This window comes from Pseudomonas sp. Seg1 (assembly GCF_018326005.1).
GTDB lineage: Bacteria > Pseudomonadota > Gammaproteobacteria > Pseudomonadales > Pseudomonadaceae > Aquipseudomonas.
The window spans coordinates 3926240-3981532 of record NZ_AP021903.1 but is presented as its reverse complement, the minus strand read 5'-3'; the positions used below and the strand labels follow the sequence as shown (position 1 = coordinate 3981532).

General features: G+C 59.9%; 54 protein-coding genes (2 of these 54 only partly in view). 24 read left to right on the top strand and 30 right to left on the bottom strand.

The window, feature by feature from the left end; all coding sequences use genetic code 11:
- Positions 1–1141: the 5' portion of a polyamine ABC transporter ATP-binding protein gene (gene potA / locus KI231_RS17765; RefSeq protein WP_007962457.1), read on the bottom strand. The gene continues 2 nt to the left of window position 1, outside the view; 1141 of the gene's 1143 nt are visible here — the first part of the coding sequence; its start codon is at positions 1139–1141; only part of the stop codon is in view: it crosses the left edge, with 1 base visible at position 1.
- Positions 1142–1513: 372 nt separating this feature from the next.
- Positions 1514–2275: a gamma-glutamyl-gamma-aminobutyrate hydrolase family protein gene (locus KI231_RS17760; protein WP_212809284.1), complete on the bottom strand. Its 762-nt coding sequence runs from the start codon at positions 2273–2275 to the stop codon at positions 1514–1516.
- A gap of 282 nt (positions 2276–2557) precedes the next feature.
- On the opposite strand from KI231_RS17760, the gene KI231_RS17755 reads away from it, so the two are divergent.
- The 4 genes from KI231_RS17755 to KI231_RS17740 all read left to right on the top strand — a co-directional run bounded on the left by KI231_RS17755 (position 2558) and on the right by KI231_RS17740 (position 7999).
- On the top strand, positions 2558–3934 hold the full coding sequence (locus KI231_RS17755) for a glutamine synthetase family protein (RefSeq protein ID WP_212809283.1): 1377 nt from the start codon (positions 2558–2560) through the stop codon (positions 3932–3934).
- Between the two features lie 199 nt (positions 3935–4133).
- Entirely contained in the window at positions 4134–5624 is a 1491-nt protein-coding gene (locus KI231_RS17750; protein ID WP_212809282.1) for an aldehyde dehydrogenase, read from the top strand.
- Between the two features lie 51 nt (positions 5625–5675).
- Complete coding sequence (locus KI231_RS17745) at positions 5676–6959, top strand: NAD(P)/FAD-dependent oxidoreductase (protein ID WP_212809281.1); 1284 nt, start codon at positions 5676–5678, stop codon at positions 6957–6959.
- A 491-nt stretch (positions 6960–7450) separates the two neighbouring features.
- Positions 7451–7999 carry a cupin domain-containing protein gene (locus KI231_RS17740; RefSeq protein ID WP_007950154.1) on the top strand — a complete coding sequence of 183 codons (549 nt, stop codon included), beginning with the start codon at positions 7451–7453 and terminating at the stop codon, positions 7997–7999.
- Positions 8000–8059: 60 nt separating this feature from the next.
- Here the strand turns inward: KI231_RS17740 and KI231_RS17735 are convergent, their stop codons facing one another.
- Positions 8060–8578, bottom strand: a complete 519-nt coding sequence (locus KI231_RS17735; RefSeq protein ID WP_212809280.1) for a hypothetical protein — start codon at positions 8576–8578, stop codon at positions 8060–8062.
- Between the two features lie 479 nt (positions 8579–9057).
- Between KI231_RS17735 and KI231_RS17730 the strand changes: the two genes are divergently transcribed.
- Positions 9058–9477 carry a hypothetical protein gene (locus tag KI231_RS17730; protein ID WP_212809279.1) on the top strand — a complete coding sequence of 140 codons (420 nt, stop codon included), beginning with the start codon at positions 9058–9060 and terminating at the stop codon, positions 9475–9477.
- Positions 9478–9482: 5 nt separating this feature from the next.
- Here KI231_RS17730 and KI231_RS17725 read toward each other — a convergent pair whose 3' ends face one another.
- The 3 genes from KI231_RS17725 to KI231_RS30070 form a co-directional block, all read right to left on the bottom strand.
- Complete coding sequence (locus KI231_RS17725) at positions 9483–10181, bottom strand: DUF4225 domain-containing protein (RefSeq protein WP_212809278.1); 699 nt, start codon at positions 10179–10181, stop codon at positions 9483–9485.
- Positions 10174–10674, bottom strand: coding sequence for an Hcp family type VI secretion system effector (locus KI231_RS17720; protein WP_212809277.1), 501 nt, complete (start codon positions 10672–10674; stop codon positions 10174–10176). Before KI231_RS17720 ends, KI231_RS17725 begins: the two co-directional genes overlap by 8 nt.
- 215 nt (positions 10675–10889) lie before the next feature.
- Complete coding sequence (locus tag KI231_RS30070) at positions 10890–11156, bottom strand: fructose-bisphosphate aldolase (protein WP_371919327.1); 267 nt, start codon at positions 11154–11156, stop codon at positions 10890–10892.
- Positions 11157–11347: 191 nt separating this feature from the next.
- Between KI231_RS30070 and KI231_RS17715 the strand changes: the two genes are divergently transcribed.
- Positions 11348–11761 (top strand): hypothetical protein, encoded by a 414-nt coding sequence (locus KI231_RS17715; protein ID WP_212809276.1) that lies wholly within the window; start codon positions 11348–11350, stop codon positions 11759–11761.
- A 135-nt stretch (positions 11762–11896) separates the two neighbouring features.
- On the opposite strand, the gene KI231_RS17710 is transcribed toward KI231_RS17715, so the two are convergent.
- The 4 genes from KI231_RS17710 to KI231_RS17695 all read right to left on the bottom strand — a co-directional run bounded on the left by KI231_RS17710 (position 11897) and on the right by KI231_RS17695 (position 15580).
- On the bottom strand, positions 11897–13036 hold the full coding sequence (locus KI231_RS17710) for a merozoite surface protein 3b (protein ID WP_212809275.1): 1140 nt from the start codon (positions 13034–13036) through the stop codon (positions 11897–11899).
- 52 nt (positions 13037–13088) lie between these two features.
- Positions 13089–13409 (bottom strand): hypothetical protein, encoded by a 321-nt coding sequence (locus KI231_RS17705; protein ID WP_212809274.1) that lies wholly within the window; start codon positions 13407–13409, stop codon positions 13089–13091.
- Positions 13410–13512: 103 nt separating this feature from the next.
- Entirely contained in the window at positions 13513–14433 is a 921-nt protein-coding gene (locus KI231_RS17700; protein ID WP_212809273.1) for a DUF6384 family protein, read from the bottom strand.
- Positions 14434–14455: 22 nt separating this feature from the next.
- Complete coding sequence (locus tag KI231_RS17695) at positions 14456–15580, bottom strand: DUF6384 family protein (RefSeq protein WP_212809272.1); 1125 nt, start codon at positions 15578–15580, stop codon at positions 14456–14458.
- A gap of 534 nt (positions 15581–16114) precedes the next feature.
- On the opposite strand from KI231_RS17695, the gene KI231_RS17690 reads away from it, so the two are divergent.
- The 4 genes from KI231_RS17690 to KI231_RS17675 all read left to right on the top strand — a co-directional run bounded on the left by KI231_RS17690 (position 16115) and on the right by KI231_RS17675 (position 18560).
- Positions 16115–16504: a hypothetical protein gene (locus KI231_RS17690; protein WP_123528973.1), complete on the top strand. Its 390-nt coding sequence runs from the start codon at positions 16115–16117 to the stop codon at positions 16502–16504.
- Between the two features lie 15 nt (positions 16505–16519).
- Positions 16520–16942: an HD domain-containing protein gene (locus KI231_RS17685; RefSeq protein ID WP_212809271.1), complete on the top strand. Its 423-nt coding sequence runs from the start codon at positions 16520–16522 to the stop codon at positions 16940–16942.
- A 27-nt stretch (positions 16943–16969) separates the two neighbouring features.
- Positions 16970–17989, top strand: coding sequence for an AbrB family transcriptional regulator (locus tag KI231_RS17680; protein WP_212809270.1), 1020 nt, complete (start codon positions 16970–16972; stop codon positions 17987–17989).
- Positions 17990–18113: 124 nt separating this feature from the next.
- Positions 18114–18560 (top strand): YMGG-like glycine zipper-containing protein, encoded by a 447-nt coding sequence (locus KI231_RS17675; protein WP_212809269.1) that lies wholly within the window; start codon positions 18114–18116, stop codon positions 18558–18560.
- On the opposite strand, the gene KI231_RS17670 is transcribed toward KI231_RS17675, so the two are convergent.
- The 3 genes from KI231_RS17670 to KI231_RS17660 are packed head-to-tail and all read right to left on the bottom strand — an operon-like array spanning position 18545 to position 22230.
- Complete coding sequence (locus KI231_RS17670; RefSeq protein ID WP_212809268.1) at positions 18545–19570, bottom strand: DUF2955 domain-containing protein; 1026 nt, start codon at positions 19568–19570, stop codon at positions 18545–18547. The genes KI231_RS17675 and KI231_RS17670 overlap by 16 nt on opposite strands.
- Complete coding sequence (locus KI231_RS17665; protein ID WP_212809267.1) at positions 19560–20684, bottom strand: HlyD family secretion protein; 1125 nt, start codon at positions 20682–20684, stop codon at positions 19560–19562. Before KI231_RS17665 ends, KI231_RS17670 begins: the two co-directional genes overlap by 11 nt.
- Positions 20677–22230, bottom strand: a complete 1554-nt coding sequence (locus KI231_RS17660) for an efflux transporter outer membrane subunit (RefSeq protein WP_212809266.1) — start codon at positions 22228–22230, stop codon at positions 20677–20679. The genes KI231_RS17665 and KI231_RS17660 overlap by 8 nt, the downstream gene beginning before the upstream one ends.
- A gap of 120 nt (positions 22231–22350) precedes the next feature.
- Between KI231_RS17660 and KI231_RS17655 the strand changes: the two genes are divergently transcribed.
- Positions 22351–22872, top strand: a complete 522-nt coding sequence (locus KI231_RS17655; protein ID WP_213028812.1) for a transporter suffix domain-containing protein — start codon at positions 22351–22353, stop codon at positions 22870–22872.
- An 87-nt stretch (positions 22873–22959) separates the two neighbouring features.
- Here the strand turns inward: KI231_RS17655 and KI231_RS17650 are convergent, their stop codons facing one another.
- Positions 22960–23736, bottom strand: coding sequence for an NAD(P)H-dependent oxidoreductase (locus KI231_RS17650; protein ID WP_212809265.1), 777 nt, complete (start codon positions 23734–23736; stop codon positions 22960–22962).
- A gap of 84 nt (positions 23737–23820) precedes the next feature.
- Between KI231_RS17650 and KI231_RS17645 the strand changes: the two genes are divergently transcribed.
- Positions 23821–24714, top strand: coding sequence for a LysR family transcriptional regulator (locus KI231_RS17645; RefSeq protein ID WP_212809264.1), 894 nt, complete (start codon positions 23821–23823; stop codon positions 24712–24714).
- 254 nt (positions 24715–24968) lie between these two features.
- The gene (locus KI231_RS17640) at positions 24969–25754 is read left to right on the top strand and encodes a DeoR/GlpR family DNA-binding transcription regulator (protein WP_103305708.1); all 786 of its coding nucleotides are present in this window, start codon (positions 24969–24971) and stop codon (positions 25752–25754) included.
- Positions 25755–25883: 129 nt separating this feature from the next.
- Here the strand turns inward: KI231_RS17640 and KI231_RS17635 are convergent, their stop codons facing one another.
- The 6 genes from KI231_RS17635 to KI231_RS17610 all read right to left on the bottom strand — a co-directional run bounded on the left by KI231_RS17635 (position 25884) and on the right by KI231_RS17610 (position 33597).
- The gene (locus KI231_RS17635) at positions 25884–27167 is read right to left on the bottom strand and encodes an NAD(P)/FAD-dependent oxidoreductase (protein ID WP_212809263.1); all 1284 of its coding nucleotides are present in this window, start codon (positions 27165–27167) and stop codon (positions 25884–25886) included.
- Positions 27168–27317: 150 nt separating this feature from the next.
- On the bottom strand, positions 27318–28682 hold the full coding sequence (locus KI231_RS17630) for a glutamine synthetase family protein (protein ID WP_212809262.1): 1365 nt from the start codon (positions 28680–28682) through the stop codon (positions 27318–27320).
- Between the two features lie 515 nt (positions 28683–29197).
- Positions 29198–30541 (bottom strand): chromate efflux transporter, encoded by a 1344-nt coding sequence (chrA, locus tag KI231_RS17625; protein WP_212809261.1) that lies wholly within the window; start codon positions 30539–30541, stop codon positions 29198–29200.
- 92 nt (positions 30542–30633) lie between these two features.
- Positions 30634–31533, bottom strand: coding sequence for a bestrophin family protein (locus KI231_RS17620; RefSeq protein ID WP_103305712.1), 900 nt, complete (start codon positions 31531–31533; stop codon positions 30634–30636).
- A gap of 35 nt (positions 31534–31568) precedes the next feature.
- Entirely contained in the window at positions 31569–32567 is a 999-nt protein-coding gene (gene moaA, locus KI231_RS17615; RefSeq protein ID WP_103305713.1) for a GTP 3',8-cyclase MoaA, read from the bottom strand.
- A 178-nt stretch (positions 32568–32745) separates the two neighbouring features.
- On the bottom strand, positions 32746–33597 hold the full coding sequence (locus tag KI231_RS17610; protein ID WP_212809260.1) for a CAP domain-containing protein: 852 nt from the start codon (positions 33595–33597) through the stop codon (positions 32746–32748).
- A 199-nt stretch (positions 33598–33796) separates the two neighbouring features.
- On the opposite strand from KI231_RS17610, the gene KI231_RS17605 reads away from it, so the two are divergent.
- A complete protein-coding gene (locus KI231_RS17605) occupies positions 33797–34417 on the top strand; it encodes a cell wall hydrolase (protein ID WP_103305715.1) in 621 nt (206 codons plus the stop codon).
- On the opposite strand, the gene KI231_RS17600 is transcribed toward KI231_RS17605, so the two are convergent.
- Positions 34414–35301, bottom strand: a complete 888-nt coding sequence (locus tag KI231_RS17600) for a LysR family transcriptional regulator (RefSeq protein WP_212809259.1) — start codon at positions 35299–35301, stop codon at positions 34414–34416. The genes KI231_RS17605 and KI231_RS17600 overlap by 4 nt on opposite strands.
- Before the next feature lie 102 nt (positions 35302–35403).
- On the opposite strand from KI231_RS17600, the gene KI231_RS17595 reads away from it, so the two are divergent.
- Positions 35404–36816, top strand: a complete 1413-nt coding sequence (locus KI231_RS17595; RefSeq protein WP_212809258.1) for an MFS transporter — start codon at positions 35404–35406, stop codon at positions 36814–36816.
- 580 nt (positions 36817–37396) lie between these two features.
- On the opposite strand, the gene KI231_RS17590 is transcribed toward KI231_RS17595, so the two are convergent.
- A complete protein-coding gene (locus tag KI231_RS17590) occupies positions 37397–38110 on the bottom strand; it encodes a murein L,D-transpeptidase catalytic domain family protein (RefSeq protein ID WP_103305718.1) in 714 nt (237 codons plus the stop codon).
- Between the two features lie 150 nt (positions 38111–38260).
- Between KI231_RS17590 and KI231_RS17585 the strand changes: the two genes are divergently transcribed.
- Positions 38261–39877, top strand: coding sequence for a L,D-transpeptidase family protein (locus tag KI231_RS17585; protein ID WP_212809257.1), 1617 nt, complete (start codon positions 38261–38263; stop codon positions 39875–39877).
- A 3-nt stretch (positions 39878–39880) separates the two neighbouring features.
- Here KI231_RS17585 and KI231_RS17580 read toward each other — a convergent pair whose 3' ends face one another.
- A complete protein-coding gene (locus KI231_RS17580; RefSeq protein WP_212809256.1) occupies positions 39881–40396 on the bottom strand; it encodes an HvfX family Cu-binding RiPP maturation protein in 516 nt (171 codons plus the stop codon).
- Between the two features lie 197 nt (positions 40397–40593).
- Between KI231_RS17580 and KI231_RS17575 the strand changes: the two genes are divergently transcribed.
- The 3 genes from KI231_RS17575 (at position 40594) to KI231_RS17565 (ending at position 43802) form a co-directional block, all read left to right on the top strand.
- Positions 40594–41478: a LysR substrate-binding domain-containing protein gene (locus KI231_RS17575; protein ID WP_212809255.1), complete on the top strand. Its 885-nt coding sequence runs from the start codon at positions 40594–40596 to the stop codon at positions 41476–41478.
- A gap of 99 nt (positions 41479–41577) precedes the next feature.
- Positions 41578–42702, top strand: coding sequence for an agmatine deiminase (gene aguA / locus KI231_RS17570; protein ID WP_212809254.1), 1125 nt, complete (start codon positions 41578–41580; stop codon positions 42700–42702).
- Positions 42703–42704: 2 nt separating this feature from the next.
- Positions 42705–43802 (top strand): extracellular solute-binding protein, encoded by a 1098-nt coding sequence (locus KI231_RS17565; RefSeq protein WP_103305723.1) that lies wholly within the window; start codon positions 42705–42707, stop codon positions 43800–43802.
- 236 nt (positions 43803–44038) lie between these two features.
- Here KI231_RS17565 and KI231_RS17560 read toward each other — a convergent pair whose 3' ends face one another.
- Genes KI231_RS17560 through KI231_RS17550 form a run of 3 tightly spaced genes read right to left on the bottom strand, consistent with a single transcriptional unit; the run spans position 44039 to position 46570 of the window.
- Positions 44039–44656, bottom strand: a complete 618-nt coding sequence (locus KI231_RS17560) for a DNA-3-methyladenine glycosylase family protein (protein ID WP_212809253.1) — start codon at positions 44654–44656, stop codon at positions 44039–44041.
- 1 nt (position 44657) lies between these two features.
- Entirely contained in the window at positions 44658–45455 is a 798-nt protein-coding gene (locus tag KI231_RS17555) for an isocitrate lyase/PEP mutase family protein (protein ID WP_212809252.1), read from the bottom strand.
- A gap of 32 nt (positions 45456–45487) precedes the next feature.
- Complete coding sequence (locus KI231_RS17550; RefSeq protein WP_212809251.1) at positions 45488–46570, bottom strand: bifunctional transcriptional activator/DNA repair enzyme AdaA; 1083 nt, start codon at positions 46568–46570, stop codon at positions 45488–45490.
- 112 nt (positions 46571–46682) lie between these two features.
- Between KI231_RS17550 and KI231_RS17545 the strand changes: the two genes are divergently transcribed.
- Entirely contained in the window at positions 46683–47096 is a 414-nt protein-coding gene (locus KI231_RS17545; protein ID WP_212809250.1) for a VOC family protein, read from the top strand.
- Here the strand turns inward: KI231_RS17545 and KI231_RS17540 are convergent.
- The gene (locus tag KI231_RS17540) at positions 47093–47713 is read right to left on the bottom strand and encodes a LysE family translocator (protein WP_212809249.1); all 621 of its coding nucleotides are present in this window, start codon (positions 47711–47713) and stop codon (positions 47093–47095) included. The two genes, KI231_RS17545 and KI231_RS17540, sit on opposite strands and share 4 nt — an antisense overlap.
- A gap of 275 nt (positions 47714–47988) precedes the next feature.
- Here KI231_RS17540 and KI231_RS17535 point away from each other — a divergent pair, with 275 nt between their 5' ends.
- Entirely contained in the window at positions 47989–48603 is a 615-nt protein-coding gene (locus tag KI231_RS17535) for a biliverdin-producing heme oxygenase (protein WP_212809248.1), read from the top strand.
- A complete protein-coding gene (locus KI231_RS17530; RefSeq protein ID WP_212809247.1) occupies positions 48600–50837 on the top strand; it encodes an ATP-binding protein in 2238 nt (745 codons plus the stop codon). Before KI231_RS17535 ends, KI231_RS17530 begins: the two co-directional genes overlap by 4 nt.
- 73 nt (positions 50838–50910) lie before the next feature.
- Here the strand turns inward: KI231_RS17530 and KI231_RS17525 are convergent, their stop codons facing one another.
- Positions 50911–51885 carry a TerC family protein gene (locus KI231_RS17525; RefSeq protein ID WP_212809246.1) on the bottom strand — a complete coding sequence of 325 codons (975 nt, stop codon included), beginning with the start codon at positions 51883–51885 and terminating at the stop codon, positions 50911–50913.
- A gap of 195 nt (positions 51886–52080) precedes the next feature.
- On the opposite strand from KI231_RS17525, the gene KI231_RS17520 reads away from it, so the two are divergent.
- Positions 52081–53025 (top strand): Dyp-type peroxidase, encoded by a 945-nt coding sequence (locus KI231_RS17520; protein WP_103305732.1) that lies wholly within the window; start codon positions 52081–52083, stop codon positions 53023–53025.
- Here KI231_RS17520 and KI231_RS17515 read toward each other — a convergent pair whose 3' ends face one another.
- Positions 53026–53814, bottom strand: coding sequence for an AraC family transcriptional regulator (locus KI231_RS17515; RefSeq protein ID WP_212809245.1), 789 nt, complete (start codon positions 53812–53814; stop codon positions 53026–53028).
- Between the two features lie 83 nt (positions 53815–53897).
- Between KI231_RS17515 and KI231_RS17510 the strand changes: the two genes are divergently transcribed.
- Complete coding sequence (locus KI231_RS17510) at positions 53898–54896, top strand: bile acid:sodium symporter family protein (protein ID WP_212809244.1); 999 nt, start codon at positions 53898–53900, stop codon at positions 54894–54896.
- A gap of 38 nt (positions 54897–54934) precedes the next feature.
- On the opposite strand, the gene KI231_RS17505 is transcribed toward KI231_RS17510, so the two are convergent.
- Positions 54935–55293, bottom strand: partial view of a LuxR C-terminal-related transcriptional regulator gene (locus tag KI231_RS17505; protein WP_103305735.1) — the 3' portion only. The gene runs 244 nt beyond the window's last position; the window shows 359 of its 603 coding nt (coding positions 245–603); its start codon lies beyond the right edge, outside the window; its stop codon occupies positions 54935–54937.

Below are 55293 nucleotides of genomic sequence, written 5' to 3'. Positions count from 1 at the left end.
ATGAGCGCAGTACCACGCCGCTGTCGTCTTCCCACCAGACGTAAACCTTGTCGTCCCAGGTCGGACGCGCACCACGGCGTTCGGCGTTGGCCATGAACGACTGGACGATTTTGCCGCCGGGCAGTTCGACGTAGAACACCGAGTGACCGCCGAGGTAAGCGATGTCATGCACCTTGCCTTCGGACCAGTTGTAGCGGACTTCCGGTTTGATGGTGCTGACGAGCATTTTTTCCGGACGGATCGCGTAGGTGATCGACTTGTCCTGCACCGAAGTGCTGACGCCGTGACCGACGTAAATCTTCTGCTGCAAGTCCGGGCTGTGGATGATCGCGTGACCTTCCAGGTCTTCCACCACGGTGCCGTCGAAAGCGTTCACGTTGCCGATGAACTCGCAGACCATGCGGCTGACCGGGGCTTCATAAATGTCGACCGGGCTGCCGATCTGGGCGATCCAGCCCAGGTGCATGATCGCAATGCGCTCGGCCATGGTCATGGCCTCTTCCTGGTCGTGGGTCACCATCACGCAGGTCACGCCGACGCGCTCGATGATCTCTACCAGCTCAAGTTGCATCTGCGAACGCAGCTTTTTATCCAGCGCGCCCATCGGCTCGTCGAGCAGCAACAGCTTCGGCCGCTTGGCCAGCGAGCGGGCGAGGGCGACGCGCTGGCGCTGACCGCCGGAGAGTTGATGCGGCTTGCGTTTGGCGTATTGGGTCATGTGCACCAGGCGCAGCATTTCTTCGACGCGGGCGTCGATTTCGCTGGCCGGCAAACGGTCCTGTTTCAAGCCGAAGGCGATGTTCTGCGCGACGGTCATGTGTGGGAACAGCGCGTAGGACTGGAACATCATGTTGATCGGCCGCTCGTACGGCGGCATGTCGGTGATGTCCACGCCGTCGAGCAGAATCCGCCCTTCAGTCGGCCGCTCGAAACCGGCGAGCATGCGCAGCAGCGTCGATTTGCCCGAACCGGAGCCGCCAAGCAGGGCAAAGATTTCGCCCTGATGGATCTCCAGGGACACGTCGTCCACTGCCGTGGTTTCGTCGAACTTCTTGGTGACACGATCGACTTTCACCAACACCTTTTTCGGTTGCTGATGACCTTCAAGTGCCTTCCTGTAAGTGCTGGAGGCGTTTGCCATGTGAAACTCCCAACAGGTTTCAGTCGCCGGGCCAACGTGGCCTGGCTTAAGAGTGGATTGCAGATCTGTAAGTGCATTCCCGGTCGGATCACATCCCCCTGTGGGAGCTGGCTTGCCAGCGATGGCGGAGGGTCAGTCACCCATTATGTTGAAGGTGATGGCCTCATCGCTGGCAAGCCAGCTCCCACAGGGTTTTGCATTGATCTGACGGGTACAGCTCATACCGATCCGGCTTGGTCGGCGCCGCCGTCCTGGCTGCCTGGGTCGTACTTGTTGTTATTACGGTTTGTTGTTTTCACGGATGACGGATACGCACACGCGCAACCGCCGACCCCGTGGGGGCAGTAAACAGTTTTGAAATCCCGGGTTGTATCAGCGCTGGTTGCGTCGCGCCGCCCGTTGCCGGCAAGCCTCGCCGAATGCCTGGAAAATTCGCAGGTAGTTCGGGTTGTCGAGCACTTGCCATTCCGGGTGCCATTGCACGCCGAGGGCAAACGTCGGGCTGTGCTCGACCGAGATCGCCTCGATCAGACCGTCCGGCGCCACCGCTTCGGCGCGCAGGCCGGGGCCGAGGCGGTCGATGCCCTGACTGTGGATCGAGTTGACCTGGAACTCGCCCGGCAACTCCAGCGCTTCGAACACGCCGCCATCCAGCACGGTCACGGCGTGAGCCGGTGCGTATTGCACGGCCACGTCCGGACTATCGGCTTCGCGGTGATCGAGCATGCCCGGCAACTCGTGCACTTTCTGATGCAGGCTGCCGCCGAACGCCACGTTCATTTCCTGGAAACCACGGCAGATGCCGAGCACCGGAACGCCCGCCGCGATGGCTGCACGCAATAAAGGAAGGGTGGTGGCATCCCGCGCCGGATCGTGATCCGTGCCGGGGGCGCTGGCCGGGCCTTGATAGTGGAAGGGTTCCACATTCGAGGGCGAGCCGGTCAGCAGCAGACCGTCGAGTTGACCGAGCAGGTCCTCGATTTCAGTCAGGTTGCCAAGGGAAGGAATGACCACTGGCAACCCCAGCGCCGCAACGCTGACAGCGCGAACGTATTTGTCGCCACTGATGTGATAGGGGTGCAGGCCAATCTGTTTGACGCACGCAGTAACGCCGATCAATGGCTTGAATGCCATTTTTATTCACCTCGAAGTTTGACACTTGAACGAGCTTTTCCGGAGCTTAGCCTCGTTGATTTTAATTAACAACTGCCATGTAAAAAATTCTAAACGCCGTTCATCAAATCTTCATGATTTCCGGGCCTCTGGCACCTGTGTTGGCACGAGAGTGTTAAAAAAGGCCCTAAAAATAAAGGCTGAGCGGCCAGCTGTTCGCTATTGACTTCACTTTGCCGTTCGGGTTGACTGGCTCGGCGAAACAGCAGTGAACATAATAATTAACAGCTAAATAGGTGCATCATGTCGGTCCCTCTGCGTACCGTTCAACTCAACGAAGCAAACGCATTCCTTAAGAAATATCCTGAGGTTTTGTACGTCGACCTTCTGATTGCGGATATGAACGGTGTGGTGCGCGGCAAGCGCATCGAGCGCACCAGTCTTCATAAGGTTTACGAGAAAGGCATCAACCTGCCGGCCTCCCTTTTCGCCCTCGACATCAATGGCTCCACGGTGGAAAGCACCGGCCTGGGTCTGGACATCGGCGACGCTGACCGCATCTGCTACCCGATCCCCGGCACCCTGAGCATCGAGCCGTGGCAGAAGCGCCCAACCGCACAACTGTTGATGACCATGCACGAAATCGAGGGTGAGCCGTTCTTCGCTGACCCGCGTGAAGTGCTGGCCAACGTCGTGCGTAAATTCGACGACCTCGGCCTGACCATTTGCGCAGCGTTCGAACTCGAGTTCTATCTGATTGACCAGGACAACGTGAACGGCCGTCCGCAGTCGCCGCGTTCGCCGGTGTCCGGCAAGCGTCCGGTATCGACCCAGGTTTACCTAATCGACGACCTCGACGAATACGTCGACTGCCTGCAAGACATCCTCGAAGGCGCGAAAGAGCAGGGCATCCCGGCTGACGCCATCGTCAAGGAAAGCGCCCCGGCGCAATTCGAAGTCAACCTGCATCACGTCTCTGACCCGATCAAGGCGTGCGACTACGCGGTCCTGCTCAAGCGTCTGGTGAAGAACATCGCCTACGACCACGAGATGGATACCACCTTCATGGCCAAGCCGTATCCGGGCCAGGCGGGCAACGGTTTGCACGTACACATTTCGATTCTGGACAAAGAAGGCAACAACATCTTTTCCAGCGAGGATCCCGAGCAGAACGCCGCGCTGCGACACGCGATCGGCGGTGTGCTGGAGACCCTGCCTGCGCAAATGGCGTTCCTGTGCCCGAACGTCAACTCGTACCGCCGCTTCGGCGCGCAGTTCTATGTACCGAACTCGCCGAGCTGGGGCATCGACAACCGCACCGTTGCGGTACGCGTACCGACCGGTTCAGCCGACGCCGTGCGCATCGAGCATCGTGTTGCCGGTGCCGACGCCAACCCGTACTTGCTGATGGCTTCGGTATTGGCCGGTATTCACCACGGTCTGACCAACCAGATCGAGCCGGGGGCCCCGGTGGAAGGCAACAGTTACGAGCAGAACGAGCAAAGCCTGCCGAACAACCTGCGCGATGCACTGCGCGAACTGGACGACAGCGAAGTCATGGCCCGCTACATCGACCCGCTGTACATCGACGTGTTCGTCGCTTGTAAAGAAAGCGAGCTGGCCGAGTTCGAGAACTCGATCTCTGACCTTGAGTACAACTGGTATCTGCATACGGTCTAAAGACCTATAGCGATTCCTGATGCACACCACCAACCCCTGTGGGAGCGGGCTTGCCCGCGATGAGGCCGTCACCTTCAGCATTGAAGGCGACTGACCCACCGCTATCGCGGGCAAGCCCGCTCCCACAGGGTTTTGGTCAGGTCGTGAAGATTGTCGGCATTTCGGCAATCACCCAATTCCCCCTTGTCGAGCCACAACAATGACTACAACCCGCAACGACTGGGAACAACGCTTCCAGTCCCTGACAATCGAATCCCGCGCCTTTATCAACGGCGAATACCGCCCGGCGATCAGCGGCGACACCTTCGAATGCCTGAGCCCCGTTGACGGCCGTTTCCTCGCCTCCGTGGCCAGCACCGACGAAGCCGACGCCAACCTCGCCGTGGAAGTCGCGCGCCAGTCTTTCGAGTCCGGCGTGTGGGCGAAAAAAGCCCCGGCCGAGCGCAAACGCATCCTGATCCGCTTCGCTGATCTGATCCTGCAGCACCAGGAAGAACTGGCGCTGCTGGAAACCCTCGACATGGGCAAACCGATCAGCGACTCGATGAGCATCGACATCCCGGCGACCGCCAACGCGATTCGCTGGAGCGCCGAAGCCATCGACAAGATCTACGACGAAGTGGCGGCCACCCCGCACGATCAACTCGGCCTCGTCACTCGCGAGCCTTCCGGTGTCGTCGCGGCCATCGTGCCGTGGAACTTCCCGTTGATCATGGCCAGCTGGAAATTCGCTCCAGCGTTGGCAGCTGGCAACTCGTTCATTCTCAAACCTTCGGAAAAGTCGCCGCTGACCGCCATCCGCATCGCGCAGTTGGCGTTGGATGCCGGCATTCCAAAAGGCGTGTTCAACGTTCTGCCAGGCTTCGGTCACACCGTCGGCAAGGCGTTGGCGTTGCACATGGACGTCGACGTGCTGGCCTTCACCGGCTCCACGGCGATTGCCAAACAGCTGATGATTTATGCCGGCCAAAGCAACATGAAACGCGTCTGGCTCGAAGCGGGGGGCAAGAGCCCGAACGTGGTGTTTGCCGACGCACCGGACTTGCGCGCAGCAGCCCAGGCCGCCGCCGGCGCCATCGCCTTCAACCAGGGCGAAGTGTGCACCGCCGGTTCGCGTCTGCTGGTCGAGCGTTCGATCCGCGAGCAGTTCATCCCGTTGCTGGTGGAAGCACTGCAAGCGTGGAAGCCGGGTCACGCACTGGACCCGGCGACCACCGTGGGTGCCGTGGTCGATCAGCGTCAACTGGACAACGTGCTGCGCTACATCAGCATCGGACGTGAGGAGGGCGCCGAGCTGATTGCTGGCGGCCAACGCGCTCTCGAAGAAACCGGTGGCCTCTATGTGCAGCCGGCGATCTTCGATGGCGTGACCAATGCGATGACCATCGCCCGCGAAGAAATCTTCGGCCCGGTGCTGTCGCTGATCACCTTCGACACCGCTGAAGAAGCGCTGCAGATCGCCAACGACAGCATCTTCGGCCTCGCCGCCGGTGTGTGGACCAGCAATCTGAGCAAGGCGCACACCTTCGCTCGGGGCCTGCGCGCCGGTAGCGTCTGGGTCAACCAGTACGACGGCGGCGACATGACCGCGCCGTTCGGTGGCTTCAAGCAGTCGGGCAACGGTCGCGACAAATCGCTGCACGCGTTCGACAAGTACACCGAGCTGAAAGCGACCTGGATCAAGCTCTAACTCTTTTACAACGGTGGTCGCTTTAACCGGCGACCCTCGGAGAACAATAAAATGAAACAACAACACGTCAACAGCTACTACGCCGCCACCCGCAACGAAGTCATCGACTTCCCGACTCTTGAAGAGTCGGTCGAGTGCGACGTCTGCATCATCGGCGCCGGCTACACCGGTCTGTCCTCGGCGCTGTTCCTGACCGAAGCCGGCTACAAGGTGACCGTACTGGAAGCGGCAAAAGTCGGCTACGGCGCCAGCGGTCGCAACGGCGGGCAACTGGTCAACTCCTACAGTCGCGACGTCGATGTGATCGAAGAACGCTATGGCGACAAGACTGCGGAAATCCTCGGCAGCATGATCTTCGAAGGCGCCGACATCATCCGTTCGCGCATCAAGGACTACGACATCAAATGCGATTACCGCCCGGGCGGCATCTTCGCAGCGATGAACAAAAAACAACTCAATGGTCTGGCCGAGCAGAAGCGCAGCTGGGAACGCTACGGCAACCGCAATCTGAAGATGCTCGACGCGGCCGACATCCGTCGTGAAGTCGGTTCCGATGCCTACGTCGGCGGTTTGCTGGACATGCAGGGCGGCCACGTTCACCCGTTGAACCTGGCCCTCGGTGAAGCGGCGGCCATTGTGCGTCTGGGCGGCAATATCTACGAGCAATCGGCGGCCGTGGAAATCAAATACGGCGAGCCAAACGTCGTACGCACCGCCAAAGGCCAAGTGCGCGCCAAGTACCTGCTGATCGCCGGCAACGCCTACCTGCCGCAAGGTCTGGACAACCGCGTGACCGCCAAAAGCATGCCGTGCGGCTCGCAGATCGTCGTCACCGAACCGTTGACCGAAAAACAGGCGCGCAGCCTGATCACCAACAACTACTGCGTCGAAGACTGCAACTATCTGCTCGACTACTACCGTCTGACTGCCGACAACCGCCTGCTGTACGGCGGCGGCGTGGTCTACGGTGCGCGTGAACCGGACGACATCGAACAACTGATCCGCCCGAAGATTCTCAAGACTTTCCCGCAGCTCAAAGACGTCAAAATCGACTACCGCTGGACCGGCAACTTCCTGCTGACCATGTCACGCATGCCGCAATTCGGCCGTATCGAAAAGAACGCCTACTACATGCAAGGCTACAGCGGCCACGGCGTCACCTGCTCGCACCTGGCCGGCAAACTGATCTCGGAAATGATCCGCGGCGACGCCGAACGTTTCGATGCGTTCGCATCGCTGCCGCACATGCCGATGATCGGCGGCCGCACGTTCTCCGCACCGCTGACAGCCCTTGGCGCCGTCTACTACTCCCTGCGCGACCGCTTCGGCATCTAGGTTACCTCCCCGGCGGCGGCCCCCAAGACCCCGCCGGTTTTTTACCTGATACACCAAAGATCAAAATGTAGGAGTGAGCCTGCTCGCGATGAGGCCAGCAAGGGCATCATCACTCCAACAGAAACACCACCAACCCTGTGGGAGTCTGGCTTGCCAGCGATGGCGGCCTGACAACCTCCACAAAGCCAACTGACACAAAAGAGATCCAACTGTGGAAGCGAGCCTGCTCGCGAAGAGGTCATATCAGCCAACATCCATGGCGCCTGACGCACCGCTTTCGCGAGCAGGCTCGCTCCCACAGGCACTGTATTACCAAGGCAAGAAGGACTTTTGCCGCACCGTCCATCGAACCTGCTGAGCAACATCAGCAAACGTGATTTAATAGCCGCCTTTCACGGTTCCGGGACACGGGAGCAACGTGATCCGCGCCCTCGGCGCGTCACCCGCCACCCACCCCCATCGCCCTTAAGTCGTTCTCACATAAGGCTGTCATGGATACGGGTTCTCGACTCAAACTAGTACGCGAAAGCTACAAACTCTCCCAGCGCGAGCTGGCCCGGCGTAGCGGCGTGACCAATGCCACCATTTCCCTGATCGAACAGAATCGCGTCAGTCCCTCGGTCAGCTCCCTGAAAAAGCTGCTCGAAGGCATCCCGATGTCCCTGGCCGACTTCTTCACCTTCGACCAACCGCCGCGCGAGCATCAATACGTCTTCCGCGCCAACGAACAGCCGGATCTCGGCCGCCATGGCCTGCGTCTGCTGCTGATCGGCGCCTCAGTGCCAAGCCGGCAGATGCGCTTGCTGCGCGAGCAATACGCGCCGGGTGCGAGTTCCGGGGAAGAGCCGATTGTGCATGCGGAAGGTGAGGAGTGCGGGCTGGTGACGCGTGGGACGGTTGAGTTGACCGTGGATGGGTCGGTGAGTGTTTTGAATGCGGGGGATGGGTATTACTTTCCGACGACGTTGCCGCATAAGTTTCGGAATATTGGAGCGGATGAGGCTGAGATTATTAGTGCGAATACGCCCGCCAACTTCTGATTACTGACCGATGCCAGAAGCGGCGGATGGCCGCTTCATGCGCATTCGATGACAGCGCCCTCAGGGCGTTGGCATGCTTAACCGATCCAGAGCACAGTTGTTGGCCGGTGTCTGCTCAGCCAGAACCAGTCGAGCTCCGGTATCCAGATCAACGATGTTGATCTGGCAGCTACTGATGACAGTCGGGCCATCGCTGATTCCACCTTTGACTACATATCGTGCGCCCGGCTTGAACTCGGTGACAAATTCGACCGAGCACCTGCGTTGCGCTGTGGCCGCACCCTCAAGCACCAGGCGGATCGGCTTTCCGGCCTCAATGGCTCGAAAACCCTGATGCTCCGTTGGATATCCCCCTCTGACCGAAAATAATTGCCGCTCGGGTGTCACCGGGACTGATCTGCCGTACTTACAGGCAATGGTCGGCGCTGCGCTGAGGGCGATGTAGTTGTGACGGCTGAGCAATGCGTCCATCTCACTGCGAATCTGCGCTTGAGGTCCGTTGGCCGGGGGCTCGTATTGCGGCATTGGCGCGCAACCTGCGATCAAAAGCAGGGCCGAGCCTGCGTACAACAGTTTCATGGCATTTCTGTCCGTAGTGGTTTGAGGTGGGTCATGAAGGTGACGGGATTACTTGCAGGGGGCTGCCTGACAGAATGACTTCTTTTGAGCACGTCTGCGTCATCTGGTCATTCGAGGCTCATCCAGCGGTCGGTGGCAGGATAATCGGCGCTGAAGCTATCAAATTGACACTATCTATTCCAGAGCCATTTTCGAGATGCGCAAGGTAGTTTTTTTGCGCCGTAGCGGAGATTCGTCAAGTAGCGTGGAGTGCGGGATTCCTTTTGGGGGGCGTAATTTCTTGATGGAAGGAAAAGTTTGTAGGCTCGATAGTATTGCTTTGTAAGAAAGCTCTGAGCAAGTACCTGATGACGCGGCATCCATGAAGCTATTGTTCTTCTGGCATGTTTGAATTGCATGACAGATATTCTTTATAGTTGGCAGGGCGTGAGGGGGAGTAGAAGTTCTCGAGATGTTTGTCTTGTGAGTGGGGGCTCTATATGTTGATTCGAGAGTTTTGTGTAGTTGTTGGTCTTTTTATCCTCACTATTCTTCTCAGTGCGTTGTATGGTGCGTTACTGGTACATAACCTTGGTAAGGTTTTTCCTTTGGATGGAGTTGTCAAAAAGGTTGTTTTGGGTTTTGTTTTTTTGGGGATGTTGTTTGTTAATTTTCGTTATTTCTTTGTTGAACAGCTTGCGGAGTCGCTTGGTCGAGATACCAAGGTAGAAAAAATTCCAGTGATTGTCGGTTATCTTTATATCTTTATTTCTGCATTGTTTTGCGCTGAGGTTATCGTTCAATTCATCGCTCAGATTGTTGGTGAAGGATTCGGTTTTACCGATCTTTATCGGGGTGTTATAGGTGTGGTAGCGTTTGTGATAATTTCTATTTGGTTTTGGTTGCGTACAGAATTGTGATACAACTAATTTGATGTTGGATTGTTTGTGTCGTCTTTGTCTGTCATGCTTTTTATTGTAAATGAGTTAACCAGGGCTTCAAATGCTAAAGCCGCTTTTCCCATCTGATGGTAGACGTGCTCATAGTTTATCGGATCTCGAATAAACAGTTCGGTTGAGTCGGTTTTGCGAGTCAGTCTAAAGATGCCAATGATAGAAAGGCTTAAGTCGGCTGAGTAATAACTTATATTTCCATCGCTTTCTCCTAAAAAAACTTGGTAGAGCTGTCTAGTAGGGCCGGTGATACCTTCTTTGCCTGGGCCGTTGTAAATATTCCCTAGACCCTCGTAAATATTGTTAACGCCATGGGCGTAGTACGCTACCCCCAGTGGCAGATTAATACCTCTCCGTTGCCCTATTAATATCGTACCTGTTTGTGCCTGCATTACTCCCGCCGCTACGCCAACGCCATTTTGCGCATAGAACAATACTTTTTCCGATAAGTCAGCGTATTCATCTTTCAGTGCCAGCAACCCTTGCTTCGCACTAATGACACCTTCATCCACCGCCCGAATAATCTCATTCGCATAAGACGAAACGAACTCGCCAAATCTGAGCTGACTGAAACTGTCGTACAGCTGAGTAGCGCCAATCTGGCAGCCGAAGGCGACCAGATCAGCAGCAGCCCGTGTGACATCGTTAATGTCACACGAATCCTCATTCATCCTCGTTGCCCCAAGTGCTGTAGCCGCAGGTGCCCGCCTGAATGTGCGTCCAACTGATCTCTCGGTAAGTGAATGACACCAGTTCCTGTGGCTGAGCGTCGTTCAAGTGGATGGCATGGGGGACCTGGAGGTTGATGTGGGCGACTTTTGCACCGGCGATGTGGATTTTGAAGTATTTGTCCTGAGTACCAGCGGGAGAGGTTCGGTAGAAGAAAATGGTGCATTCGAGCACTTCGCGTTCGTGAAGTGCGGAGGACAGGAGGGGGGAGGATTTGTCGATGTTCTTGGTGATCATGATCGGTAAGTGCTTGCCACGGTCGGCGGTGACGCCGCCGTTATTGTCGGTAGTCATGTTGTGGGAGTAGGCCAGGACCATGATTTCGTCGAGGTGACCCAGTTGGCATTTGTTGCCGATCGAATTTGTGTCGGAGCAACCGGCGGAGATCAGACCTTGTCGGTTTCCAGTAATGCTCATATAGCTGTGGTTGGCCATGGATGCTCTGCTTTATTGAATGGAGAACTCTTGTTTGAAGAGTAACCGTCGACTAAAGCCGGAACAGTGAGGTGCTGGTTCGCTGTGGGTGATGTTCAGACGTGTCTTACAAGGGGCGCGGAAGTCAGGAGATGATTATTCCGAAGTGCCAACGACGTTATCGCTGATTGGGTGACCGGGCTTTTATGAAGTTGGCACTTTTTGCAGTGTGTTGGTTATGAGGTCGGCGCTTCGAAACCTCGCTGCTCGATCACCCGAAACACGTCACTGACATCCTGGACCATGATTCGGGCGATGTTGGTGACGGTGTTGATGTCGTGCTCGGCGTAATCGGGGAGGCTGGTGCAGGCGATGAGGTCGAGGTATTTGAGGACGGCGTTGAGGCGTTCGGCGAGGCAGGCTTCGTAATCCGTGGCGTGCGGCGTATCTGGAGAAATGAGCTCGCTGGTTTGGGGCCGCTTCGTAGCCCATCGGGGATGAATCCCCTCGCCGCAAGGGGTGTTTTCCTACGCGTTTTTCAGACTTCAAATTTGGTCGAATCTCAAATCATGGCTTTGCGTGCCGTTGGGAACTTTCCTTTAAATTGATGTCAATTTGATGGCGTGTCGCGACGCTCATTTCGAACGGATCAAGCAGTGCCAGGCTGTTTCCTGGCAACCCAAGGAAGTGTGAGATGAAATTGATTCTTGCGATGTTGTTGCTGTTCAGCGGTTACGTTTCCGCCAGTTGTGCCAGCATCAGTGATCCTGTCAAACGCAACTATTGCCAGGCCACGCAGGAAGGCAGCAGTTGTTATTCCATCGACAATTACGATTTGCGCACGGCCTGCGAAGCGGAGAGGGGCGGTTCATGCGCCAGTATCGAGGATCGTGACCAGCGCGCCTATTGTGACGCCAAGAAAGGCGCTAGTTGTTCTTCCATCGACAATTACGATTTGCGCACGGCCTGCGAAGCGGAGAAAGGCGGTTCATGTGCCAGCATCGGGGATCGTGATCAGCGTGCCTTCTGCGAGGCGAAGCAGGGCAGTAGCTGTGCGAGCATCGGCGATGGGGACCTGCGCAACCAGTGCGAAGCCATGAAACGTTGATTGATCTGCTTGCCCCAAAGGCAAAAAAGGGACACCCAATGGCGTCCCTTTTTCATGTGCGTGATTCTTCAACGTCAATCGACGTAGACGAACGCCGATGCCCAGGCGGGCATCGGCGTTTTTGCATTGGAAACGTCAGGCAGCCTTGCTCAGCAGCGCTGCAAACTTGCGCTTGGCATCTTCCACGGCATCGGCAATGTCACGGGCGGCATTGCTTGATTCGGCGCGGTAGCTGTCGGTCAGGCTCTGCATGTCGGTCTGGAAGCTCAGGGTCGCATCAGCAAGCGCACGAACCGAATCGACCTTGATGGTCGAGCCGTAGCTGGCTTTGACCGCCGCTTCAATCTGTTGATTGCCGGCAGAGCCCAACGCTTCGAGCCCTTTGCTGATGCCTTCGGTGGTGGCATTGAGTGTGTGGGTCGCTTCGGCCAGGCCGCTGTTGCTGATGAAGGATACGGCGAGGCCGGTGAGTACCACTTCGTTGGTGGAGAAGAACGAGACCATGCGCTGATACTGGCGCTCCTTGATCACGTGCACCTGATTGATTCGGGCAAATATCATTTCGGCGGTGTTGTACCCGACCTTGAGGTCATCGGCGATGTCCTTGACGATCTGGTAGCGCTTGTCTTCATCCTGCAGGGCACGCACGGCTTCATCGCGTTGCAGCTCCAGGCTGGCGCGCCGGGCCGGTTCGGAAGTCTCGGCAGCGCTGACCTGAGCACTGGCGTCGTTCAGCGCCTGAGTGCGTTGCTGCAGCGCTTTGCCGGCCACTGCCAGAACTTGCTGGGCGTCGACTTCGGCGGCTTTCATCGCCATCCGGAAGTCCATGTACGCCTCAAGCACTACGCTTTCCCGGGCAATCTGGTCATTGGCCGACTTGCACACCTGCAAGTAGCTTTCGCGGATGTCATTGAAGCGGCTGGGAATCGAGCCTCGACGCAGGTTCATCCAGCTCAGCTTGAGTTTTTCCAACGTGTCGAGGCGACCGTCGTCCATCCATTCGGCCATGGCCGAAGCGTCTTCACGGATCGAGGTGAAGCGCTGGGTGATGTCCATGAAGCGCGTGGAAATGTCCATGCCTTCAATCTGCTCGCGGACCATGCTGTTGAAGGCGGTCGACTGCTGCAGTACCGAAGCGATGGCGGTAACTTTGCTGTTGTCGTACTGAGCGACGCGGTCGAGCAGTACCATCACCGGTGCATCATGAACGGGTTGAAACAGGTTGATGCCGATCGTGCGCAGACCAGTGAGTGCCCGTTCGAGGTAGTTGGTCATCGAGTGTCCTTACGTGGTGTCGTCTGTTCTGGGTGTGGGCAAGCATTAACCCTCAGCGGGCAGGCTTGCCGTACAGCTCTTCATTGCGCGCCTGCATCGCCAGCAGCATCAACTCGTTCTGGCGATTGCCAGCGTAGTTGATGCGCTTGGCCAGCAGGCCGTCGAGCCAGCGCTGGAAAAAACCGAACGCGTATTGGTCGGTGCCATAGGCCCGATCACGCAGGAAGACATAGGCTTCGTTTTCACTGTAGGCGCGCAGTTTTTCCCTGCATTCCTGGCGGATGTCTTCGTAGTCTTTGGCACTGTGCGCCGGCGTCTGTCTGGCGGTCGATTGACTGGGCGATGACGCCTGGTTCTGGGTGGTTGAGGTCATTGCAGTACCTGTTTTTGATGAGAGCCATTACCGCCATTTGCTCGGAGAGTGGAATGCTGCGCATCAGGTGTCCTTTCGTGCGGCTGGCCAGGCAGTCGGTGGTTTATTGACCGATGCCAAACAGCTCGTCGTCGATATCACGGAACGTGGAGAACGCGTCGTCGTGAGTCGTCTCGTTATCGATGCGATCAAGCTGTTGCCCGAGCAGGGTCATTTGCTGTTTCAGACTGCCGGATTGTTCGATCCTGGCGGTACTCTTCGGATCTTCGCTGATGTCACGCAGGCTCTGGCGCATCCAGATGATTGCACCGGCGTACTTCATGTCGTTGTAGATTTGGTTAGAGTCGGTTTCGAACCGCAGTTGCTGGGCTTTGAGTGTCATGACTTGCAGTTCCACCGAGTCCAGATTGTCTTTGGTGATTTTTAAATCCACACCAAGATCCGTGCGAAAAGCGCTGGTTGGCATTCTGGATTGCGCACGCTGGAGCAAACGGCCGACGTTCGCGTTCGGGTGCTCCGCGTTGCTCTTGCCCAACGCCGCGAGACGTTTGGTTATTGACTGCACTTGCTCGTTCAACGTGAAGCTTTTGTCGCGTATCGGCCAGGCATTTTTGACGAGGTAGTCAACTCTCCCGGCATCCTTGTTGTGGTGAGTCGCCCACAGAATTAGCGCACTGAATAACAGGATCAGCAGAATGAGTGGCGACAGGCGTATGGTTCCCGGTTTGTCGCTCGCCGGCGAAGCGCCACGGCGGCTGAGCCACTTGACCAGCCACGTATCGAATCCATTGAGTGCCGGGGTCTCCAGCTTCAGGCGATGGGCGAAAAACTGCCGCACACCTTTTTCTATCAGGTTGTCATCGAACTCGATGGCGTTACCGATGTAGTAGGCGCGGATGCGCTCGGCGATGTCCGCGCGACGGCGGGGCAGGTCCAGATGATCCTGAATCTGCTTTTGCTCATGGCGCAGTTTGTCGATGAACGCCATCGCCGTCAGTTGATCGGAGAGTGCGGTGCTGCTCATGGGGGGCGTCCTTCTCAATCTGTCATTCTCCCGAACCACCCCAGCGGCGCCAGTAGCCTGCATCTTTCATCGAGCTGATCAGATGATTGATTTTTCGTTCGGCGGCCGCCGAGTCACCGGCTTCAAGGAACTGGTGGATGACTTCGACTTTTCTGCGCAGTTGGGGTCGGATTTCATCCGGTACCCTGCGGGAGGTGATGCGCTCTTTCAGCGAGCGGTAGCGCATGGACTGCAGTTCGAGCATGTCTTGTTCATAGTTCCAGAGATCGCCACGCAGATCGTTGTACGCCGTTGAAGCATCCTGGGCACTGTCGTAGTCGGTGACTTGCTTGAGCAACTGGTCGACTTCCGCCAGACGCTGGTCCAGATTGCTGGAGTGGGCAATCCCGAGGGCAAACTTCGGGTCTTGCAGCATTTCTTTGAGTTGATTACGAGTGTCGAGGATACGTCCGGCATACTTCACATTGCCTTCAACATCGTACAGAGACCGGTTGACTGCATACCGGCCCTCTTCGAGTTCTTTGACCCGACCTTCGATCGCGGCTGCGTTTGCCGATGTGACGGGCTCGGAAAGACCGATAGACGTGCGTACGTCGGTAGCCGGCAGCGCGCTCCGGGCGCGCTGCAGCAATACGCTGGCCTGCGGGTCCGGTTGTTCGGCCAGCCTGCGAGCCAGGGCCTCCACGGCGCCACGCTGCTTGTCCACCTCCCGGAACAGCTTTTTGCGATCATCGCGGACAATCGCGGCGTCAGTGCTGATCTCGCTCACTTCGGCTGGGCTGTAAACCGTCGGGCTAGTGAATTTGTAGACCACGAAGGCAATGCCCAATAGCACCATGGCAGAGGTTCGCAGCGTTTTGATCACACCGGAGCGCCGGACTAACGTGTTGATCAGCCAGGTGTCGATTGCACCCACGGGCGGCATTTCCAGCAGCAGGCGACGCGCGAACACCTGACGCACGCCTTGTTCGATCAGGTTGTCATCGAATGCGATGTTGTGGTTCTGGTAATAGCTGCGAATGTGCTCGGCAATTTCGGCTCGGCGTCGCGGCAGATCGAGGTGTTCCTGAACCTGTTTCTGCTGATGGCGCAACTCATCGACCAAGGCCATTGCGCCCATCTGTTCGGAGAGTGGAATACTGCTCATCGGTGTCCTTTCCAGGTTGAGGCGTGATGCGGGGCAAGCATGGCGGGGGGAGTATACCGAACGGTCAATCCCGAGTGCCCGCCTCGTGCCAGAGGCGGGCAAACATTATTCGCGAGATGGCCGGGCCGAAACGACTCTTGGGGACAGTGGCGTCGGTGGCACCCATCAGCCATTGGTCGTGGCTCTGCAGTCCCTGCGCATGTCATCGTTTTTGATGTTTTCACAACCGGCGTGCGCGTAGCCGCTCAACATCAATAACATCAAGAGAATCAGTCTCATCGGGGGTACTTCCATGATTGTCAGGAAACAGCCTGACGCTGAGTGATGCCGCATGACTAAAGACAATTAGCGATATCGCATTGACATCACTTTAAAGAAAAGTTCATGGCCGGCCTATGCGCAGGACAAAAATTCGAAGCGTCTTCGGATGTTGATTGGTGCGATTCAGTTGATTTTTGATTTGCCATGGTTGGGTGAATCCGTGATGGTATGCATGAAACAGTTTGTAACGCCTCGCCACGGACGGACCCACACATGATCGAAATCGGCGGTCGCAACAACGCCCCCACGCCGCAGCACAAGACCCACGACGTCTACTTCTTCAGCATCGACTTGACCCGAGCGGCCACACCTTTTTGTTTCGAACAATCGATTGGTGGCGGGCACGCCGAGCAGGGCGGCGCGATCTGGTTGGCGCTGGATGAGCTGGAGGCCTGGCCCGGTGAGTGGCGTGAGCATTTGAAGAAGTCTGATTGTGCCTGGGTCGCTGAGTTGATCGATGCACATCCTGGTGTGGATCAAGTGACATTGGTGTCGATGATTCTCAAGCGTCACTCCGAGCCAGCGAAGCCAGTCGGTCGCTTGAAGGCCATTGGCGCTTGGCTCAAACGCAATATCCACGTTGGCGGCCGGTATGGCATTTAACTTGGGGAGATTCTCATGACTCAGACGCTTGAACGCGCAATCGCCATCGCCGCTGCGGCCCACGCTGGGCAGGTGGACAAGGGCGGAGCGCCGTACATTTTGCATCCGCTGAAGGTGATGCTGCGCATGACCACGCTGGAGGAGCGCATCGTCGCGGTGCTGCACGATGTGGTCGAGGATTGCGCTATCAGTCTCGACGACTTGCGCAAGGAAGGCTTCAGCGAAGAGGTGCTGACGGCGATCCAATCGGTGACCAAGGTGCCGGGCGAGTCCTATGAGGATTTCGTCGAACGCGCCGCACAGAACCCGATCGGCCGGGTCGTGAAGCTCGCCGATCTGGAAGAAAACAGCGACCTGTCACGGATCGCCTCGCCGAGTTGGGAGGATCTGGAGCGGATCGAGAAGTATCGGCGCGCGATTGGACGGTTGCGCGCTTAAGCCATTTGAATTGCCAGGAAGGCGAATATGAAATCCATTCTGTGTCTGTTGATCGCCGCCGGTTTTGGCGCTGCGTTGCAATCCCTCGGCGTGCCTCATGGCTTGCTGTTGGGCTCGATCCTGGTCACCGCACTGGTCGTCACCCGATCAGGTTTCGCACCCGCGACGCCTTATGGCTTGGGTTACATCCAGGTCACGCTGGGCATCGCCACCGGGCTAATGTTTGAGGCGTGGGACAGTGCGACGGTGTCGACCATGCTCCCAAGCCTTGGCGTTTTGCTGCTGTGTCTGACGGTGCAGATTGCCCTGGCCGGTTGGTGGCTGACGCGTGGGGCAGGGTGGAACCGCACGGATGCGCTACTCGCGGTGTATCCGGGTGCTTTGGCGGCGGTATTCGATTTGCTCGAGTCGGAGAAGGCGTCGAGCAAAGTCATCATCGTGCATCTGATGCGGTTATTGCTGATCACCGTGCTGGTGAGCTTTTTGATTCCGGGGCAGGTGTCGGTTGTTGCTGTTGAAAGCGATCCGTTGACCACCGGCATGGCGCTGACGGTTTTCTCGATAATCGGCTTGAGCGTCGTGCTCGGTCGATTGCTGCTGGTGATTGGCGTGCCGGCGCCCTTCATGCTCACGGCGATCATCATCACCGCAGTCTTTGTAAAAACAGGCTGGTTGCACGATTTTCACATGCCCGACTGGAGCTTGAATCTGGCGGCGCTGATTCTCGGCGTGCGCATCGGCTCGCGGTTCCAGGGTTTGGGCTTCAAGGAATTGGGTCGGCATGGTCGTACGGCGCTGGTCTCGGTCGGGTTGATGATCGTGGTCGCGGCGGCATTTGCCGAAGTGGCGGCGCGATTCCTCGGGAGTGATCCGTTGTCGTTATGGCTGGCGTACATGCCGGGGGCGATCGAGACGATTGCGATTGTCGCGTTTGCCGGTGGGCTGAACGTGGTGTTTATCCTGACTCACCACTTGGCGCGGATGGTGCTGCTGCATTTTGCGCCGGCGTTGTTGGTGCAGGTGCGGCGGGTGCGGGAGGGGGCCTGACTACGCATCATCCGTCGTGGTGAGGGAGTTTGCTCCTTCACCACGCAAATGAGATTGCTGCTGTTGAACTACACTTCCCGATTACCCCGCCTCACAGCCAATCCAGGCTCCGCCGGAGGTAATCATGAACCGTTTATCGTCCACCGCTCTCTTGATCGCCGCTCTTTGCGCCACGCAAGCCAATGCGCAAACCGTCGTCCCGCTCAAGGGCCAGACCTCGCAACAAACCCAGATCGACATCAACGACTGCCACTCGGTCGCCGCCAGTTCCACCACATCAACCCCGCAAACCGGCGGTCGCCTGAAGGGCGCTGCCGTGGGTGCTGCGGCCGGTGCAACAGCGGCTGAGGTGCGCGGTCGCCAGCACGACGAGTTGTACGATGCGGTCGACGATGACCGTAAGCAGGATTACCGGCAGAACCGCGCCAGACAGACGGCAACCGCCGGCGCTGTAGTCGGTGGCGCACGACAGCGTCAGGAGCGGCGGGCGCAGAGCAAAAACGATGCGGCAGCCAGTTCCAGTGCCTACACCGGGTGTCTGCAAGGGCGCGGCTATCAGGTCACGCCTTGACGCTGGGGTTTGTGCGCTTCGAGCAGGTGCATCATCAGCGCGCTGTAGAGCGTCACCAGAATGAACAGGCCCATGCGCACGGCGAATGCGGTGTAGACGTCTTTGCCGGCGGCGCTGTCCTGCACCGATTGGCCGAGCAGGATGATCATCGTCACCAGGGTGTTGAGCCAGAATCCGGGGCTGAATTTTGTCGGGCTGAGGCGATAGAGTTTGCGCGCCAGCCATAACCCGAACAGCAGCATCCACAGAAAGAACATCCACAGGTGCACGAACAGGCTCAATCCGCACCACAGCAGTACCGCCAGCACGCCCGCGAGCAGGGTCGAACCGAGCAATTCGCGCCCGGCGTGGTGGGTGTGAGTGGTGGAGCTTTGCTGGCCGAGGCTGACAGCTTTGAGGATGATCGGCAGATAACTCGCCGGGTCGCTCAGGGCCAGCAAAAAGGTTGGCAGCACGATCAGCGTGGCGCGCAAGGCCACACGCGGGACTTCGTCGGCGGGAATCGCGGGCGGCTTCGGGGGCACAGGGCTGTCGGGCCGTTCCGGAAACAGTGCGTGACTGATACCGACCACCGCGACCGCCAGTAACAGGCCTTTGACCAACGCGCCAATCACCGCCATCGCCAGATCAAACTCGGCGAACCCGGCGGCAGAAATCATGGTCATGCCGATCATCAGAAAGGTCACGATCAGCGGATTGCCGCCACGCAGGCCAAAGCGAAACACCACAAACAAACCGGTGCCGATCAACAACACGCCGCTCACCGGGTAATAACGCAGCAACGGCACCAACAGCAGGCCAATGCTCGTGGTGAGCGCCGCCGCCAGCGCCAATACCAACGCACCTTTGAGCGGTAATGGCCGGGACAGACTGGCCAGCAGCAACACCGCCAGCACTGGCGAGATAAACGCCAGCGGCAGCGCCAGCGCATAACTGGCGGCGGTGCACAGCGCGGTGCCGAACGCCAGGCGCAAGGCCCGCTGCGCCGGGACGCTGCGTTCAGTAGGCATACGACAGCCAGCTCATCAGACCGACAAACAGCCGCCCCAACGGGTTGAGCGGATTGCCCTCGGTAGGAAAGGCCATGACTTCAGCCTGGCCGCCGGCACGGATCGCGCGACTGTCGACGAGGCGTTTCTTCGCCTCTTCCGTGAACTCGATGATCACCGGGAAACGCTGCGCCGGACGCAACCAGTCGCGGCTGTTCTGGATGCTCGGCAGGGTGCCCGGCGCCGGGGTCTGGCCGACGCTGACACCATAGCCGACGCTGCGCACCCGGCCGTCGAGGACTTCGCCGGGCAGCGCATCCAGAACGATCGATACCGGCGTTCCAGGCTGCACGCGGCCGAGGTTGTTCTCGGTGAGGTCGGCGCTGATCCACACGTCATGGATGGCGATCAAAGTCATCAGTGGACTGCCGGCGGCGGTGAACTGGCCGACATCGGTGCGCAGGTCGGTGATCAACCCGGCCGAACGCGCGCCGATGCGGGTGTTGGCCAGATCCAGTTCGGCTTTGGCCAGTGCCGAGGCAGCGCTGCGCAATTGCGCGTTGGTGTCGGTGTTGCCGCCTTCCTGCTCTTGCGCGCGTTGCACTTCGGCGCGGGCAGCGGCGACTTGGGCGACGGCCTGTTCGCGGTTGGCTCGCGACACTTCCAGAAGCCGCACAGAGACCGTGCCAGGGTCCTGTTTATACAAACCTTCAAGCCGCTGATTGTCCTGCCGCGCCTTGAGTTCGTTGGCTTGGGCTGCGCGTAATGAAGCTTGCGCCGAAGCGATTCCGGCAGTGCTCGCACCGACCTGACGGCGGGTCGATTCCAGATCGGCTTTCGCCCGATCGACCGCTATTTGCAGTGGCTGTGGGTCGAGTTCAAAGAGGACATCGCCAGCCTTTACATCCTGATTGTTGCGCACGTTGACGCGGATCACCCGACCCGCAACTTCCGCCGCCACCGGAATCACGAATGCGCCGACCCGCGCTTGTTGGGTATAGGGCGTGTAGCGGTCGGCGAGCAGGTACCAGGCCAGGCTCAGTATGATCAGCAAAAGCACCCAGCGGATGCCTTTTTTTGCAGGATCGGGCTGGGCAGGCGCGGGGGCCGGGGCGGGTGGCGCGGCTTCAGTCATGACGGGTTACCTGCGATGGGAGGGGATACGCCGGTTGGGCGGGCGGCGCGCTGAGCAAATCGCCCCAATTAGTGCGTTGTTGCATTTGTTGCCGTGTCGGCTCATCGACCTGCGGCGCGTTGCTTTGCCAGCCGCCGCCGAGGGCTTTGTACAGGGCGATCAGGTTGCTCACGGCGTTGCTACGGCTGACCAGATAGTTGTCTTGCAATTCGAGCAGGGCGCGTTGCGCGTCGAGCACCCGCTGAAAGTCGGAATAACCTTCGCGGTATTGCGTGTTGGCCAGCACCAGCGAACGTCGCGCAGCGCCTTCGGCCTCGCGCAGAATGCGTTCGCGCTCAAGCGCTTTGCTCAAGCCGCTGGCGGCATCGTCGGCTTCGCGCGCAGCTTGGCGGACCTTGTCGCGATAGGCTTCGATCAGTTGCTGCAAACGCGCGTCCTGCACTCGTATGTTGTTGCGGATACGGCCGTAATCGAAGATGTTCCAGCGCAGGCTCGGGCCTCCGATCAGATCGAGGCTGCGCGGCGTCGCGCCAAGGGAATCGCTGGACCAGACGATGCTGCCAAGCAAGGTCAGCGACGGATACAGATCGGTTTCGGCGACGCCGACCAGCGCCGATTGCGCGGCAACATTCAGTTCTGCCGCGCGTATATCCGGGCGACGCAACAGCAGGTTGGCCGGGACGTCTTGCAGCACGGCGCGATCGAGCAATGGAATCAAACCCGTTTGCTCGGCCAGCAACGCCGCGCCACCGGGTGGCTGGCCGACTAAAACTGCCAAAGCGTTGCGGGTGCGCAGGACTTGATCTTCGAATGCGGGGAGGCTGCTGAGCGTGCCGAGGTATTGGGTTTTCGCCTGTTGCAGGTCGAGTTCGGCCGTCTGGCCGCTGTTGAAGAGTTTTTCGGTGATTTCGAAATTGCGCTTCTGCTGGACGGCGTTCTCCCGGGCGACGCGCAGGCGTGCTTCGGTGGTACGCAGGGAGAAATAGGTGTCGGCGACTTGCGCGCGCAGCAGCACGAGGGCGTCTTCGTAATTGGCCTGCGCGGCAAAGTAGCTGGCGTCGGACGACTCGATGGCACGGCTGAAACGACCCCAGAAATCCAGCTCCCAACCGACATCGAACGCGGCGCTGTGTTGCCAGAAATGCAGATCCTGCGGGTTGTTGCCGCCAGATTGATGGCGATCAACGTACAGGCTGTCCACACCGAGCTGTTGCAGTTGCGGATAGCGCCCGCTTTCAGCTATGCCCAATTGGGCGCGAGCTTCAAGCACTCGCAGCCCGGCGATTTTCAGGCTGCTGTTGTGCGCATCGGCTTCGCTGATCAGGCGATCGAGTACCGGGTCGGCGAACACCTGCCACCACTGGCGCAGATCCGGTTGGTTGGCCCGTGTGCTGGCTTGTTCCAGCGCCGGGCTGTTCCATTGCTTGCTCCACATCTCGGCGGGAGGCTCAAAGTCCGGCCCCAGACGAACGCAGCCACTGAAACTCAAGGCGCCAAGCAACAACAGATATCCGGGCCGTGTCAGCGAGGCTGTCGTTGGTGGCATTGCTTTATGTCTCTGACCCGCAAATATCAGTGGAGCATAGACGGCAAATTGCAAATTGTTCGGGCGAATCTGCTGCTACGCTTTTCAGGCATCAGCACCCACCCAAACAGGTACGTATTCATGGACACAGCACAAGATCCGATGACACCGCCTCCCGCTGCCACCTGGCGCTTCAAGGTCGGCGTCGGGATCATCTGCCTGATGCTTGGCTCGTGGCTAATGGTGCCGTTGGCCGCCGCTCTCGATGTACCCGGCTCGAAAGTCGCGGCGCTGACGGGGGTGCTGTTTATCAGTAACAAAGTGCTGTTGCTGCTGGTGATCGCGGTGATGGGCAAGGCCGGATTCGCTGAACTGAAACGCACGATTGGCCGACATGTCTCGGGGATGCTTCCGACCCCTGTCGCCGAAGTCTCGCCGCTGCGGCATCGGGTGGGCGTGGTGATGTTTTGCCTGCCGTTGCTGACGTCGTTTCTGGAACCGTATTTTGATAACTTCTGGCCGGGGTTGCGGCCCAATTTGTGGCAGTTGCAATTGCTTGGGGATTTGATGTTTGTGGGCAGCTTTTTTGTGCTCGGCGGCAACTTTTGGGACAAGGCCCACGCGTTGTTTATGCGCAAGGCGCGGGTGGTGGTTGCTGATTAAGATCAAAAGATCGCAGCCTGCGGCAACTCCTGCGTTGGGATTGCGTACACCCGGTAAGAGCTAATGCAGGCTGCGATCTTTTTGGGCTTAACGAATGTGTGCGGCGAAACCTTCACTGTCCGGGGCAATGGCATCTTTGAGCGTCAACGCCGGAATCTCGTAATCCCCTGCATTCTGATGTCGAAACGCAATTGGCCGCGTGCTCCACAACTCATCCAGACGCCGTCCCAGTTCATCAGTCGTGTGGGCATACCGCGCTTCATCCATGCGACTGGTGCGGTAAATCAGGAACGGCGGCAGCACCTCAAAACCGGGGTAGTGCAGAATCCCGTGCTGGATCGGAAACAGCAAATCATCCATCGGCCCATTGATCCCGCGCGGGCTGTAATGCGATTCCCAGCCACCGGTGGTGACCATCAACATCGCCCGTTTGCCTTTCATCTTCCCTTCGCCATAACGCTCGCCCCAACGACTGTCGGAGTGTTCACCCACACCGTAGGCAAACCCGTAGGCGTAAACCCGATCGACCCAGCCCTTGAGGATCGCCGGCATCGTGAACCACCACAGCGGGAATTGCAGGATCAGCGCGTCGGCCCACAGCAATTTTTCCTGCTCGCGGGCGATGTCGGCGGCTTGTGTGCCTTGGGCGTAGGCGATTTTCGAATCGAGAGAGGCGTGGAACGGTTGGTTTTTATCGCGCTCGGGGGCGTCGTCGGCGTCGAGGGTGGCTTTCCAGTTCATCGCGTAAAGGTCGGAAACCTGCACGCTGTGACCGGCGGCTTCGAGGCGCTGGACGGTGAAGTCCCTGAGCGAGCCATTGAGGGAGGTGGGTTCGGGATGGGCGTAGACCAATAGCACTTTCATGGGGGAACTCCGTGGCTGAATGGCAGCAGGATCGGCGCTCCACAGGTATATTGGAAATGAATGTCTGATATGTCTGGTATAGCCATGAATAATTTGAGACGGCTGGATATCAATCTGCTGTTGACCCTCGACGTGTTGCTGTCCGAGCACAACGTCACCCGCGCGGCGCAACGGTTGAACCTCTCGCAGCCTTCGGTGAGCGTTCATTTGGCCAGGCTTCGTGACATCTTTGGCGATCCGCTGTTGCTCCCCGGCCCACGCGGCATGCGTCCGACGGCGCGGGCCGATGAGTTGCGCGAGCCTTTGCGCGAGGCGCTGCAAGCACTGGAACGGGCGGTGGCGCCGGCTGCTGCGTTCGACCCCGCACTGGCGACCCAGACCTGGAAAGTCGCGGCGACGGATTACGGCGAATCTACCGTTCTCCTGCCAGCCCTGAGTGGTTTGCGTACGCAGGCACCGGGCACTCGGTTGGCGGTTATCGACCTGATGCCAGCGCAATTGGTCAAGCAAGCGGAGCAGGGTGTGTTCGATCTGGCGCTGCACATCACCGAAGACGCGCCGCTGGACCTGCATCAACGGGTGCTGTTTACCGAGCGCTATGTGTTGGCCGGGCGTCTCGGGCATCCGGATTTGACGGGCAAACCGAGCCGCGAGGAATTCTGCGCACTGGAACACGTGATGGTGTCGCGTGAAGGCGGGGGCTTTTTCGGGGTGACAGACAAGGTGCTGGCTGACGTGGGGCTGTCGCGCAAAGTGGTGCTGTCGGTGCCGCACTTTTTGATGGTCATGTCGGTGCTGGCGAGCACCGATCTGGTGGCGATGCTGCCGTCACGGCTGGTGCGCGGTAACCCGGCGTTGCAAGTGGTCGAGGCACCGCTGCAGGTGCCGGGCTACGAAATGGCGATGTTCTGGGGCGAGCGACTGCACCGTGATCCCGCGCACAAGTGGTTTCGCGAGCATCTGGCAGCGTCGGTTTGATGCCTCAGGCGTGGCCCAAGGCAATCGCGAACGACACGACGATCATGCAAGCGAAAGCGAAATTGAGATTCATAAGGTGTTCATCCTGAAGCCTGTTGAGAGTGGGGCCATTCTGAACAGGCTGAATGCAAAGGAAAAATTCCCCTTGCTGATTCCAAGGATCGAAACAATTGATACCCGCCCGTTTGTGTTTGCCCGAGGCTTTGGCTAATCTCGGCGAAAACCTGCAGTTACAAGCATAAACAGGCATAACCATGCACGATCATTCGGTTACCGAACTCCCATCCCTGCGTCGGCAGAAAATCCTCCTGATCCTCGAACGCGACGGCAAGGTCATGGCGTCCGAGTTGAGCCAGCACTTCGCCGTGTCCGAAGACACCATCCGCCGCGACCTCGCCGAACTGGACAACGCCGGCCTGGTGCAGCGGGTTCACGGTGGTGCGTTGCCGCGACCGAAAGACACCGGCAAGGATTACTTCACCCGCATCAGTGAAACCGATGAGGTGAAGACACGCCTGGCGCAACTCGCCGCCGGGCGGGTGAAGGATGGCCAGATTGTGCTGTTCGACTCCGGCACTACCACGTTGCAGATTGCGCGGTCCTTGCCAGCGGATATCCGCATCACAGCGGTGACCACCTCGCCGATGACCGCCATCACCCTCGCCGAGTACAAGGGCATCAAGGTGATTCTGGCGGGCGGGCAGTTGAACCTGGCGACCATGTCGGTCAGCGGTCACGAAACGGTGCGTCTGCTGCAAAGCATCAAGGCTGACCTGCTGTTTACCGGGGTGTGCGCGATTCATCCGGAGGTGGGATTGAGTTCGCTGTATTTCGATGAAGTGCCAGTGAAACAGGCGCTGTTCGAAAGTGCTGCGCAGGTGATCGCGGTGACCACGGCGGACAAGCTTGGCGCGGTCGAGCCGTTCGTGGTGACGCCGTGCACGCGGGTGCATACGCTGATTACCGAGCGACATCTGGCGTCGGGTAGTGTTGAGGATTACCGGCGGTTGGGGATTGAGGTGGAGCAGTTGCCTGATTGAGATTTGTATAGCGGCTTAGGGCCTCATCGCTGGCAAGCCAGCTCCCACAGTTTCCGCGTCGTACACATAATCCATGTGCGCCACCAAAAACCTGTGGGAGCTGGCTTGCCAGCGATGGGGTCAGTCAAGTCAACGCAATTTTTCAAGCATCTGGTAATACCACATCCCCGCCGCCAGCAATGGATTGCCCAGCAAGTCCCCCATCGGCACGCGAATGTGCTGGCACGCCGCAAACGTATCGAACTGCTCCATCTGCCCGGTGATCGCCCGGCTCATGATTTCGCCCATGATGTGGGTGGTGGCGATGCCATGCCCTGAGTAGCCCTGGCAATACCAGACGTTGTCCGAGAGCTTGCCCAGTTGCGGGATGCGGTTGATGACGATGCCCATCGCGCAGCTCCACTGGTAATCGATCTGCACGCCTTTGAGCGCCGGGAAGGTCTGTTCGATGCACGGGCGCAACTCGGCGGCGATGTCGCGTGAATCCTTGCCGCTGTAGTTGGCGCCGCCGCCGAACAGCAGGCGGCCGTCGGCGGTGAGGCGGTAGTAATCGAGGACGAAACGGCAGTCATAGACGGCGAGGTCTTCGGGGTTGATCTGTTTGGCCAGATCGCCCAGCGGCGCGGTGGTGACGATGCCGCCCATGGCCGGGAAAATCTTGCCCTTGAGCTGGCCCGGTTCGAGCTTGTGATAAACGTCGCCGGCGAGCATCACCTGATTGGCATCGATCTGGCCGTGGGCAGTGCGCACACCCGGTGTGTCGCCGTGGATGATTTCCAGCACTTCGCTGTTTTCGAAGATCAGGGCGCCGAGACTTTCCGCCGCCCGCGCTTCGCCGATGCACAGATTGAGCGGGTGCAGGTGCATGTTGCGGGTGTTCTTGATCGCACCGTGATAGAGATCGCTTTGCAGCAAATCGCGCACCTGGCTGCGGTCGAGCAGACTGACTTCATCGCCCATGCCTCGGCGCACGGCTTCTTCGTAATCGTTGCGCAAATCAGTCATGTGGCTGGGCTTGTAGGCCGCATGCAGGTGACCGTGTTTGAGGTCGCACTGGATGGCGTATTTTTCCACGCGCTGCTTGATGATCTCGTGCCCGCGCCAGCGCAAGTGCCAGATGAAATCATCGACCTCGTCGCCGAGTTTCGGGCGCATCTGTTTGCGCATCGCACCGTCGCCGGAGAGGCTGCCGGTGACCTGACCGCCATTGCGCCCGGTGGCGCCCCAGCCGATTTTATGGCTTTCGACGATGGCAACTTTCAGGCCTTTTTCGGCCAGTTCGACGGCGGTGGCGACGCCAGTGAAGCCGCCGCCGATGATCACCACGTCGACTTTGTGCCGGCCTTGCAGGGTCGGGTAGTCGGTGTCCTGATTGAGGGTGGCGGTGTAGTAGGAATTGCAGCGTTCAGTCATGTCGGTGTCCACACAAAATTCGGGAGGCTAATCGGGATCCCTGTGGGAGCTGGCTTGCCAGCGATGGCGGAGTGTCAGTCACCAGAGATGCTGAGTGTCCCGGCCCCATCGCTGGCAAGCCAGCTCCCACAGGGTTTAGCGGTGGGGTTCTTAGGCTTCGGTGAGATACCAACGCCAATCCTGCTCACCCACTTCAGCCATGAACTGCCGGTATTCGGCACGCTTGACCGCCAGATACACCCCCAGAAATTCCTGCCCCAAGGCATCGCGCGCCCACGCTGAATTTTCCAGTGCCTGCAGCGATGTCAGCCAATCTGTCGGCAGCAACTCCTTCGCCTGCGCATAACCATTGCCCTCGACCGGGGCGCCCGGATCAAGGTCCTCACGAATGCCCCGATGAATGCCGGCGAGGATTGCTGCTGCCGCCAGATACGGATTGGCATCGGCGCCGCAAATGCGGTGTTCGATGTGCCGGGTGTTGGCCGGGCCGCCGGGCACGCGCAGGCTGACGGTGCGGTTGTCGACGCCCCAGGTCGGCGCCAGTGGTGCGTAGCTGTTGGCCTGAAAGCGCCGGTAGGAATTGGCGTTGGGGCAGAACAGCAGCAGCGAATCCAGCAACGACGCGAGCATGCCGCCAATCGCCGTGCGCAGCAGCGGCGTGCCGGCCGGGTCTTCGGAGGCAAATAGATTGCGCCCCTCGGCATCGGCGAGGCTGACATGCATGTGCATCCCGGTGCCGGCCAGATCATCGAACGGTTTGGCCATGAACGTCGCTTGCATGCCGTGTTTGTGCGCGATCGCTTTGACCAGCCGTTTGTAACGCACCGCCTGATCCATGGCTTGCAGCGCATCGCCGTGTTCGAGGGTGATTTCCACTTGCCCCGGCGCGTATTCCGAGATCGCCGTGCGCGCCGGAATGCCGTGCAGTTTGCAGGCGCTGTAGAGGTCGGCGAGGAAGGGTTCGATCTGCTCCAGTTCACGCAAACCGTAGACCTGGGTGTGTCGCGGTCGACCGCCGTCGGCGTCCAGCGCCGGTTGTGGTCGGCCGTTGTGATCGCGTTTGGCGTCGAGTAGATAGAACTCCAGTTCGCACGCCATGACCGGGTGATAGCCCTCGGCCTTGAGGCCATCAATGATCTTGATCAGCAGGTGACGCGGGTCGGCGATGCTCGCTGGCAGGCCTTCGGTCGGGTGCATGCTGACCTGCACCGCAGCGGTCGGAATCTGCCGCCACGGCAGGCGTACCAGACTGCCTTCGAGCGGATAGGCGCGGCAGTCGATATCACCGACGTCCCAGACCAGACCTGAGTTTTCCACGTCTTCGCCCTGCACGGTCAGGCCAAGGATGGTGCTGGGCAATGGGCGACCGCTTTCATACACCGCCAGCAGTTCTTCACGGTGCAGCAGCTTGCCGCGTGGCACGCCGTTGGCGTCAAGGATGAACAGCTCGATCATGTCGATATCGGGGTTCTGTTCAAGGAACAGGCGTGCGTCTTCGATGGCTGCGAATTTCATAATCAATCACTCACGATGGCGCCGTGCAGGCGCGCAGATTCGGGCCGGACGCAGCTATGGGCGTCCCGGCAGGAATATCAAATGGAGATCAGTCCGACGAGATACAAAACCTGTGGCGAGGGGATTCATCCCCGATGGACTGCGCAGCAGTCCTGACTTTTGGGGCCGCTTCGCGCCCCAGCGGGAGCAAGCTCCCTCGCCACAAATGGATCTTTTCCGACTGACAGAAATCAGCAGGCGATATCCGGCGGGCGTGCGGAGTGACGCAGCTTGGAACGGCGCAGGGCCATGGGGAGATTGACGATACGATTCATACGCCGCCCCCGGGAGAGAGGGTGCGCAGTGCAGAGACGTTCAACGTTTTTCGTTGTTGTGGTGACGTACTCATAACGCGTGTTTCCGTTGGCGGAAAGCGTCGGTGGCGGGGCAGGCCCGCCGACCGGTGTGCCCGGATAGTAAGGGGCAATCCGCGGGCGTGTAAACGACTGATTCCGAATCGGTCGCGCTCGCGGCATTCAGCGCAGCAGATGAAAGCCCAGCCCTACAAGGGCGCAAACGATCAACACTTCAATCACGCCGCGTTTGAAAACGAACAGCGCCAGCGCCGCCATAACTGCCAACGCTATCGAAAAAACATCCGGCGGCCCGGCGAAACCGCTCGGCCAGAACACGTGATAAGCGAAGAAACACGCCAGATTGAGGATCACCCCGACCACCGCAGCGGTGATCGCGGTGAGCGGTGCGGTGAACTTCAATTCGTTGTGGGTCGATTCCACCAACGGCCCGCCAGCGAGGATGAACAGAAACGAGGGCAGGAAGGTGAACCACGTCACCAGTGTCGCCGCCACTGCGCCAGCGGCGAACGCATGCTCAGCGCCGAACGCCGGTTGCACATAACCGCCTATGAAGCCGACAAACGCCACCACCATGATCAGCGGCCCCGGCGTGGTTTCGCCCAGCGCCAGACCATCAATCATCTGTGTCGGCGTCAGCCAGCCGTAATGCCCGACCGCGCCCTGGTAGACATAGGGCAGCACGGCGTAAGCGCCGCCGAAGGTGAGCAGCGCGGCTTTGGTGAAGAACCAGGCCATTTGCGTGAAGGTGCCATCCCAGCCGAACAGGGCTGTCAGCAGCGCCATGGGCAGACACCATAGCGCTGCGCCGATCAACAGCAGTCGCCACAACTTCGGCAGACTGAAACGCGCATGTTCAGGTGTCGGTGTGTCGTCATCGATCAATGCCGGGCCGAAGGATTTTTCGCTGCTGCGCTGCCCGCCATTGTTGAAGCGCTGCGGGGCTAGTCGCCCACCGAAATAACCGAGCAATGCCGCGCCGAGCACGATCAGCGGGAACGGCAGATTGAAGGCAAAAATCGCCACGAATGACGCACCGGCGATGGCCCACAGCCAACTGTTTTTCAGCGCCCGCGAGCCGATGCGGTGGGCCGCGTGCAAGACAATCGCAGTTACCGCCGGTTTGATCCCGTAGAAGATCCCGGCCACCACTGGCACGTCGCCGAACGCGATGTACACCCACGACAGCGCAATCAGGATGAACAGCGAGGGCAACACAAACAGCGCACCGGCGATCACACCGCCCCAGGTCCGGTGCATCAGCCAGCCAATGTACGTCGCCAACTGCTGAGCCTCGGGGCCGGGCAGCAACATGCAGTAGTTGAGGGCGTGGAGAAAGCGTCGTTCCGAGATCCAGCGCCGGCGCTCGACCAACTCCTGATGCATGATCGCGATTTGCCCGGCCGGGCCGCCAAAGCCGATACAGCCCAGTTTCAGCCAGAAACGCCAGGCCTGTCGCAGGCTGACGGGCTCGGGGCGGGATAGATCATTCGGCGTTGTGCTCAAGTGCGGCTCCTGAGTCGAATCATGGCGGAGCCACTATCTAATCAGGCTTTTGTTCAATGCAATAGCGTTCAGGTGAGGCTGTGAATAACGGATCAACTCAAGACGTAATCGACGGGCATCAACGCCGGTGGCAGTTGCGCAACACCTAGTTCAGCCAGGATGTCGCGTTCGATCGTGCGTACCAAGGCATCGGTTGGCAGGTCGTTTTCATCGCGGCCGAATGGGTCTTCCAACTCATCGGCAATCGCATCCAGTCCGAAAAAGGTATAGCTGACAATCGCGGTGAACAACGGCGTCAACCAGCCCAGCGGTTCGGCCATGGCGAACGGTAGCAGAATGCAGAACAGGTAGATCGTGCGGTGCAGCAGCAACGTGTAGGGGAAGGGCAGTGGTGTGTTTTTGATCCGCTCGCACACGGCTTGCGCTTGCGTAAGGCTGGTCAGGTGATTGGCCAGCAGCATGTAGCGCCATTCGGTCAGTGCTCCGGCCTGTTGCAGATCGGAGCACTGTTCGCCGATCCGGTGCAGGATCCGGGCGCTGTAGTCCGGCACTTGTGCGTCGGGTTTCGGGTTGACCCATGCGCTGCTGGCCGCCGCTTCATCTTCACGTCGCAGCCGCGCGTTGAGGGCATGGGCGAAGCCGCACAGGTTGAACAGCAAGTGCCGGCGTTGAGGCGATTCGCGGATGATGTGGGTTTCACGAAGGATCGAGCGAATATGCACGATCACTTCGCCCCAGGCCTTGCGCGCCTCGTACCAGCGGTCATAGCAGGCGTTGTTACGGAAACTCATGAAAATCGACAGCGACAAACCCAGCAGCGTGAACGGCGTGGCGTTGACCTTGGTGAAGCTGCTGGGATGGAGGATTTCCACCAGCACGATGGCCGACGCCAGCAGGGTAACCATCAGAGTGCGCAAGGCGATTCGCTTGGCAATCGAACCCTTGAGGGTAAACAGGATGGCGAACTGACTGACCTTGGGTCTGATAATCATGCTGGGTGATCCCGATTACGTGTGGACGTGACGCATCAACCGCCGGTCATGTTCATGAATCGCACGACCTGCACGTCGTCGCTCACTTCGAAGTTGTGCCTGTAGGGCTTGAGCTTCATTGCTTCGATGATGGCTTTTTCCAGACGTTGCGGTTGCCCCGGATGCGCGCGCAGCAGCGCTTTCAAGTCCACCGAATGCTCGTTACCCAGACACAGTAGCAAACGCCCTTCGACGGTCAGCCGCACCCGGTTGCAGGTGCCGCAGAAATTGTGGCTGTGCGGCGAGATAAAACCGAGGCGAATATCCGGTGCTTCGGCCAGCCGCCAGTAGCGCGACGGGCCTTGAGTCGATTCGGCAGAGTCGATCAGGGTGTAGCGCTCGGCGATCTTTTCCCGCACCTGCGCGCTTGAGAAAAATGACTCGGCGCGGCTGTGCTCATTGATGATCCCCAGCGGCATTTCTTCGATGAAGGCGATGTCGAGCTGGCGGTCGATGGCAAAACTCACCAGATCGTTGATCTCCTGATCGTTGCGACCCTGCATCACCACGACGTTGAGTTTGGTGCGGGTAAATCCGGCCTTGTGCGCGGCATCGATGCCGTTGATCACCAGCGCCAGATCGCCGGTGCGGGTCATCTGCTTGAAGCGCTCAGGGTCGAGGCTGTCGAGGCTGACGTTGAGGCGCTTGACCCCGGCGTCGAACAACGGCGCGGCAAATTTGCCGAGCTGCGAGCCGTTGGTGGTCATGCACAGCTCACGCAAGCCGGGCAGGGCGGCGATCTGCTCGCACAGCTTGACCACGCCGGGGCGAATCAACGGCTCGCCGCCGGTCAGGCGGATCTTGCGCGTGCCCAGTGCGACGAAGCTCTGCGCCAGTTGATAGATCTCTTCCAGCGTCAGCACTTGTTGGCGTGGCAGAAACTGCATGTCTTCAGCCATGCAATAGACACAGCGAAAGTCGCAACGATCGGTCACCGACATGCGCAGGTAGTCAACGCGGCGGTTGAAGCCATCGATCAAGATGCGCTCTGACATGACAGCCTCGCTGTGGGGAAAACCGCTGACAGCGGATCTGGACGGCGCAGGGTAGGGGCAATGTCAGGCACCGTCCAATCACTCTTAATGACCGGTTGATTGATGCCGTCGATGATCAGCAGAATGACGGCTATCGCTGGCAAGCCAGCTCCCACAGGTCTAGTGGTGAGCTTGAGATTTACTGCGCGCCGAACATCGCCGTCCAGTAGATCCCCGCGCTGCTTTTCGGGTCAGTCGCGTACGCGGCGCCGAGTTCCTTGTATTGCGGGTTCATCAGGTTGGCGCAGTGGCCGGGGCTGGCGAGCCAGCCTTCGACGACTTTGTGTACGGTGTCTTGCCCGGCGGCGATGTTTTCGCCGACCAGTTGGCCGCCGTAGCCGGCGAGTTCAGCGCGATCGCCCGGGGTGCGGCCGTCACGGTCCTTGTGATCGAAGTAGCTGTTGTTGGCCATGTCGCGGCTGTGGTCCTGGGCGATCGTGCCCAAAGTCGCGTTCCAGGCCAGCGGTGCAGCAGCGGCAAACGCTTGGCCACCGCACTGACGCGGCTGGCTGCGGGCGACATTGAGTTCACTCAGCAGCTTCTGCCCTTCACTTTGCGCATCGCCCAGCTTGGCCGACAGTAATGGCCGCGCCAAGACGATGCGCCAGTCGCGGTCGTCACGGCTGACACCGACATCGACGAACTGCGGATCGAGCACCACCTGACAGAAACTTTCCTGAATCGCTTTCATCGCCGACGCCGCATCACGCGGGCCGTTGAGCGTAATCGCCTGGACATTGACCATCGGGTAACTGGCGCTGGCCATGGCCTGTTGCAGATCGACAGCGCCAGTTGCCCGTAACCTCAGCCGAGGATCAGCTGATAGCGGTGCCAGTTCATTCGAGGCCTGAGTGCCGCAGCGCTGCGGTTGGCTGCGGTAGCTGTTGATCGACTCGATCAGTTGCGACTCATCGCCGGCCATGGCCGGGATAGCCAGCAACACGCCTGCGGACAACGCGGCGCAACGCAAAACGGATGGCATGAAGCGCATGGAAATCTCCCTTGAGCTGAATGCGCCCATGATGCGCGAAAGGCCCCCGGTGAGTGCAATGTCTTTTTCTTTATCAGGCGTTTTTTCTGCGCAACTTTTTGCCCGGAGTTGCCGTCTACACTCACCGAAGACCCCCGGAATCCGGGTGTTTTCCCGACGTAACACCTTGCCCGACTCGGGCCCTGCCGGAAGAACAGACATGGGATTGAAATGGTTGGCTGGCTGTTTCGCATTAACCCTGTTGGCCAGCGCTGCGCTGGCCACCGATCAAGCGCCGATCAAGGCCAAGGCTGAAGAGAAAGCCCAGGTGCTGGAAGAGAAAGCGGCGGACAAAGTCAGCACGGCCCCGGCGCCCAAGTCCGAGGCGATTACCCCGACCGAAGTGCAAGCCGTGGACCCGGCCGGCGCCGCGCCGCTGGATGATCCGATCACTTGCCTGGCGCGGAGTATCTACTGGGAAGCCAAAGGCAAGGACACCCCCGAAATGGAAGCCGTGGCCAGCGTGGTGATGAATCGCCTCGGCCATGAAGGTTTCCCGGACACGGTGTGTGCCGTGGTCAAACAGGGTTCTGAAAGCAAAAGCTGCCAGTTTTCCTGGTGGTGTGACGGGCGTCCGGATCAGGTCAAGGAAGACGCTGAGTACGCGCTGGCCAAGGAAATCGCCGGCAAGGCGTTGAACCGCCAGCTCAAGGATCGCACCAACGGCGCGTTGTATTTCCATGACCGCAACGTGCATCCGAGTTGGGCCAGGGAATACCGGAAAACCGCCGAGACGAAAAAATTCCTCTTCTATAAACCTGCCGGCGGCGATGCGCGCTAGGCGCAGACTTCCCGCACGCAATTGCGCAACCAGCGATGCGCGGGGTCGGCGTCCATGCGCGGATGCCAGAGCATGGACACGCTGATCTCCGGCATCTCGATGGGCAGTACGAAACTGTGCAGGCCTGTGCGCAGCTTGCTGGTATGACGTTCGGGAACGGTGGCGATCAGGTCGGATTCACGCACCAGCGTCAGCGCCGCCGAAAACCCGCCGAATGAAGTGACGATGTCCCGCGTCAGCCCCACGGCGAGTAACGCTTCGTCCACCGGGCCGCTGCTGCGTCCGCGTCGTGAGATGAGAATGTGCTGGCCGCCGGCGAAGCGTTTGCCAGTCACTTTCCCCGTGCTCAACGGATGCCCCTCACGCACCACGCCAATCCACTGATCCTGAAACAGGATACGGCTGTGCAGCGCCGGGTCGGTGCTGTCGTCGACCACGCCGGTTTCCAGATCGACGCGGCCTTCGCGCAGCGGCGTGCTGTCCTTGTCGGCCTTTTGCACAAAGCGCAGGCGCACGCCGGGCGCCTCTTCAGCGATGCGCGCGAGCAGGGCGGCGGCGAAGGTTTCGACAAAACCGTCGGTGTTGCGCAGGGTGAACGTACGGTGCAACTGGCGAGGATCGAGCACTTCGGCGGGACGCAAAACCGCCTCGGCTTCCTGCACCAGATGGCTGACACGCTCGCGCAACTCCAGCGCTCGCGGCGTCGGCACCAGACCCCGACCGGCCCGGACCAGCAAAGGATCTCCGGTGGTTTCGCGCAAACGGGCCAGCGCGCGACTCATCGCCGAAGGGCTCAGGCGTAGAGATTTGGCTGCGCGGGCGACGCTGCCTTCGCGCAGCAACACGTCGAGGGTGATCAGCAGATTCAGATCCGGTACAGACATGACATGGCGTTCCGTGCAGGTATCAAGTGCAAAGCATGCGTCTTGCGCCTTGTGTTGTCGAGACTCAAGCTATGGCGCATGAACTTGCAGCGTGAGCGCCCCATGTCCCGAGAATCCTTGAGCACCACCGCCCGCTGGGCTTTGACCAGTCTGGCGCTGTCGATGTTGATGCCGTCACTGGACACCAGCATTGCCAACGCCGGGTTGCCCGTACTGGCGGCGGCGTTTGAGGCGACGTTTCAGCAGGTGCAGTGGATTGTCCTGGCCTACCTGTTGGCGATCACCACGTTGATTGTCAGCGTCGGGCGTCTGGGTGATGGCTTCGGTCGGCGCCGCCTGCTGTTGATCGGGATCGGCATTTTCACCAGCGCTTCGTTGGCTTGTGCGCTGGCCCCGGGACTGGCTTGGCTGATCGGCGCACGGGCGGTGCAAGGCGTGGGAGCGGCCATCATGTTCGCGTTAACGGTGGCATTGGTCTCCGATGCAGTGCCCAAAACGCGGGCGGGCAGTGCGATGGGGTTGCTGGCGACGATGTCAGCCACCGGCACCACCCTCGGGCCGTCGCTGGGTGGGCTGCTGATGGCGCATGTCGGTTGGCAGTCGATATTTCTGCTCAACGTGCCATTGGGTTTGCTCAATGCGTGGCTGGTGTATCGCTATCTGCCGGCAGATCGAATGGCACGCACGAGGGTTGCATTTGATTATCTCGGTTCCGGGGTGCTGGTGTTGACGCTGGCCGCCTATGCGCTGGCGATGACGCTTGAAGGTTTCACGTTGGCGTTGCTGCTGGTCAGTCTGTGCGGTGTGGGAGTGTTCGTGACTGTCGAGATGAGAGCCAAGGCGCCGCTGATTCGTCTGTCCTTGTTCGCCGATCTGCGCCTGAGCGGCAGTCTGCTGCTGACGTTGCTGGTGACGACCGTGATGATGACCACGCTGGTAGTCGGGCCGTTTTACCTGAGTCGCGGATTGGGTCTGAGCAGTGCCATGGTCGGGGTGGCGTTGTCGGTGGGGCCGTTGTTGTCGGCGTTCAGCGGCGTGCCCGCCGGTCGTCTGGTGGATCGCTTTGGCGCGCGGCGGGTGGTGCCTGGGGCCTTGCTCGGATTGATTGGCGGCTGCGGATTACTGGCGTTATTGCCGATGAGTTTCGGACTGCCTGCTTATTTATTGCCAGTGGCGGTGGTCGCCATCAGTTACGCGCTGTTCCAGGCGGCCAACAATACCGGGTTGATGGCAGGGGTGGCGCAGGATCAGCGCGGCGTGATCTCGGCGCTGCTCGGATTGGCGCGCAATCTGGGCTTGATCACGGGGGCGGCGGCGATGGGCGCGGTGTTTGCCGTGGCCACCGGGGGGCCGACTCAGGCCCCGGCCGATGTCATTGCGAGCGGATTGCACATCACCTTCGGCGTCGCCACGGCGCTGATGATCATGGCCCTGATCATCAGCCGAACCCAGATCAACAGTGGGAACTGCTTGCCTGCGATGAGGCCGGCAGACATCGATATTGATGTTGACTGACCCACCGTCATCGCTGGCAAGCCAGCTCCCACAGTTTTTACAGTGTGCATGCAGATTTCGGGAACACCACGAAACCCTGTGGGAACTGCTTGCCTGCGATGAGGCCGGCAGACATCGATACTGATGTTGACTGACCCACCGTCATCGCTGGCAAGCCAGCCCCCACAGTTTTTACAGTGTGCATGCTGATTTCGGGAACATCACGAAACCCTGTGGGAGCTGCTTGCCTGCGATGAGGCCGGCAGACATCGATATTGATGTTGACTGACCCACCGTCATCGCTGGCAAGCCAGCTCCCACAGTTTTTACAGTGTGCATGCAGATTTCGGGAACACCAGGAAACCCTGTGGGAGCTGCTTGCCTGCGATGAGGCCGGCAGACATCGATATTGATGTTGACTGACCCACCGTCATCGCTGCCAAGCCAGCTCCCACAGTTTTTAAAGTGTGCGTGCAGATTTCGGGAACACCAGGAAACCCTGTGGGAGCTGGCTTGCCAGCGATGGCGGCGGGGCAGTCGATGAAGATATCCACTGTGCCGACCCTTCGCTGGCAAGCCAGCTCCCAGTGGGTCTTGCGCCTTAGCTGGCGTGGGTACTCAGGATGCTCGCCACTTGCTGCGGCTGGCAGTTCAGATACGGCGACTTTTTCAGCCAGCGCTGATCCGGGTACCACGAGAACATGAACTGACCGTCCTTGAGTTTATCGATCACCTGCTTCGCAATCTGTGGCCGAACGGCCGGGCAACCCTGGCTGCGACCGATGCGGCCCTGGCGTTTGCTCCATAACGGGTTCACATAGCTGGCGGCGTGAATGACGATGGCGCGATCGCGAGCCATGTCATTGAAGCCCGGTTCCAGACCGTCCATGCGCAACGAATAACCGTGGGTGCCGCTGTAGCTTTCCTGAGTGCGGAAGAGGCCGAGACTGGACTGATAACTGCCTTCGACATTGGAAAACTGCGTGGCGAAGTTTTCCCCGGAGTTGGAGCCGTGGGCGACCAGGTCGCGCAGCACCAGTTTTTTCCGGTTGAGGTCGAAGATCCACAGGCGACGTTCGGTGGACGGTTGCGAATAATCGATGATTGCCAGATGACGGGATGGCTTCGCGCCGTTGTTGACCGCACATTGCATGGCACTCAAGGCACCTTTCAGCGCCTGGGGATTGAGTTCTGGCGCGGCGTGCGCGAGGCTGGTGAAGAGAACCGGCGATGGTTTGCCGGCGGCGAAAGCTGGGCTGGTCACGGCGACAAGGGTCGCAGTGGTCAGCAGAAGTCGGCGCAAAAACGTCAACATTTAAAAAGTGTCCTCACTTGCTACTTAATTGGCACTTTGGCTTCTGACTCCCAGTCGTAACCTGCAAGCTCGCAGATCGAGCCTGACTGTTCAGCGCACCTGATGTAAGGTTGGCCATCATCAAGAAGGCCATGGATTGGAGTAAAGCAGTTGTTCAAAAAGTACGCATGCTACTTGAGCATTTGTTTGCTCGCTGCGCCGTTTGTCGCTTGTGCCGATGAACCGCTGCCGCCGTTGCAGACACTGCCGACGCCGCCGGCAGAAATGCCAGTCGAGCCGCAAAGCCCTTTGCAGGCCGTGCTGATCAGTCTGCCGCAGGCCTGTCCGGCGATTGCCGCGCACCTGGCTGGCCCGGCGCTGGAACAGTTGCAAGCGTTTTACCAACAGCAGGACTGGATGCCGGTGTGGGCCCGCGAGTCCGGACGATTGCAAGCCTTGCAGGGGCAGTTGCAGCTGTTGGCCGATGATGGCCTCAGTCCGAAACGCTACCCGGTTGCGACGAATCCGCCGCAGGACGGCGAGCTGTGCGCCGATATCGACATCAGCCGCTATTACCTGCAAGCCCTGCAGGATCTGCATTACGGACGCCTGTTGCAATCGCACTTCGAACCGCTGTGGCACGCCGACGAGGCACCGCGCGACCGTCAGGCCGAACTGCTCGCCATTGCTGTGCCGGGCATGCATGACATCCCCGCCGCATTCGACCTGGCCCGCCCGCGCCTGGCGCAGTATCAGAACCTGCGTCAGCTCTACGCCACGCAACGGCTGAAGGCCTTGCCGCAATGGCAATCGGTGGGCAACGGGCCGCTGCTGCGCCCGTCGATGGAAGACAGACGCGTGCCGGAACTGGCGCAACGTCTGTACAGCGAAGGCTATCTGACCCACGCCGCCGGCGCGCCCGGCAATGCCTACGAGGGCGTGCTGGTGGACGCGGTGAAAAGCTTTCAGGCCAACCATTCGTTGCAAGCGGATGGCGTGGTCGGGCCGGGGACGATTGCCGAACTCAACATCAGCCCGCTGACCCGCCGCGAACAACTGCGGGTCAATCTCGAGCGCTTCCGTTGGCTGGCCCAGGACATGGAACCCGATGGTTTGCTGGTCAACGTCGCCGCCGCCGAACTGACCCTGTATCAGCGCGGCGAGCCGGTGTGGCAGACCCGTACCCAGGTTGGCCGTGCCGAGCGCCAGACACCGTTGCTCAAATCCCGTGTCACGCGATTGACCCTCAACCCGACCTGGACCGTGCCGCCGACCATCTGGAAGGAAGACAAGTTGCCGGCGATCCGCAAGGACCAGACCTTCCTCAGTCGGCAGAATCTGCAAGTGCTCGACGCCAACGGGCAACCGCTGGCGGCGGCGGATATCGACTGGGACAACCCGGGCAACATCCTCCTGCGTCAGGACGCCGGGCCGCGCAATCCGCTGGGGCAAATGGTCATCCGCTTCCCCAATCCGTTTTCGGTGTACCTGCACGACACGCCGAGCAAAGCGTTATTCGACAAGGGGCCACGGGCGTTCAGCTCGGGCTGTGTGCGGGTCGAGCACCCGATGCAACTGCGCGACTTGTTGCTGAGTCCGGCAGAAAAGGCCCGAACCGAGACGTTGCTCGCCACCGGCACCACCCATGAATTTCGCTTGTCGACGCCAGTGCCGATCCTGATGACTTACTGGACCGTGCAAGTCGACAACGCCGGCCACGTGCGTTACTCGCCAGACATCTACAGCCGTGACAACGCGTTGTTGGCCGGACTCGATCGGGCACATTGAGCCTCAACGGGCGCGGCGATTCCAGAACCGCCGCGCCAGCCACGCATCGACGCTCAATTTGCCCGCCCCGGCGAATACCAGCGGCACCAGGGCTGCCAGGTAAATCGCCGGCAACTTGAAATTGCCGAAGCCCTTGTTGGTGATCGCGTAACCCTGGGCCAGCTCGCTCAGCGATGACCAGTCGGCAGGCCAGTGCACGGCAGCGGTGGCGACCACGGTCACCACGATCAGCGACACCGCCGAGATCCGCGTGCCGAGGCCGACCAGAATCGCCAGCGCGCCGATCAGTTCGGCCCACATCGACAGTTCCCAGTTCAACGTCGCCGGCAAGTGATCGAAGGGAAAAGGGAACCGGCTCTGAATGTCCTCGAACCAGTTCTGGCCGTTGAATTTTTCCAATCCTGATTCGAAAAACTCCCAGGCGATGAACAGGCGCAGGGTCAGTGGTGCGAGCCAGGTGCCGGCGCGGTCGAGGTTCAGGTGTACGGCTTGGGTGGCGGTTGAAAGGTTGGTGGTCATGATGAGTCTCCGGACGATGGGGGAATTGAATCGACCGGGTTATTTGAGCTTTGGGGTGTATCGACGATGTGTCGCGGGCGGGTGGAATTGTGAGTTTGGTGTGTCTGCGGTGGGGCGATATACAGTGCGATACAGTCGACCAAACTGGACGCACGCCCTCGGCCCAGTCAGCATGGCCCAAAAAAGCGGATCCCCTCATGCGAAGACTCCCCTCACTGCCCGCCCTGCGCACCTTTGAATGTGCCGCCCGCCACGCGCATTTCGGCCGGGCCGCCGCCGAGTTGTGTGTCACCGACAGTGCCGTCAGTCATCAAATCCGCCAGCTCGAAGAACAACTCGGCGTCCCGCTGTTCATCCGTGAAGGCCGACAAATTCGCCCGACCATCGCCGCCGGACGCCTGATGCAAAGCCTGCAACAGGCCTTCGAACTGATCGGCGAGGCTTGCGATGAACTGCGCGACCCGTCTTCGCTTGCCGTGTTGCGTCTGGCCGTCACCGCTGAGCTTGCGCAGAAGTGGTTGATGAGTCGCCTCAGTGATTTCTATGCGCGCTATCCGCACATCACCTTGCACCTTTACGAACAACCCATCGACGCCAGCGCGCCGGGCGAAGACATCGATCTGGCCATCACCTACGGCACCGGCCCGGCGGACAGCAGCGCCTACTTCGTCCGGCCGTTGCCAGCCCTGCAATTCTTTCCGGTGTGCAGCCCCGGCCTGTTCAACCAGGGCACGTTGAAAACGCCGAAGGATCTCGCCCGACACTGTCTGCTGCACGACGATCAGGACGGCAAGACCTGGACCGCCTGGCTGACCAGCCACGCCGGAGATCAACGCCCGCAGCGCCAGTTGTATTTCGCTCACGCCGGATTGGCGCTGGAAGCGGCGGTGCAAGGGCAGGGCGTGGCGATGGGCGACAACCTCACCGCGCAGGAAGACTTGCAGAACGGCCGACTGGTGCGGCCGTTCACCGCAAGCATGACTGCGCTGGGTCAATACGCGCTGGTCTGCGAGCGTGTGCGCCTGGAGCGCCCGGCCGTGGCGCAAATGCTGGAATGGTTCAATGATCAGCTGTCCGATTGATGAGTTGAATTCAACTGTTCCGCAATAATCATCGTTGGCGAGCGTGAGGCCTGCGACCGTACCTTGTGGTCATTCCCATCGCGAAGACGAGGTTTGACCATGGCACGTTTGCTCGACTCCACCCCGAAACACGACGGCTTCCGTCTGCCCGGCGAATTCGAAGGCAAGTCCGGTTGCTGGCTCGGCTGGCCTGAGCGCACCGATGTCTGGCGCAACGGCGCCAAGCCTGCGCAGAAAGTCTGGGTGCAGATTGTCACCGCCATCTCCCACAGTGAACCGGTCACCGTGTGCGCCTCCGCCGCGCAATTCGCCACCGCCCGCCGCCAGTTGCCGGCGCAAGTGCGCGTGGTGGAAATGACCTGCAACGACACCTGGTTTCGCGACAGCGGCCCGTGTTTTGTGGTTAACGACCAGAGCGGTGAAGTGCGCGGTGTCGACTTTGAATTCAACGCCTATGGCGGACTCGACGGCGGACTGTATTACCCGTGGGACAAGGACGATCAGATCGCCAGCAAGATCCTTGAGATCGAACGTTTCGACCGTTATCGCGCACCGTTGATTGCCGAGCTCGGTGGCATCCAGAGTGACGGTCAGGGCAGCATCCTCACCACTGAACAATGCCTGCTCAAACGTAATCGCAACCAGCATCTGGGCAAGGAAGAAGTCACTCGCAGGCTCACCGACTACCTCGGTGCCGAACAAGTGATCTGGCTGCCACGGGGCTGCAAGTTCGACGAAACCGATGGTCACGTCGATGATCTGGCGTGCTTTGTCCGCCCCGGCGAAGTGGTGTTGCAATGGACCGAAAACCGCGACGATCCGCAGTGGGAGATCTATCAAGAGGCCTACGACATCCTGCGCAGCACCCGTGACAGCCGTGGCCGCGAACTGATCGTGCACAAACTGCCACAACCGGACGTGCTTGAATGGACCGCCGAAGAAGCCGAAGGCCTCGACCAGCAGGACAGTACCCACACCCGTCAGGCCGGTACGACAATCTGTGCGTCGTACATCAATTACTACGCCGGTAACAGCTCGATCGTGGTGCCGCTGTTTGGTGATCGCAACGACAAGGTGGCCATGGCGACCCTGGCCGAACTGTTCCCGCAGCACAAAATCGTCGGCATCGAAAACTCCCGGGAAATCCTCCTCGGCGGTGGCAACGTCGCGTGCATCACCATGCCGCAATACGCCGGCACGCCTGACCACAAAAAGGGAGTGTGATGATGGGCCTGCACAAACTGACTCAAGCGTTGTTGCTGGTGCTTGCACCCTTGTGTGTGCAGGCCGCCGACACCGCGCAACCGGTGGTCAATCTGTACATCTGGGGTGAGTATCTGGCGCCGGATACCTTGAAGAATTTCGAGGCGAAAACCGGTATTCATGTGGTCGCCGATCACTTCGATTCACTGGAAACGGTGGAGACCAAACTGCTCACCGGGCGCAGCGGATATGACCTGGTGCTGACCGCCGGCCAGCATCTGTCGCGCGCCATCGAGAGCGGTGCGATTCAGCCGCTGGACAAGGCGCGAGTGCCGCATTTTGCTGGCGTGGGTGAGGAGTTTCGTCAGCACATGGCGGTGTTCGATCCGGGTAACCGTTATGCCGGCATTTATGCGTGGGGCACCACCGGTGTGGGCTATCAGGAAGAGGCGATCAAGCAGCGCCTGCCGAATGCGCCGACCGACAGCTGGGCGATGTTGTTCGATCCGGCAGTGGTGTCGAAATTCGCCGATTGTGGGGTGAGCCTGCTCAACGATCCCAACGAAGTGTTTGCCGCCGTCATGAAGTACATGGGGCTGGACATCAACCGGCAAAACCTCGATGACCTGAAACTCGCCGAGCAGCAACTGGCGAAGATCCGCCCGTACATTCGCTACTTCGACAACGACCTGAACATCAGCGATCTGGCCAACGGCAACACCTGCGTGGCGATGTCGTGGAACGGCAACGTTGCCATCGCGGCAGGGCAGGCGCAAGCGGCCAACAAACCGTTCAGGCTCAGTTACCGGATCCCGAAGGAGGGCACGCTGATCTGGTTCGACGCCATGGTCATTCCCAAGGATGCCCCGCACCCGCAGGCCGGGCTGGCGTTGATGGATTACCTGATGACGCCGGAGGTGATTGCGCCGATCACTGACACCATCCACTACGCCAATGCGATCACGGCGGCGGACGGGTTGGTGGATGCGGCGATTCGCAATGATCCGGGGACGTATCCGTCCGAGCCGGTGCGGACCTCGCTGTACAGCAAGAATGACAATGGCAAGGCGTTCAATCGGGCATTGATCCGTGCGTTCAGCCGTTTGAAATCCGGCCTTTGAAAGGGTGTTGAATCGAATGACGCCTTCGCGAGCAGGCTCGCTGCCACAGGGGAATCGATTTCAAAGGTGGGGAGCGAGCCTGCTCGCGAAGGCGTCGGCGCAGCTTGAATCAATGTCATCTGACCCACCGCCATCGCTGGCAAGCCAGCTCCCACAGGACTTGTATTGCTTGAGGACTCTATATTCACCACCGACCTTGTGGGAGCTGGCTTGCCAGCGATGAACGATAACGCGGTCTAAACCTTAGGTACCCGCCACAAATACCAGGCCGCCACCGTCCGATACGGACTCCACGCCAACCCGATCTCTACCATTTGCCTGCGCGTCGGTTGCACCGCCAACCCCTTCAACCGTCGATAGCCCTCACGCACGCCAAAATCATCCGCCGGCAAGATATCCATCCGCTCCAGGCTGTAGATCAACAACATCTCCACGGTCCAGCGGCCAACCCCGCGCAGGCTGACCAACCGCTCGATCAGCGCTTCATCCGCCATCGCCAGCGCCGTCGCATAATCCGGCACCACACCGTCCAGCGTCGCTTGAGCGATCCCCTGAATGGTCGCGATCTTGCCCGCCGAAAACCCGCAGCTGCGCATTCGATCAAAATCCGTCGCGAGGATTTGTTCAGGTCGCGGAAACGATTGCCCGGGAAACAGGCCCACCAGTCGCCCGACAATTGCATCGCCAGCCTTGGCATGCAGCTGCTGATAGGCAATCGCCCGCACCAGCGACTCATACGGATCGCGCGCCGGATGCGGCTGATGCAGGCAAGGGCCGACAGCGGCGACATGCTGCTGCCAATCGGCATCGAGCGCGGCCAGAAAAGTGCTGGCCGCTTGATAAGTGTCGGCCATGCTATTTCAGCAAGCCGTTGACTTCGCCGTAGGTGAACGCCTTTAAGTCGTGGGTATCGAGCTTGCCCGTGGCGAGAAAGCTTTTCACCAGTCCGCCCATCGCGCCATAGAGGAACTCGGCGATGCCGGAACCGGCGCTCAAACGGCGTACGCCCAACGCTTGCAGCTCGGCAGGCGAGGGCAGGCAGGCGAAGCCCAGCACGTTGACCGGCATCGAAGTGCCTTTGCAGATGGCTTCGATCTCGTAGGCGGCGGTGACACCGGCGGCGAACAAGCCATCGGCACCGGCAGCCTGATAAATCGTCGCGCGGCGCAGGGTTTCGGCGACGCGATCCTCGGCCGGTACCAGGCTCTTCAGATAGACGTCGGTGCGGGCATTGATGAACAGCTGGATATTGCGTTTGTCGGCCACTTGTCGCGCCACTTCGATCTTGCGCGCCAGCAGCTCGGGATCCGCGGAGCCGTCCTCGATATTGATCCCGACAGCGCCGGCGGCGATCACCGCATCCAGCACTTCGGCCACGCGCCCGAGATCATCGGAATAACCAGCCTCGACGTCGACGGTCAGGGGAATACTGATCACCCGGGCAATCGATTCCACCGTCGAAACCAGACGTTCGAGGGGCAGGGTGTTGCCGTCCGGGTAGCCGTGCGCCCAGGCCACCGCAGCGCTGCTGGTGGCGACGGCTTTGCCGCCCAGATGTTCGACCAGTCGCGCGCCCGTGGCGTCAGCGACGTTGGTCAGGATCAGCAAGTCTTGCTGGTGCAATTGGTGGAACCGAGCGTCGAGCGCGTCCATCGAAATCCCTTCTTTTAGTTTGAATCAAATCGTCAGAAAGCCAGTTGTTGGGTGAGCTGCACCGCAGCGTTTTCCAGTCTCAACAGAAACGCCTTGCGCGGCTGTCCTCCACCATAGCCGGTGAGCGAACCATCCGCGCCGATCACCCGATGACAAGGCACCACAATCGCCAGACGGTTGTGCCCGTTGGCCAGGCCCACCGCACGACTGGCGCCGGGTTTGCCCAGACCGGCAGCAATGGCGCCGTAGCTGCGGGTCTGTCCATAGGGGATGTGCAACAGTGCCGACCAGACCTGCCGGGCGAACTCGCTGCCGGGCAGGTGCAAAGCCACCGTGAACCGCGTCAAGCGGCCGGCGAAATATTCTGCCAGTTCGCGCTCGATCTGCTGCAGGTGTGCGTTGTGCCCCGGCGCGACCACGTAACCGTAACGGTTCTGCAACTCCTCGATTTCCCGGGTCAACGCCGGCCGATCAAGAAACTCCAGCAACACCAGTCCACGCCGTTCAGCCATGGCGATCATCGGCCCCAGCGGCGTGGTCAACCGGGTGAACAACAGCGGTTCACTGTTGGCGGCGCGGCCGGGGGTGATGTGGAATGACTTCTGGAACGCATCGCGAAAACCGCTGAGGGATTCGTAGCCGGAGTCGAAAGCCGCATGATCGATCGAGGCGCCTTGCTTGATCCCGCCCAGCGCCATGCCGAGCCTGCGGGTGCGCAGCCACGCGTGGAAGGTCATGCCGAAATGCTGCTTGAACCAGCGCCGCAGTTTCAGTGGCTCGATGCCTTTGGTCAGCAACTGCGCGTCACTCCAGCGGATTTCCGGATCCGCTTCGACTGCCGCGAGTAACCGTTGCACCCAATCCGGCGCAATCGCCGCAGCGTCCAGCGGTTTGCAGCGCAGACAGGCGCGATAACCGGCAGACATGCACTCGTCGGCATGGGCGAAGAATTCGACATTCTCCGGTTTCGGCTTGCGCGCGGTGCAGCTCGGGCGGCAGAAGATCCCGGTGGTTTTCACGGCCGTAAAGAACACGCCTTCATAGGCAGTGTCGCGTTCGAGCATGGCGCGAACCATCTCGGCGTGGGGCGGCAGGACAGCGGCTTGTATGTTCATGAGCTGAGAGTAAAACCAGATTCTCGATGGCTCCACCGAAAAATCGACAATGAATTTCGCAGTCCCTTGGACTACCGTGTTGGAGCTGCCGAATGTGTGAGGAGGTGGGTTTATGCATCCGTTTTCGATTCAACATATTGATCACATCGTGCTGCGCGTTGCGGACCTGCAACGCAGCATCGACTTTTACGCCAAGGTATTTGGCGCCGAAGTGGTCAGGCACAACGAGCCACTGGGTCTGGTGCACTTGCGCGCCGGGACGTCGATGATCGATCTCGTCGACCTGGCGGGCGAACTCGGCCGCAAGGGCGGCGGGGCGGCCGGCGTCGAGCGGCGCAATGTCGATCACTTCTGTCTGCGCATCGAACCGTTCGATGAGGGGGCGTTGACCGCGCACTTGCAGTCGCACGGCCTCAACGTCGAAACAGCCGCCACCCGCTTCGGTGCCGAGGGCTACGGCCTGTCGTTGTACTGCTTCGATCCGGACGGCAATCAGGTGGAGCTCAAAGGCCCGTCTGCGGCTTAGGCCCGCTTCGCCATCAACAACACCGAAGCCGCCGCCGACAACAACCCCGCGCAGCAACGATTGAACAGGCGTTTACCGCGCGGTTCGGCAAACCAGCGGCGCATGTGCAGGCCCATCCACGCGTAGGCGCTGATGGCGATCCATTCCAGCAGCAGAAACAGTACGCCGAGCACGGCGAATTGCGTCGGCACCGGCCGGGCAGGGTCAACGAACTGCGGCAAAAACGCGGTAAACAGCAGGATCGCTTTCGGATTACCCGCGGCGACGAGGAACTCCTGTCGGGCCAACGCGAAAAAGCCGACCGCCACGCCCGTCACCTGTTGCTCGGCTTCGGTATTGGCTCGCCACAATTGCCACGCCAGGTACAACAGATACGCCGCGCCAATGATCTTGATCGCATGGAACAGCCATTCCGAGGTTTGCAGCACCACCGACAACCCGGCACCGGCGAGGGCGATCATCCCGGCGAACGCCAGAATCCGCCCGATCCCCGCCGAGCAGGCGCGACGAAAGCCATAACGGGTGGCGTTGCTGACCGATAGCAGGTTGTTCGGCCCGGGGGCCATGTTCAAGGCGAAACAGGCCGGAAGAAACAGCGAAAGCGTGGCGAGATCCATGTGGCGGGCTCCGGTGACGGGAGACGTATTTTTATCACGGGCCTACGGCGCCTGACCCGTACAGTCATGCAGCGCTGTCGCGGTACAGCAGCCGTCGATGATTGGGCGTTCAGATCGAACTTTCTGTGCAGCGCTGAACTCTGAAAAGTCCGAGGGCAATGGTTTCGTCAGAAAAAACCATCCATACGGTCAGAAATGTTGTTTGCGGTGTAACATTTCACCCGACATTCACCGACCCCGAATGGCCCCAGGCGGCCCCACCAAGAGCGATATACATGCAAGCAAAGGCCCGTGAAGTTTATGTGCCACCGGTGCTTCAGGATTTGCGAGCCGGCACTGCCGAACTGCACATCGCACTGGAAAAACGCCTTCCTTTTTTCTCCGATACCCTCAATACAGCCGCATTCGTGCGCCTGATGCAGGCTTATTACGGCTTCTATCAGCCGCTGGAAAACGCCTTGCAGCGCAGTGGTTCAGTCCCCGACGATTTCGACCTGACGCCACGCCTCAAGACCCAGACTTTGCGCAGCGATCTGCAAACACTGGGCGTTACCCCTCAAATCCTCGAAAACCAGCCGTTCTGCGATCAACTGCCGCTGATTGACTCGAGCGCTGCCTGCCTGGGTGTGCTGTACGTGCTCGAAGGTGCAACGCTGGGCGGGCAAATTCTGCGCCGGGAAATCTCCGCACGCCTGGGCCTGGAAGCCGACAACGGTGCGGCATTTCTCGACATCTACGGTGCCGCCACCGGCCGCCGCTGGCGTGATTTCATCGAATACCTGGGCAATCGCCCAATGGCCGCCGCCGAGCGCGAAGCCGTCGTGCAAGCTGCACAAACCACATTCAGCTGTTTCGAGCGCTGGCTCGAGAGCCGGGAGGTACTGGCATGACCCCGCAAGACAAAGAAGCTTTTGAAGAGTTGCTGGCCAACTGTGCCGACGAGCCGATCCGGTTTCCCGGCGCGATTCAGCCGCACGGCTTGTTATTGACCCTGAGCGAGCCTGCGCTCGCGATCATTCAGGTCAGCGCCAACGTCGAAACCCTGCTGGGCCGTACGCCAGAGGCGCTGATCGGCCAACCGCTGCAAAGCCTGCTCGGCGACGAGCACACCGGCCAGGTGCGTGAGGCCTTGCAGCAACCGGCGTTTTTCGATGCGCCGCCGCTGCATTTCCATCTCAACGGCTGCGCGTTCGAAGGCTTGCTGCACCGGCATCAGGGTGTACTGATTCTGGAGCTGGAGATCCACGTCGAGAACTTCCAGCCGCGCAATGTCGCCGGCAACCAGACGAACCTGGGGCGGATGCTCCAGCGTTTGCAAGCAGCCACGTCGCTGCAAGCGCTGTACGACATCAGCGTCAAGGAAATCCAGGCCATGACCGGGTATGACCGGGTGCTGATCTATCGTTTCGAGGAGGAGGGCCACGGCCAGGTCATCGCCGAAGCGTCCGATCCGTCGATGGAAGTGTTCAATGGCTTGTTCTTCCCGGCCTCGGACATTCCCGAGCAGGCCCGCGAGTTGTACCGCACCAATTGGCTGCGGATCATCCCCAACGCCGACTATCAACCGGTGCCGCTGCTGCCGAAGCTGCGTCCGGACACGCAAACGCCGCTGGATCTGAGCTTTGCGACCCTGCGCAGCGTTTCGCCGATCCACTGCCAGTACATGAAGAACATGGGGGTGTTGTCGTCGATGAGCATTTCCCTGCTCAAGGGCGACAAACTCTGGGGCCTGATCAGTTGCGGCAATCGTCAGCCGCTGCATGTGCCGCATGAACTGCGCACCGCGTGCCAGACCATCGGCCAGGTACTGTCGCTGCAGATCAGCGCGATGGAGGCGCTGGAAGTCAGTCGTCAGCGCGAGGAAAAAGTCGAGGCACTGGCGCTGCTCAATCAGGCGATGATCGATTCGCCGCAGAATGTTTTCGATGGTCTGGCCAATCAGCCGCAAGTGTTGATGGCGCTGGCCAATGCCGGCGGTATCGCGATCATCGAAGACAAGCAGTTGCACCGTTACGGCAACTGCCCCGAGCCGGATGAGATCCGCGCACTGCACAAATGGTTGCAGGAAAGCGGCGAGGCGGTTTTTGCCAGTCATCATCTGGCCAGTGTGTTCCCACCTGCCGCGCAATATCAGCAAGTCGCCAGCGGCGTGCTTGCCATGAGCCTGCCCAAACCGGTGGACAACGGCGTGCTGTGGTTCCGTCCGGAAGTGAAGGAAAACATCAACTGGAGCGGTGATCCGCGCAAGCCGCTGGATCTGGAAAACTCCGATGCCGGCCTGCGCCTGCGTCCGCGTACGTCGTTCGAAATCTGGAAAGTCGAGATGGCCGGGATCTCCACCAAGTGGAGCCATGGCGATGTGTTTGCGGCCAATGACTTGCGCCGCTCAGCGCTGGAAAACGACCTGGCGCGTCAGGTGCGCCGCGAGCAGGAGGCGGTGCGCGCCCGTGACGAACTGGTGGCGGTGGTTTCCCACGACCTGCGCAATCCGATGACGGTCATTTCGATGCTCTGCGGCATGATGCAGAAGGCCTTCAGCTCCGACGGCCCGCACACCTCGCGGCGCATCTCCACGGCCATCGACACCATGCAACAGGCCGCCGGGCGCATGAACACGCTGCTGGAAGACCTCCTCGATACCTCGAAAATCGACGCCGGGCGCTACAGCATCACGCCGCAGAAGCTCGACGTCAGCCAGATGTTCGAAGAAGCGCAGGCGCTGCTCGCGCCGCTGGCGGTGGACAAGGACATCAGCATTTCCTTCGCGGCTGACCCGGATCTGCGCATCCATGCCGACCCGGAACGGCTGTTTCAGGTGCTGTCGAATCTGGTTGGCAATGCCATCAAGTTCACCCCGCGCCTGGGCACGGTCGGCGTGTATGCCACGTCCGTTGGCGATGAAATCGTCTTCACCGTGCGTGACAGCGGCGAGGGCATTCCCAAGGAGCACCTGCCGCACGTGTTCGACCGTTACTGGACGGTGAAGGAAGGCAACCCGACCGGCACCGGCCTCGGCTTGTACATCACCCAAGGTATTGTCGAGGCTCACGGTGGACAAATCGTCGCCGAAAGCGAGCCGGGGCAGGGCAGCGAGTTCCGCTTCACCGTGCCGCGACTGGACTGATCGTCAGTCAGAGGGCAGCACATTCAGTATGGATGTGCCTGCCCCGACGTCTTCGCGAGCAGTCTCAAACGTGTCATTGCGTGTTGCGTTGTGCGTTTTTGCTCACCATCAGGCTTAACAGCACCGAGCCGAGAATCACGCTTCCCACCACCGCCAGCGACCATTCCACCGGCAGGTGAAACCACGGCATCAGCGTCATCTTGCCGCCAATGAACACCAGCACAATCGCCAATCCGTACTTGAGCAAATGAAAGCGCTCAGCCATGTCCGCCAGCAGGAAGTACAGTGCCCGCAGGCCCATGATCGCGAAAATATTCGAGGTGAATACGATGAACGGGTCGGTGGTTACCGCGAAGATCGCCGGGATGCTGTCCACCGCAAACATCAGGTCGCTCGCCTCGATCAGCACCAGCACCAGAAACATCGGCGTGGCCCAGCGCACGCCGTTTTGCCGGACGAAAAACCGTTCGCCATGAAAACCGCTGGTAATGCGTAAATGCCCGCGCACCCAGCGCAGTAACGGGTTGTTGTCCAGATCCGGTTGCTGATCGGCAAACACCAGCATCTTGATCCCGGTGATGATCAGGAACACGCCGAAGGCATACAGCAGCCATTCGAACCGGGAGACCAGCCAGACGCCGGCGAAAATCATCACCGCGCGCATCACGATCGCCCCGAGCACCCCGTACAGCAGCACTCGACGCTGTAACTCCGGTGGCACGGCGAAGTAGCTGAAGATCATCACGAAGATAAACATGTTGTCGATAGACAGTGACTGCTCGATCAGATAACCGGTGAGAAATTCCAGGGTTTTCTGCTGCGCGATTTCACCGCCAAACGTACCGTTCAGGTACCACCAGAGCAGGGCCGCAAACGCCAGTGCCAACAAGCACCAGGCAATGACCCAGGACAAGGCTTCGCGCACGGACACCCGATGCGCCTTGCGTCCGCCGAACACAAACAGGTCCAATGCCAGCATGGCCAGAACGAAAACGATGAAGGCGCCCCACATCCATGGTTCGCCGATACTGATGTGGGTGGCGGGCATGTTCGCGCTCCCGGTCTTGTTCGATGAGGGTCAGACGAAGCCATGCTAGCGACGGGTTCGCGGCAAAGAAAAATCGTTTATTTCTGGGGCAGAGTTCGTTAAAAACGAAGTGTCGGCCGCCAGCGGCAATCCGACCCATCCTCTTTCACCGGGGCGAGCCCTTGGCGCACCCCTTGCGCAGCGGTACTTTCAGCGATGACCGATGACACTCTGGAACCTCAAGCGGTGTGCAGCCCGATTACCAGTAGCGCGATTTTTATCGTCGCGACGCTCAATGCCGGCACCGCAGCGAACGACACCGTAAAAGGCTGGTGCGCTGATCTCGCGGGGCTGGTGCGCTCGGTGGGCAAACGCGTACCGGCAGGCAATCTGTCCTGCGTCTGCGGGTTTTCCTCGAATGCCTGGGATCGTCTGTTCGGCAGCCCGCGACCGGCGTCACTGCACGGTTTCCGCGAATTTGGCGCGGCCGGGCGCCACGCCCCGGCGACCCCCGGCGATTTGCTGCTGCACATCCGCGCTGATCAAATGGATCTGTGTTTCGAGTTGGCCACGCAGATCATGGCAGCGCTGGGCGATGCCGTGACCGTGGTCGATGAGGTCCAGGGTTTCCGCTATTTCGACATGCGCAGCATCATCGGTTTTGTCGACGGTACGGAAAACCCGGTCGGGCGCAAAGCCGTGAACTTCACCATCGTCGGCGATGAGGATCCGGACTTCAGTGGCGGCAGTTACGTGCTGGTGCAGAAGTATCTACACAACATGAGTGCGTGGAATGAACTGAGTGTCGAGGCGCAAGAGCGCGTGATCGGGCGCAAGAAATTGTCCGATATCGAACTGGATGACTCGGTCAAACCGAGCAACTCCCACAGTGCGCTGACGACGATCACCACAGCGGACGGCGAGGAGGTGAAGATCCTCCGTGACAACATGCCGTTCGGCCGGCCGGGAGCCGGGGAGTTCGGTACGTTCTTTATCGGTTATGCGCGTTCGCCAGCGCCGATGGAACAGATGCTGGAAAACATGTTCGTCGGCAAACCACCGGGCAACTACGACAAGCTGCTGGATTTCAGCACGGCGGTGACTGGCAGCCTGTATTTCGTGCCATCAGCCGATTTGTTGGAAGCGCTGGCCGATCGCTGATCAATGGAAAAACTCCCCCGGCGTTTCCCCAAACTGTTGGCGAAACGCCGCGATAAACGCCGACGTCGAGTCGTAACCGCAGGCCAGCGCGACGTCGGTGACGCGTTCGCCTTTCTCCAGTGGCGTCAGCGCACCGAGCAGGCGCAAACGCTGGCGCCAGGCACGGAAGGTCAGGCCGGTATCGCGCAGAAACAGACGCGTGAGGGTCTTTTCGGTGACGCCGAATTTGTCGCTCCAGTGGCTCAGCGTGGTCTGTTGTTCCGGGTGTTGCTCCAGGCTCTGGTAGATCTGGCGCAAACGGGCGTCCTGGGGCAGCGGCAGCATCAGGTCGATGTGTGGTGCGTCGGCCAGTTGATCGAGGATCACTTGAGCGAGGCGCCCGTGAGCGCCGCGCTCATCGTATTCCACCGGCATCTGGCTGAAGGCGCGGATAAGCTCCCTGAGCAGATCGCTGACGCCGAGCACATGACAGCGCTCGATCTGCCGCGAGGCGACGTTGCAATCGATATACAGGCTGCGCATCTCGGTGTGCGGCGAACTGAATACCCGATGCGGTACGCCGGCAGGAATCCACACTGCGCGTTCCGGCGGCGCAACGAAACGCCCGGCGCTGGTCTGCACCTCAAGTACGCCTTGAATCGCATAGGACAATTGCACCCACGGATGGCTGTGACGCCGGGTCAGTGCGCGATTGGGCAGCGATTCGGTGCGCCCGTACAGCGGGCGCGGCAGGCTGGGCAGCCCGGGAATGCTGCGTCGAAAGCTTTTGTCCTGTCCTTTAGGCGGCATCTGCAGGCTCTTCGGCGTTAGTCGGTAATTCCCTGTCACGTTAAAGTCGCTGGCACGCCCTGGCAACCCCGGATGAACACATCATGACGCGCCCTAGATTCCTTCCCGATAACTTCACCCTGACGCTGATCGGCGTTGTGCTGCTGGCCAGTTTTCTGCCAGCCAGCGGTCAGGTCGCGGTCGGCTTCGGCTGGTTGACCAACATCGCCATCGCGCTGCTGTTTTTCCTCCACGGCGCCAAGCTCTCCCGAGAGTCGATCATCGCCGGTGCCGGCCACTGGCGCCTGCATCTGCTGGTGTTCGGCCTGACCTTTGTCTTGTTCCCGCTACTGGGGCTGGCGCTGAAACCACTGCTGTCGCCGTTGATCGGCGACAAGCTGTACATGGGCATGCTCTACCTGTGCGCATTGCCCGCCACCGTGCAGTCGGCGATTGCCTTCACCTCGCTGGCGCGAGGCAATATTCCAGCGGCGATTTGCAGCGCTGCGGCGTCCAGCCTGTTCGGAATTTTCCTCACGCCGTTGCTGGTGACCTTGCTGCTCAACGTGCATGGCGACGGCGGCTCGACCCTCGATGCGATCCTGAAAATCAGCGTGCAACTGCTGCTGCCATTTATCGCCGGGCAGATCGCCCGGCGCTGGATCGGTGCGTGGGTAGGGCGCAACAAGAACTGGCTGAAATTTGTCGATCAGGGCTCGATTCTGCTGGTGGTCTACGGCGCGTTCAGTGAGGCGGTCAACGAAGGCATCTGGCACCAGATTCCGCTCATCGAGCTGCTGGGGCTGGTGGTGGTCTGCTGTATCTTGCTGGCGCTGGTGTTGCTCGCGTCGACCCTGCTGGGCAAGGCGTTTGGTTTCAACCAGGAAGACCGCATCACCATCCTGTTCTGCGGCTCGAAAAAGAGCCTGGCGACCGGCGTGCCGATGGCGCAGGTGTTGTTCGCCGGCAGCACCATTGGTGTGTTGATTCTGCCGTTGATGCTGTTCCATCAGATTCAATTGATGGTGTGTGCGGTGCTCGCGCAGCGCTACGCAAAACGTCCGGAGTCGGTGCCTGAGTTGATGGCGCAAGTTGATCCATAACGCTGATTTGCAGGAGCTACCGCAGCCTGCGGCAGCTCCTACAGAGAGCGACTCTTCACGGCTGCGGCAGCACGTGAGGGTACGTTCAGTATGCGCAGCAATGAAGAGACATGAATCCTGACCGTAAACGGCGAAATATCCAGTTCACGGGCGATTTCCTTGTTGGTCTTGCCTTGCGCGATCAGCCGCAACACCTCTTGCTGACGGGGCGTGAGCGCCGCACCGGTCTCCAGCGGCAATAAGCCCGACGGTGCAAACTTCACCAGCACTTCACCTTCGCGAATTGCCAGGATCGCCTGACCGATTTCGTCCGGTGCGATGTTTTTGCCGATGAAACCATCGATGCCTGCTGCCATGACGTCGCTGATCAACGCCTCGTCATCAACCATCGACACCA

What these genes read in the sequence shown, in the direction of transcription:
- KI231_RS17760 (WP_212809284.1), bottom strand. Translation starts at nt 2,275, where the DNA reads ATGGCATTCAAGCCATTGATCGGCGTTACTGCGTGCGTCAAACAGATT.
- KI231_RS17755 (WP_212809283.1), top strand. Translation starts at nt 2,558, where the DNA reads ATGTCGGTCCCTCTGCGTACCGTTCAACTCAACGAAGCAAACGCATTC.
- KI231_RS17750 (WP_212809282.1), top strand. Translation starts at nt 4,134, where the DNA reads ATGACTACAACCCGCAACGACTGGGAACAACGCTTCCAGTCCCTGACA.
- KI231_RS17745 (WP_212809281.1), top strand. Translation starts at nt 5,676, where the DNA reads ATGAAACAACAACACGTCAACAGCTACTACGCCGCCACCCGCAACGAA.
- KI231_RS17740 (WP_007950154.1), top strand. Translation starts at nt 7,451, where the DNA reads ATGGATACGGGTTCTCGACTCAAACTAGTACGCGAAAGCTACAAACTC.
- KI231_RS17735 (WP_212809280.1), bottom strand. Translation starts at nt 8,578, where the DNA reads ATGAAACTGTTGTACGCAGGCTCGGCCCTGCTTTTGATCGCAGGTTGC.
- KI231_RS17730 (WP_212809279.1), top strand. Translation starts at nt 9,058, where the DNA reads ATGTTGATTCGAGAGTTTTGTGTAGTTGTTGGTCTTTTTATCCTCACT.
- KI231_RS17725 (WP_212809278.1), bottom strand. Translation starts at nt 10,181, where the DNA reads ATGAATGAGGATTCGTGTGACATTAACGATGTCACACGGGCTGCTGCT.
- KI231_RS17720 (WP_212809277.1), bottom strand. Translation starts at nt 10,674, where the DNA reads ATGGCCAACCACAGCTATATGAGCATTACTGGAAACCGACAAGGTCTG.
- KI231_RS17715 (WP_212809276.1), top strand. Translation starts at nt 11,348, where the DNA reads ATGAAATTGATTCTTGCGATGTTGTTGCTGTTCAGCGGTTACGTTTCC.
- KI231_RS17710 (WP_212809275.1), bottom strand. Translation starts at nt 13,036, where the DNA reads ATGACCAACTACCTCGAACGGGCACTCACTGGTCTGCGCACGATCGGC.
- KI231_RS17705 (WP_212809274.1), bottom strand. Translation starts at nt 13,409, where the DNA reads ATGACCTCAACCACCCAGAACCAGGCGTCATCGCCCAGTCAATCGACC.
- KI231_RS17700 (WP_212809273.1), bottom strand. Translation starts at nt 14,433, where the DNA reads ATGAGCAGCACCGCACTCTCCGATCAACTGACGGCGATGGCGTTCATC.
- KI231_RS17695 (WP_212809272.1), bottom strand. Translation starts at nt 15,580, where the DNA reads ATGAGCAGTATTCCACTCTCCGAACAGATGGGCGCAATGGCCTTGGTC.
- KI231_RS17690 (WP_123528973.1), top strand. Translation starts at nt 16,115, where the DNA reads ATGATCGAAATCGGCGGTCGCAACAACGCCCCCACGCCGCAGCACAAG.
- KI231_RS17685 (WP_212809271.1), top strand. Translation starts at nt 16,520, where the DNA reads ATGACTCAGACGCTTGAACGCGCAATCGCCATCGCCGCTGCGGCCCAC.
- KI231_RS17680 (WP_212809270.1), top strand. Translation starts at nt 16,970, where the DNA reads ATGAAATCCATTCTGTGTCTGTTGATCGCCGCCGGTTTTGGCGCTGCG.
- KI231_RS17675 (WP_212809269.1), top strand. Translation starts at nt 18,114, where the DNA reads ATGAACCGTTTATCGTCCACCGCTCTCTTGATCGCCGCTCTTTGCGCC.
- KI231_RS17670 (WP_212809268.1), bottom strand. Translation starts at nt 19,570, where the DNA reads ATGCCTACTGAACGCAGCGTCCCGGCGCAGCGGGCCTTGCGCCTGGCG.
- KI231_RS17665 (WP_212809267.1), bottom strand. Translation starts at nt 20,684, where the DNA reads ATGACTGAAGCCGCGCCACCCGCCCCGGCCCCCGCGCCTGCCCAGCCC.
- KI231_RS17660 (WP_212809266.1), bottom strand. Translation starts at nt 22,230, where the DNA reads ATGCCACCAACGACAGCCTCGCTGACACGGCCCGGATATCTGTTGTTG.
- KI231_RS17655 (WP_213028812.1), top strand. Translation starts at nt 22,351, where the DNA reads ATGGACACAGCACAAGATCCGATGACACCGCCTCCCGCTGCCACCTGG.
- KI231_RS17650 (WP_212809265.1), bottom strand. Translation starts at nt 23,736, where the DNA reads ATGAAAGTGCTATTGGTCTACGCCCATCCCGAACCCACCTCCCTCAAT.
- KI231_RS17645 (WP_212809264.1), top strand. Translation starts at nt 23,821, where the DNA reads ATGAATAATTTGAGACGGCTGGATATCAATCTGCTGTTGACCCTCGAC.
- KI231_RS17640 (WP_103305708.1), top strand. Translation starts at nt 24,969, where the DNA reads ATGCACGATCATTCGGTTACCGAACTCCCATCCCTGCGTCGGCAGAAA.
- KI231_RS17635 (WP_212809263.1), bottom strand. Translation starts at nt 27,167, where the DNA reads ATGACTGAACGCTGCAATTCCTACTACACCGCCACCCTCAATCAGGAC.
- KI231_RS17630 (WP_212809262.1), bottom strand. Translation starts at nt 28,682, where the DNA reads ATGAAATTCGCAGCCATCGAAGACGCACGCCTGTTCCTTGAACAGAAC.
- KI231_RS17620 (WP_103305712.1), bottom strand. Translation starts at nt 31,533, where the DNA reads ATGATTATCAGACCCAAGGTCAGTCAGTTCGCCATCCTGTTTACCCTC.
- moaA (WP_103305713.1), bottom strand. Translation starts at nt 32,567, where the DNA reads ATGTCAGAGCGCATCTTGATCGATGGCTTCAACCGCCGCGTTGACTAC.
- KI231_RS17610 (WP_212809260.1), bottom strand. Translation starts at nt 33,597, where the DNA reads ATGCGCTTCATGCCATCCGTTTTGCGTTGCGCCGCGTTGTCCGCAGGC.
- KI231_RS17605 (WP_103305715.1), top strand. Translation starts at nt 33,797, where the DNA reads ATGGGATTGAAATGGTTGGCTGGCTGTTTCGCATTAACCCTGTTGGCC.
- KI231_RS17600 (WP_212809259.1), bottom strand. Translation starts at nt 35,301, where the DNA reads ATGTCTGTACCGGATCTGAATCTGCTGATCACCCTCGACGTGTTGCTG.
- KI231_RS17595 (WP_212809258.1), top strand. Translation starts at nt 35,404, where the DNA reads ATGTCCCGAGAATCCTTGAGCACCACCGCCCGCTGGGCTTTGACCAGT.
- KI231_RS17590 (WP_103305718.1), bottom strand. Translation starts at nt 38,110, where the DNA reads ATGTTGACGTTTTTGCGCCGACTTCTGCTGACCACTGCGACCCTTGTC.
- KI231_RS17580 (WP_212809256.1), bottom strand. Translation starts at nt 40,396, where the DNA reads ATGACCACCAACCTTTCAACCGCCACCCAAGCCGTACACCTGAACCTC.
- KI231_RS17575 (WP_212809255.1), top strand. Translation starts at nt 40,594, where the DNA reads ATGCGAAGACTCCCCTCACTGCCCGCCCTGCGCACCTTTGAATGTGCC.
- aguA (WP_212809254.1), top strand. Translation starts at nt 41,578, where the DNA reads ATGGCACGTTTGCTCGACTCCACCCCGAAACACGACGGCTTCCGTCTG.
- KI231_RS17565 (WP_103305723.1), top strand. Translation starts at nt 42,705, where the DNA reads ATGGGCCTGCACAAACTGACTCAAGCGTTGTTGCTGGTGCTTGCACCC.
- KI231_RS17560 (WP_212809253.1), bottom strand. Translation starts at nt 44,656, where the DNA reads ATGGCCGACACTTATCAAGCGGCCAGCACTTTTCTGGCCGCGCTCGAT.
- KI231_RS17555 (WP_212809252.1), bottom strand. Translation starts at nt 45,455, where the DNA reads ATGGACGCGCTCGACGCTCGGTTCCACCAATTGCACCAGCAAGACTTG.
- KI231_RS17550 (WP_212809251.1), bottom strand. Translation starts at nt 46,570, where the DNA reads ATGAACATACAAGCCGCTGTCCTGCCGCCCCACGCCGAGATGGTTCGC.
- KI231_RS17545 (WP_212809250.1), top strand. Translation starts at nt 46,683, where the DNA reads ATGCATCCGTTTTCGATTCAACATATTGATCACATCGTGCTGCGCGTT.
- KI231_RS17540 (WP_212809249.1), bottom strand. Translation starts at nt 47,713, where the DNA reads ATGGATCTCGCCACGCTTTCGCTGTTTCTTCCGGCCTGTTTCGCCTTG.
- KI231_RS17535 (WP_212809248.1), top strand. Translation starts at nt 47,989, where the DNA reads ATGCAAGCAAAGGCCCGTGAAGTTTATGTGCCACCGGTGCTTCAGGAT.
- KI231_RS17530 (WP_212809247.1), top strand. Translation starts at nt 48,600, where the DNA reads ATGACCCCGCAAGACAAAGAAGCTTTTGAAGAGTTGCTGGCCAACTGT.
- KI231_RS17525 (WP_212809246.1), bottom strand. Translation starts at nt 51,885, where the DNA reads ATGCCCGCCACCCACATCAGTATCGGCGAACCATGGATGTGGGGCGCC.
- KI231_RS17520 (WP_103305732.1), top strand. Translation starts at nt 52,081, where the DNA reads ATGACCGATGACACTCTGGAACCTCAAGCGGTGTGCAGCCCGATTACC.
- KI231_RS17515 (WP_212809245.1), bottom strand. Translation starts at nt 53,814, where the DNA reads ATGCCGCCTAAAGGACAGGACAAAAGCTTTCGACGCAGCATTCCCGGG.
- KI231_RS17510 (WP_212809244.1), top strand. Translation starts at nt 53,898, where the DNA reads ATGACGCGCCCTAGATTCCTTCCCGATAACTTCACCCTGACGCTGATC.